Source organism: Chitinophaga alhagiae, assembly GCF_003568665.1.
In the GTDB taxonomy this organism is placed as follows: domain Bacteria; phylum Bacteroidota; class Bacteroidia; order Chitinophagales; family Chitinophagaceae; genus Chitinophaga; species Chitinophaga alhagiae.
This window is the reverse complement of the sequence record NZ_QXMH01000001.1, coordinates 634,387-692,057: the sequence shown is the minus strand read 5'-3', so window position 1 is coordinate 692,057 and position 57,671 is coordinate 634,387. Positions and strand designations below refer to the sequence as shown.

Annotated in this window: 36 protein-coding genes (2 of these 36 only partly in view); 14 read left to right on the top strand and 22 right to left on the bottom strand. The window is 53.1% G+C overall.

Going from position 1 to position 57,671, the window contains the following annotated elements; genetic code table 11:
- On the bottom strand, window positions 1-531 hold the start of the coding sequence (locus D3A97_RS02705; RefSeq protein ID WP_232825828.1) for a ligand-binding sensor domain-containing protein. It extends 2,667 nt beyond the left edge of the window; 531 of the gene's 3,198 nt are visible here — the first part of the coding sequence; it begins with the start codon at window positions 529-531; its stop codon lies beyond the left edge, outside the window.
- Between the two features lie 256 nt (window positions 532-787).
- On the opposite strand from D3A97_RS02705, the gene D3A97_RS02700 reads away from it, so the two are divergent.
- The 7 genes from D3A97_RS02700 to D3A97_RS02670 all read left to right on the top strand — a co-directional run bounded on the left by D3A97_RS02700 (window position 788) and on the right by D3A97_RS02670 (window position 12,887).
- On the top strand, window positions 788-2,269 hold the full coding sequence (locus tag D3A97_RS02700; protein WP_119076392.1) for a family 43 glycosylhydrolase: 1,482 nt from the start codon (window positions 788-790) through the stop codon (window positions 2,267-2,269).
- 206 nt (window positions 2,270-2,475) lie between these two features.
- Window positions 2,476-3,696, top strand: coding sequence for a glycoside hydrolase family 88/105 protein (locus tag D3A97_RS02695; RefSeq protein ID WP_119076390.1), 1,221 nt, complete (start codon window positions 2,476-2,478; stop codon window positions 3,694-3,696).
- Between the two features lie 50 nt (window positions 3,697-3,746).
- Complete coding sequence (locus D3A97_RS02690; protein WP_119076388.1) at window positions 3,747-6,941, top strand: SusC/RagA family TonB-linked outer membrane protein; 3,195 nt, start codon at window positions 3,747-3,749, stop codon at window positions 6,939-6,941.
- Between the two features lie 220 nt (window positions 6,942-7,161).
- On the top strand, window positions 7,162-8,970 hold the full coding sequence (locus D3A97_RS02685; protein WP_198673840.1) for a RagB/SusD family nutrient uptake outer membrane protein: 1,809 nt from the start codon (window positions 7,162-7,164) through the stop codon (window positions 8,968-8,970).
- Between the two features lie 32 nt (window positions 8,971-9,002).
- On the top strand, window positions 9,003-10,157 hold the full coding sequence (locus tag D3A97_RS02680) for an Ig-like domain-containing protein (protein WP_198673839.1): 1,155 nt from the start codon (window positions 9,003-9,005) through the stop codon (window positions 10,155-10,157).
- A gap of 52 nt (window positions 10,158-10,209) precedes the next feature.
- Entirely contained in the window at window positions 10,210-11,745 is a 1,536-nt protein-coding gene (locus D3A97_RS02675) for a family 43 glycosylhydrolase (RefSeq protein WP_119076382.1), read from the top strand.
- Window positions 11,745-12,887: a glycoside hydrolase family 88/105 protein gene (locus D3A97_RS02670; RefSeq protein WP_232825827.1), complete on the top strand. Its 1,143-nt coding sequence runs from the start codon at window positions 11,745-11,747 to the stop codon at window positions 12,885-12,887. Before D3A97_RS02675 ends, D3A97_RS02670 begins: the two co-directional genes overlap by 1 nt.
- Window positions 12,888-13,727: 840 nt before the next feature.
- Here the strand turns inward: D3A97_RS02670 and D3A97_RS02665 are convergent.
- The 11 genes from D3A97_RS02665 to D3A97_RS02615 all read right to left on the bottom strand — a co-directional run bounded on the left by D3A97_RS02665 (window position 13,728) and on the right by D3A97_RS02615 (window position 32,957).
- Window positions 13,728-14,546: a hypothetical protein gene (locus D3A97_RS02665; protein ID WP_157986320.1), complete on the bottom strand. Its 819-nt coding sequence runs from the start codon at window positions 14,544-14,546 to the stop codon at window positions 13,728-13,730.
- 376 nt (window positions 14,547-14,922) lie between these two features.
- Window positions 14,923-16,416: a sulfatase family protein gene (locus tag D3A97_RS02660; RefSeq protein ID WP_119076378.1), complete on the bottom strand. Its 1,494-nt coding sequence runs from the start codon at window positions 16,414-16,416 to the stop codon at window positions 14,923-14,925.
- 10 nt (window positions 16,417-16,426) lie between these two features.
- On the bottom strand, window positions 16,427-18,328 hold the full coding sequence (locus D3A97_RS02655; RefSeq protein ID WP_157986319.1) for a hypothetical protein: 1,902 nt from the start codon (window positions 18,326-18,328) through the stop codon (window positions 16,427-16,429).
- Between the two features lie 18 nt (window positions 18,329-18,346).
- Window positions 18,347-21,031: a COG1470 family protein gene (locus tag D3A97_RS02650; protein ID WP_119076374.1), complete on the bottom strand. Its 2,685-nt coding sequence runs from the start codon at window positions 21,029-21,031 to the stop codon at window positions 18,347-18,349.
- 15 nt (window positions 21,032-21,046) lie between these two features.
- Window positions 21,047-23,449 carry a glycoside hydrolase family 20 protein gene (locus D3A97_RS02645; RefSeq protein ID WP_119076372.1) on the bottom strand — a complete coding sequence of 801 codons (2,403 nt, stop codon included), beginning with the start codon at window positions 23,447-23,449 and terminating at the stop codon, window positions 21,047-21,049.
- Between the two features lie 46 nt (window positions 23,450-23,495).
- Complete coding sequence (locus D3A97_RS02640; protein ID WP_119076370.1) at window positions 23,496-24,788, bottom strand: hypothetical protein; 1,293 nt, start codon at window positions 24,786-24,788, stop codon at window positions 23,496-23,498.
- A gap of 86 nt (window positions 24,789-24,874) precedes the next feature.
- Window positions 24,875-26,491: a RagB/SusD family nutrient uptake outer membrane protein gene (locus tag D3A97_RS02635; protein ID WP_119076368.1), complete on the bottom strand. Its 1,617-nt coding sequence runs from the start codon at window positions 26,489-26,491 to the stop codon at window positions 24,875-24,877.
- A 23-nt stretch (window positions 26,492-26,514) separates the two neighbouring features.
- Complete coding sequence (locus D3A97_RS02630) at window positions 26,515-29,994, bottom strand: TonB-dependent receptor (protein WP_157986318.1); 3,480 nt, start codon at window positions 29,992-29,994, stop codon at window positions 26,515-26,517.
- A gap of 220 nt (window positions 29,995-30,214) precedes the next feature.
- Complete coding sequence (locus tag D3A97_RS02625; protein WP_119076364.1) at window positions 30,215-31,411, bottom strand: FecR family protein; 1,197 nt, start codon at window positions 31,409-31,411, stop codon at window positions 30,215-30,217.
- A gap of 70 nt (window positions 31,412-31,481) precedes the next feature.
- Window positions 31,482-32,093: an RNA polymerase sigma factor gene (locus D3A97_RS02620; protein ID WP_119076362.1), complete on the bottom strand. Its 612-nt coding sequence runs from the start codon at window positions 32,091-32,093 to the stop codon at window positions 31,482-31,484.
- A gap of 84 nt (window positions 32,094-32,177) precedes the next feature.
- A complete protein-coding gene (locus tag D3A97_RS02615; RefSeq protein ID WP_198673838.1) occupies window positions 32,178-32,957 on the bottom strand; it encodes an AraC family transcriptional regulator in 780 nt (259 codons plus the stop codon).
- 133 nt (window positions 32,958-33,090) lie between these two features.
- On the opposite strand from D3A97_RS02615, the gene D3A97_RS02610 reads away from it, so the two are divergent.
- Window positions 33,091-34,632 carry an MFS transporter gene (locus tag D3A97_RS02610; protein ID WP_198673837.1) on the top strand — a complete coding sequence of 514 codons (1,542 nt, stop codon included), beginning with the start codon at window positions 33,091-33,093 and terminating at the stop codon, window positions 34,630-34,632.
- A gap of 18 nt (window positions 34,633-34,650) precedes the next feature.
- Here D3A97_RS02610 and D3A97_RS02605 read toward each other — a convergent pair whose 3' ends face one another.
- Entirely contained in the window at window positions 34,651-34,914 is a 264-nt protein-coding gene (locus D3A97_RS02605; protein WP_198673954.1) for a carboxymuconolactone decarboxylase family protein, read from the bottom strand.
- Here D3A97_RS02605 and D3A97_RS02600 point away from each other — a divergent pair.
- The 4 genes from D3A97_RS02600 (at window position 34,886) to D3A97_RS02585 (ending at window position 38,769) form a co-directional block, all read left to right on the top strand.
- The gene (locus tag D3A97_RS02600) at window positions 34,886-35,065 is read left to right on the top strand and encodes a helix-turn-helix domain-containing protein (protein WP_232825826.1); all 180 of its coding nucleotides are present in this window, start codon (window positions 34,886-34,888) and stop codon (window positions 35,063-35,065) included. The genes D3A97_RS02605 and D3A97_RS02600 overlap by 29 nt on opposite strands.
- Before the next feature lie 11 nt (window positions 35,066-35,076).
- Window positions 35,077-35,469, top strand: coding sequence for a DUF2784 family protein (locus D3A97_RS02595; protein WP_119076359.1), 393 nt, complete (start codon window positions 35,077-35,079; stop codon window positions 35,467-35,469).
- Window positions 35,470-35,720: 251 nt separating this feature from the next.
- Window positions 35,721-37,055 (top strand): T9SS type A sorting domain-containing protein, encoded by a 1,335-nt coding sequence (locus D3A97_RS02590; RefSeq protein WP_119076357.1) that lies wholly within the window; start codon window positions 35,721-35,723, stop codon window positions 37,053-37,055.
- Between the two features lie 37 nt (window positions 37,056-37,092).
- Window positions 37,093-38,769, top strand: coding sequence for a right-handed parallel beta-helix repeat-containing protein (locus D3A97_RS02585; protein ID WP_198673836.1), 1,677 nt, complete (start codon window positions 37,093-37,095; stop codon window positions 38,767-38,769).
- Window positions 38,770-38,924: 155 nt separating this feature from the next.
- Here D3A97_RS02585 and D3A97_RS02580 read toward each other — a convergent pair whose 3' ends face one another.
- From D3A97_RS02580 to D3A97_RS02560, 5 genes are all read right to left on the bottom strand, one after another.
- Complete coding sequence (locus tag D3A97_RS02580; RefSeq protein WP_119076355.1) at window positions 38,925-40,442, bottom strand: SusD/RagB family nutrient-binding outer membrane lipoprotein; 1,518 nt, start codon at window positions 40,440-40,442, stop codon at window positions 38,925-38,927.
- A gap of 18 nt (window positions 40,443-40,460) precedes the next feature.
- Window positions 40,461-43,994, bottom strand: coding sequence for a SusC/RagA family TonB-linked outer membrane protein (locus tag D3A97_RS02575; protein ID WP_198673835.1), 3,534 nt, complete (start codon window positions 43,992-43,994; stop codon window positions 40,461-40,463).
- Window positions 43,995-44,038: 44 nt separating this feature from the next.
- Window positions 44,039-45,214, bottom strand: coding sequence for a FecR family protein (locus tag D3A97_RS02570; RefSeq protein WP_119076352.1), 1,176 nt, complete (start codon window positions 45,212-45,214; stop codon window positions 44,039-44,041).
- 103 nt (window positions 45,215-45,317) lie between these two features.
- Entirely contained in the window at window positions 45,318-45,881 is a 564-nt protein-coding gene (locus D3A97_RS02565) for an RNA polymerase sigma-70 factor (protein WP_119076350.1), read from the bottom strand.
- Between the two features lie 116 nt (window positions 45,882-45,997).
- Window positions 45,998-46,924 (bottom strand): AraC family transcriptional regulator, encoded by a 927-nt coding sequence (locus D3A97_RS02560; RefSeq protein WP_119076348.1) that lies wholly within the window; start codon window positions 46,922-46,924, stop codon window positions 45,998-46,000.
- A gap of 527 nt (window positions 46,925-47,451) precedes the next feature.
- Between D3A97_RS02560 and D3A97_RS02555 the strand changes: the two genes are divergently transcribed.
- Both D3A97_RS02555 and D3A97_RS02550 read left to right on the top strand, forming a co-directional pair.
- Window positions 47,452-49,890 (top strand): TonB-dependent receptor, encoded by a 2,439-nt coding sequence (locus tag D3A97_RS02555; RefSeq protein ID WP_119076346.1) that lies wholly within the window; start codon window positions 47,452-47,454, stop codon window positions 49,888-49,890.
- Entirely contained in the window at window positions 49,890-51,053 is a 1,164-nt protein-coding gene (locus D3A97_RS02550; protein ID WP_119076344.1) for a PepSY-associated TM helix domain-containing protein, read from the top strand. Before D3A97_RS02555 ends, D3A97_RS02550 begins: the two co-directional genes overlap by 1 nt.
- A gap of 51 nt (window positions 51,054-51,104) precedes the next feature.
- On the opposite strand, the gene D3A97_RS02545 is transcribed toward D3A97_RS02550, so the two are convergent.
- The 4 genes from D3A97_RS02545 to D3A97_RS02530 form a co-directional block, all read right to left on the bottom strand.
- Window positions 51,105-51,938: an endonuclease/exonuclease/phosphatase family protein gene (locus tag D3A97_RS02545; RefSeq protein ID WP_157986316.1), complete on the bottom strand. Its 834-nt coding sequence runs from the start codon at window positions 51,936-51,938 to the stop codon at window positions 51,105-51,107.
- A gap of 7 nt (window positions 51,939-51,945) precedes the next feature.
- Window positions 51,946-52,908, bottom strand: coding sequence for a BT_3987 domain-containing protein (locus tag D3A97_RS02540; protein ID WP_119076340.1), 963 nt, complete (start codon window positions 52,906-52,908; stop codon window positions 51,946-51,948).
- Window positions 52,909-52,936: 28 nt separating this feature from the next.
- A complete protein-coding gene (locus D3A97_RS02535) occupies window positions 52,937-54,667 on the bottom strand; it encodes a RagB/SusD family nutrient uptake outer membrane protein (protein ID WP_198673834.1) in 1,731 nt (576 codons plus the stop codon).
- Between the two features lie 101 nt (window positions 54,668-54,768).
- Window positions 54,769-57,671, bottom strand: the 3' portion of a protein-coding gene (locus D3A97_RS02530) for a SusC/RagA family TonB-linked outer membrane protein (protein WP_119076336.1). Its footprint extends 427 nt past the window's final position; 2,903 of the gene's 3,330 nt are visible here — the last part of the coding sequence; its start codon lies beyond the right edge, outside the window; it ends in the stop codon at window positions 54,769-54,771.

The following is a 57,671-nucleotide window of genomic DNA, read 5'->3' as shown; positions in this document are numbered from 1 at the left end:
AAGCTCTTTGTTGCTACCGCCCGCAATGCACGACCCGGTAATTTCCAGGTTTTCCACCATATCGGTATTGTTATTGTACCTGTATAAACGGTTGCCGGTTAAAAACAAAAGATTATTGTGATCATCCAATGCCAGGTGGCTGATATAAGTTGCGGGTACAGCTTCTATTTTTGTGGAAACTTCCTTGTATTGGTCATATTTAAATAAACCCTTTCCTGTTCCTACCCATAATGCTCTGTTAGTGCCTTCCAGGACGACCGTTATTACGTTATTGCCAATATTGTTGATCGGGTGGTTTTCGTTTTCATAGGATTTAAATGTATAGCCGTCAAAACTATTTAAACCGCCCCTTGTTCCTATCCAGATCAAACCGTTCCTGTCCTGTATTATTGAAGAGACCGCATTATGAGCCAATCCATTTTCTACCTGGTAATGTCTAAAGTAGTATTGGCCATATTGGCCATGGCATGTGGAAGCGGTAATGGACAATACTAGATTCAGCAAGGCAATATAGCAGAGGAATTTCATCATGATTACATTCAAATATAAAGAATGACAGTAGAATATGCCTGCCTCGGCATAGAATTATGCAAACTATTATATGAGGTACGGGCTATTTGGCACGATTCGTCAAAATATTGAACAGGGCATTTCGTACAGGTTTATTTATTTTGACAAGTTTACTTACCCTGGGTTATCTGGCAGAACTGATGAGTAATAGCGATGGGCTTTACTAATTGGGAAGAATTGCTATCTGAGGACCGTAGCTATTACTAAAATTGATATTATGCGTTTGTTTTTGTCGTTACTGTTGTGCGTTCTTTTTATTGTAACTAAAGCACAGCAGTTGGTGTTGCCGGGAGATCATCCTGATCCTTCAGTAGTAAAAATCGGTGATGAATACTGGGCCGTGGGCACCACTTCCAACTGGTTCCCGATTTTTCCATTGTATCATTCTAAAGATCTTGTAAACTGGAAAGCGGCAGGGCATGTGTTTACAGAGAAGCCCGTATGGGCCGATTATTATATGTGGGCGCCCGAGATCACGTATGATAACGGGAAAGTATATATGTATTATACGGCTCATAAAAAAAATGGAAGTTTATGTACAGCGGTGGCGGTGGCGGACAAACCTGAAGGCCCGTATAAAGACCTGGGCCCCCTTATATGCCAGGAATATGGGTCAATAGACGGTTTTCCCATGCGGGATGAGAACGGTAAATTATATATGATATGGAAGGAAGACGGGAATAGTGCTGGTAAGCCTACGCCTATATGGGCCGCGGAAATGCGGGAGGACAGAACAGCACTGACAGGGGAGAAGAAAGAACTTTTTCGTGCAGATGCGCCCTGGGAAAAAGGTTTGGTGGAAGGCGTTTCTATCATAAAGCATAACAATTATTTCTATGCACTGTATGCAGGAGCGGCTTGCTGCGGTAAGACATGCAATTATGGAACGGGTGTTGCCAGGGCAAAAGAACTGCTCGGGCCGTGGGAGAAGTTTCCGGGAAATCCGGTGTTATCGGACAATGCCGATTGGAAATGCCCCGGTCATGGAACACCTGTTGAAAAGGATGGCGGGTTTTATTTTCTCTATCATGCGTACAGCACAAGTAGCGGGGCTTATGGCGGACGGCAGGGTTTATTGAATAAATTCGAATTTACCCCCGATGGATGGATCCGTTTCTTAAACGGCAATAACTATGCTGACCTGGTAACAACCCCCAAAACTGTTGATGATTTTTCCACCGCCAGGCTTGCTGATAGCTGGCATTGGAGCATATTTCAGGACGTACGGTATGCTATCTCGAAAAATACTTTAAAGCTAGAGGCCCTTCCTGCCGTTTGCGGCGCGTATCTTGGCCGCTCTGTTTTGTCCGGGAATTATAATGCGGAAGTTACCGTACTGAAAAAATCTACATCGCAGGCCGGACTTGCCCTGATAGGGGATGATAAGAATATGGTATATGCAAAAATCTACAACGATCATATTTACCTGGTAGAATTAAAGAAGGGTAAAGCAGCGATAATTACCCAAAAGGCAATCCAAATGCCTTCGCAGCTGGTGCTGAAAGTAAAGGTTGAAAACAACACACAGGCCTCTTTTATGTACAGTACTGATGGCGTGCAGTTCAAAACATTGAATGTCAAGGCGGCTGATATTTCTTTTCTGCCCCCGTGGGACAGGGCGGTACGTGTAGGATTGGTTTCGAAAGGGTTGCCGGGAACGGAGGCGCTCTTCCGGAAGTTTGCCCTTGTCAGCGAGTAGTACCATATATACGCATCATGTGGGCGTGATTTGATACGATTCGACAAAATGTTGAACAGAATTTATGATCGGGATATATTTCCTTTGTACAGCGTTGCATTCACCATGTATTGTATGACTACGCCTGACCGGTGACTAGGATCTTATGCCCATACTTGTGCCCATACTATGATAAACCGGGTAATAATAACTATAAAGGAAGCGGTATGAAAATATCTGTTTTAATTGCTGGCGTTTTTTTCACTTCGGTTTTGCTGGCAAGTTGCGGCAAAGGAAGTGGCGGCCCCAAGGCAGACCCCGGGCCGGATGTAAAAAAAGACTCCGCGGCGTATGACCTGAAAAACTTTCCGGAAGGGGCACAGCCTGAAAAGATAGGCGTAAAACTAGCCGAACATTTTCTGCAGACAAAACCCTCCTATTGGGGGAACGTAAATTCCCAGTATACGGCCGATCATATTACCTATCCTGATGTATGTGCCTGGCTGGGAGCGTTCTGGTTTGCAAAGGCTATCAAAAGTGAGGAACTGCAAAATGCACTGGTCAACAAGTTTGAGCCTTTATTTACGACTGAAAAGCACTTGCAGCCAAACCTGCATACCACCGCGGGTAATAAAGTGGATTATTATGTTTTTGGAGCGGTCCCGCTTGAGATATATAACGGGAAAAAAGAAAGCCGGTATAAGGAGCTGGGAATGAAATATGCCGACGGGCAATGGACGTTGCCTTCCAATGCAACGCAATCGCAAAAAGACTGGCACGCAGAGGGCTATTCCTGGCAGACCCGCCTGTGGATCGATGACATGTTTATGATAACAGCATTACAGGCCCAGGCATACCTGGCTACTGGAGATGAAAGGTACATGGAGCGTACTGCAAAGGAAATGGTGCTGTACCTGGACCGGCTGCAACGTGGCAACGGCCTGTTCTTTCATGCTCCTGACGCACCATTTTTCTGGGGGCGTGGCAATGGCTGGATGGCTGTCGGGATGGCGGAAGTACTGCGTATCCTGCCCAAGGAGACCCGTTATAATGTTTACCGGGAAAGAATTATGAAGGGTTATCAGGCAATGATGGCGACGTTAGTGAAATACCAGATGAATGACGGGATGTGGGGACAGTTGATTGATAATATGTCGGCATGGAAAGAAACATCCGGGAGCGCCATGTTCACATACGCGCTGATCACAGGTGTCAGGAACGGTTGGCTCGATCAGGAAAAATATGGCGCTGCCGCCCGAAAAGCGTGGCTGGCGCTGCTGACATACCTCGATGCAAACTACGACATCAGGAATGTGTGCGAAGGCACCGGGGCGAAGAACGATTATCAATACTATCTGGATAGAAGGCGGTGGACAGGAGACCTGCATGGTCAGGCAGCCCTTTTGTGGTGCGCCTATGCTTTGTCTGGTCCGGATAAGCCAAACTGATACATAGCAACCAAAAGAAAAAAAATAAAGAGAATATCAAATCCACGATTATGAGAAGATTTCTAAAAGTAAAAGGCGCGCAGCGTGCTTCAGCACTGTGCCGGATACCACGTCTTGGAGCGCTTGCCGTGCTCTTCCAGCTGCTGGGGACAGGTATTGCCTATTCACAAAATAATCCTGCTGTGCCGAAGGAGGCACAACAAAACAAAAAGCGTATTACAGGCCGCGTAACGTCGCCGGATGGAGATCCGCTGCCAGGGGCTTCCGTGAGAATACGGAACACAAGCATCGGTACTGCCGCAAATAATGAAGGGCTCTATGTTATTGACGCGCTTGCTACGGATGTGCTTTCGTTCAGCTATACGGGTTTCCTGACAAAGGACACTACATTTAATGGCAGCAGCGTTTTGAACGTTATACTTCAACCAGATGTTCTGCTGAACGAGGAGGTGGTAGTAGTAGGTTACGGCAAGCAGAAGAGGGCGGCCATGGTTAGCTCCATAAGCACCGTCAGCTCGCAGGAATTGCGGTCTCCCTCCGGTAATCTCACCGGCAATCTTGCCGGTCAGCTTTCAGGCCTTATCAGCATACAGCGTACCGCGGAGCCGGGCCGGGACGATGCGGAGTTCTGGATCCGGGGTATCAGCACCTTCAAGGGAGGCTCCAAACCTCTGATCCTGGTAGATGGTATACCACGGGAGATAAATGATATTGAACCAGACGAAATTGAGACCTTTTCCGTGCTGAAGGACGCGGCGGCAACGGCGGTGTACGGTGCTGAAGGTGCAAACGGCGTTATTCTTGTAACCACCAAGCGGGGGATCGTATCCAAGCCCAGGATATCTTTCCGTGCCGAACACTCAACGGCCAGTCCGCAAAGGCTGCCCGAGTTCGTAGATTCGTGGGAATACCTTGAACTGGCCAATGAAGCGTTGTTTAACGATGGCTTTGACCCCTATATGACCGCGGAGCAGATTGAAAAATACCGCAGCCGGGAGGATAACGATTTGTATCCAAATACCAACTGGATGAACGAGCTGCTGTCGAAAAATGTGCAGAACCAGCGCTACACTTTAAATTTCAGGGGCGGCGCGGAAAATGCCAAGTACTTTGTATCAATGGCTTATTTCAACCAGGAAGGGGTGTTCAAGAAAAACCCGCTGGGCAAATATGACAGCGACTTTGACTTTCAGCGGTATAACCTCCGCAGCAATATAGACCTGAAGGTAAGCAAGACCACTCAACTGAATATTGACCTTGGCGGCCAGTATGTTAACAGGCTTACCGCCAACCGGTCTCCCGATGATGTTTTTGGCTTTATGCTCAATACACCGCCACACCTGTTCCCCGCTATTTACAGTGACGGGACCCTGGCTACCTACCAGATACAAAGTGATGGCAACAACCGCAGCCCGTACAATATGCTGTACAACCAGGGGTACCGGAAGGAGTTTAGCACGCAGATACAATCCAACATAGGCCTGACGCAGGATTTGAAGGTGATTACGCCCGGCCTGAGCGCCAATGCCAAGGTCAGCCTGGACTATGAGGGGAATGCGTCTACGCTGCGCAACTACTGGCCCAGCCTTTACCACGCCACCGGGCGCGATGCGGACGGCAATCTTGTTTATATTACTTCTGTTTCCGGCAGCCCCCAACTGACAGACCCTGAATTTACAGGTACCAGTTCCTATCGCAATATATATGTGGAAGGATCGCTCAACTACCTGCGTTCTTTCGGAAAACATAATGTAGGAGGCATGTTGCTCTACATGCAGAAGGAGAACCAGCGGAGCGATGGCGTGCTTCCCTACAGGAAACAGGGCATTGTGGGACGTGCCACCTATTCTTTCGGCAATCGTTATTTTATTGAAGGGAATTTCGGGTATACCGGTAGCGAAACATTTGCGAAAGGGAACCGGTTTGGATTTTTCCCCGCCGTGGGCGTCAGCTATTTTGTTTCCAACGAGCCTTTCTATCCCGAAGCACTGAAGGATGTGCTGAACAGCGCCAAGATCAGGTTGTCATACGGCCGTACCGGTAATGACAATACCGGCGGCTCCCGTTTCCTTTACCGGGCCACCTTCAAAACAGACGGTTATACATTCAACCAGGGCATTGGTTCTACAGGCGGTACCAATGGCATGGGAGCGGGCATCAACGACCTGCTGTTCGTCAACAATACCATTGCCTGGGAAATTGAGAACAAGCGTAATGTGGGCCTTGACCTGGGATTTTTCAACAACAAGATCGAGCTGACAGCGGACTACTTCAACAACCGCCGTTCGGGCATCCTGGTACAGCGCAATACCATCTCCGCCGTAGCGGGATTCCATGCCAACCCCTGGGAAAATTATGGTATTGTGGATAATCATGGTGTGGACGCCAGCCTGAAAAGCAGCCATAACATCGGCCAGGTCAGGATAACTACCAGGGGAACTTTCACTTTTGCCCGCAACAAAATTGTAGAATACGATGAGCTGCCGCAAAACCATCCCTGGATGGCAGTTACCGGTACGCGGGTGGGAGACCGTTCCGCCTATATTGCCGAGAGGCTTTATACAGATGACGATTTTGTCAAAACACAAAATGCCAACGGCACTTACTCCTACCAGCTAAAGCCGGGGTTGCCCGTGGTATCCATGCAGGGAGCACTGGGGCCGGGCGATATTAAATTTGCTGACCTGAACAACGACAACATCATTGACAACAATGACAGGAAAAGAGGAGTAGGCCATCCCGAAAACCCCGAGATCAATTATGGTTTTGGTATAAATGCGGAGTATAAAGGGGCCTATATCAGCGTCTTCTTCCAGGGTACCGGCAATTCCTCTACTTTGCTGGGTGATGGTAACAGTACTTTCTGGCCTTTCAACTGGGGAGTGGAGAAAGCGAATTACCGGACGGCCTTTCTGGACCGCTGGACGGCAGACAACCCCCGGCAAGACGTTGTTATGCCGAGAATACACAGTCATTATTCCTACAACGTGAACAAAGAGCCTAATACCTGGTGGTTACGGAACAGCAGCTTCCTTCGTTTGAAAAATATTGAAATAGGCTATACCCTGCCAAAAGAGCTGATCCAGAAACTCAGGCTGGGCGGGGCCAGGGTGTACCTGATGGGGTACAATATCTATGTTTGGGATGATGTAAAATATTGGGACCCGGAAATGGGTAACCGCAACAAGGGTATGAGCTACCCCATGTCCCGCTCTTTTACGTTCGGTCTTGAGCTGAACCTATAACATTCAGCAGGAAAATTACCATTTTGGCAGTGCAGGCTATCCGGCCTTAAAATATTAACGGATGAAACGGAGCATGATAAATTCTTCATCACAGGGGAATGTTAGTGCGAGGTTTATCTCGATCATGTTTAAATCTTATTGACCTCGATGCATCTTCGATGTCATCCGGCCCGTAAAAAATAAATATTAACGGATGAAAACAAAAATTATAAATACGCTTTTGATAACCTTTTTCCTGGGATATTTTACTTCCTGCAGCAAGTACCTGGATGTGTCCGATGAGCTGGCTGGCGGTATCAGCGATATCTCCCAGGTATTCGATAACGTGGACCGTACAAGGAAGTGGTACTCCCAGGTTTTTAATAACCGCCCCGATTATTCCATGGTATGGGTAGAAACAGACGGTATGGGCAACCCGTGGACGGCTTACGCCGATGAGATATATACAAGGCTGGCCAACAACTCGGGAAAATATAACGAGTGGAACTCCTCCAACTCCGCCGCGCAAAGGTGGGGAAAGCTCTACGAAAGCATCCGCCAGGCCAATATATTCCTGGAACAGGTAAAGCCCATTGTTGAAGAAGGCGGCCCCGGCGCTGCCGTGCTTACCGAGCCGGAAGTAGCGAGCTACAAGGCCAACGTGCGGTTTATGAGGGCGCTGTACCACTATTATCTGATGGAGCTTTACGGGCCCATACCGATTGTGGACCATTCTATGACTTTGGCGGATGAGCTGGACCTGCCCCGAAATTCGCTCGATGAAGTGATCAACTTTATTGATGCGGAACTGCTTGCATCTATGCAGGGCATGGAGCAAGAGCCATACCACAACAATGAATCTTATCGTGCCGTTCCCACTAAAGGAGCCGCATTGGCCGTTCGGGCAAAGTTGTGGGCCTACGCCGCCAGCCCGCTCTTCAACGGAGGGTTTGCCGAGGGGAGACAATTGACGAACAAGGACGGTAAACGCCTGTTCCCCGACCGGGACGAAAGCAAACTGCAGAAAGCTGTGCAGACGTGTAAAGATCTCATCGAATATGCCGGGCAGGGCGGCCGGTACCAGCTTTACAAAAACGCCGGTACTTTCGATCCCGCCAAATCTGTATACGAACTGTTCCAGCAATACAATACAGAAATTATCTGGGCCAACTCGGCCACATCCTGGAAGGCCTATAATGGCGGTGGTTTTGACCAGTACGCCACCCCAAGGAGCGAGCCTTCTGGCCTGGGAGGCTTTCACGTACTGCAGGAGCTTGTTGATGATTTTTATATGACGGACGGTTATCCCGCCAAAAGCACTTCTTTTCTTCCGGCCTCTCCTTCCTACAGCGAAAGCGGTTTTGGTACGCTGGATGGCGTGGAAGTTTCCAAAATGTATATCGGGCGTGAACCCCGTTTTTATAACACGGTTACTTTTTCCGGTAAAAAATGGCATGTCAGCAACAATGAAGTGCAGTTTTACAAAGGTGGCAATTCGGACAACTCGGTAGGCGATGGCGCCCCGTTTACGGGATATCTTTTATACAAGCGGATGAACCGTACGGTGTATGGCCGCTCTCCGGGCGTAACCTCCATGTACAGGCCTTCCATCATTTTCCGCCTGGCGGAGTTTTACCTGCTGTATGCCGAAATGCTCAATGAAGTGTCTCCTTCAGATCCGGATGTGCTGAAATACGTTAACCTGATACGGGACCGTGCCGGTCTGCCGAAGCTGGAAGACCTGAACCCTGCTATAACTGGCAACCAGGAGTTACAGCGAGCAGCCATACGCCACGAAAGGCGCATAGAGCTGGCTACCGAAGGCCAGCGTTATTTCGATGTACGCCGGTGGATGATAGCCGAAAATGCACCCGGCGAGGGTGGCCAGGGCGGTGACTTTACAGGTATGACCCCTGATGGGAACAAGGTGGCATATCATGTACGCAGAAAGGTACAGACCCGTAGCTTCAAACGTAAGAACTATCTGTTCCCTATACCGCTGGCCGAAATGCAAAGAAGTGAAAATCTTGTACAGAATCCTGGCTGGTAACATAAAAACCTATGTACTTTAAATTGAATTGTATGTTGAACAATAATAGAGTATTCGCATTTGCGGCTACGTTCCTGCTGTTCGGCCTGTTGTTAGCAGGCTGCGGCAAAAATATCCCGGAGGTAAGAGAAGTAGGCGTGGAAAGTATTACGTTAAGCGAAGAGCTTGGCAACGGCGTTACGCTGCTGAAAGGCACTACGCTCAATGTTGGCTGGAAAGTGACCGTACTGCCCGAAAATGCAACGGACAGGGCAGAGAACTTTTCTTCCGCTAACCCGGATGTAGCCTCAGTAAATGGTAATGGCCTGGTAACAGCCAATACCGAAGGTACTGCTGCCATTACCATATCAGTAGGGGGAAAGAATGTTGAATTTACGGTAACAGTGGTAAACAAAATTATTGTACCGGCTACAGGTATCCAATTCCTGTCATCCGAACTGGAGCTAAAAAAGGGAGAAACGATCAGCTTGCCTGGCCAGATCACGCTTACGCCGGCTGATGCAAATGACGGATTGAATTATACCTCTTCTGATCCGGGAGTAGTTTCAGTAAACGGAGAAGGCCTGCTGGAAGGCATTTCGTTAGGAACGGCCACTATCACTGCGGCATCTATACAAAATCCATCTGTTAATGCTACGCTAACGGTGAAGGTAATGCCCTTCAGCGGCGATTACCCAAGGGCTGGCTGGACGATGACAGCCTCCCATGAGCTGATGATAGCCACCAACAACCCGGAAGGAAATTCATTGTCGGCCGCCATTGACGGTGATCTCGCCACCAATTTCTGCCTCGTAAGGCCGGGTAAAACATCCGGTACTACTACTAAAGTAACGGTGCCTTCCGGAGCGGCTATTTATTTTACGGTAGACATGAAGACCGCCCAGGACGTGAATTACTTTAGAATACGTCACAGAGACATCACGCAAGCCTTTATTAGATGGTATGCATTTGATGAAATATCAGGCAGCAACGATGGTACAAATTTCGAGGTAATTGCAACAGATGTGGTTATTCCCGGCGCCGCAACAGCGTCCCTGCAGGAGACCGTGAATATAGCCCTGCCAAAATCCAGCTACCGTTACCTGAAGTTCTATGCGCAGAAAGCAAAATGTTTTAACCAGTCATCATACACATCACAGGGCAATACGGTACAGATACAGGAGTTATATCTTGGCGTAACGCCCTAGGCGCTGCAAGATGACAATGAAAGGTGGTTAATTGAATATATAAACGCATTATATGAAACGATTGATAGTTGCGGTATGCATGCTCGGTGCATTAATGGGCAACGCCTGCCATAAACCATCGGATGCTCCTGGTGTGCCGCCGCCGGAAAACCCGCCCCCTTCAACCGGGGGAGATGATTTATCCGCATTCACCATAGACAGTACGTTTACCAACCCGCTCATGCCCGGCGGTGCTGATCCCTGGGTGATCGAAAAAAACGGGACATACTACTATACTTTTACCCAGGGCAGCAAACTGGTTATCCTGAAAACGCAAAATATGTCATCGCTTGCGTCGGCCCGCAGGTATGAGGTCTGGACACCGCCCTCCGGTCAGTCTTATTCAAAAAACCTGTGGGCGCCCGAGCTTCATGAGATCGACGGGAAATGGTATTTTTATTTTGCGGCTGATGACGGCGCGAATGCCAACCATCGCATGTATGTGCTGGAAAATTCTTCGCCTACTCCTGTAGAAGGGAACTGGTTGATAAAGGGGAAAATATCGGACGCATCAAATCAATGGGCAATAGATGGCACCGTATTGCGGCATAACGGCCAGCTGTATATGCTTTGGTCAGGAGGTAATGCCGGGGCGCCGCCGCAGCATATTTATATTGCAAAGATGAGCAATCCCTGGACCATCTCCAGCGAAAAAGTGATCATAGCTTCGCCCGCCTATGATTGGGAAAAGAAGGGCAACCCTATCAATGAAGGGCCGCAGGTGCTGATCAATCCACAAGGCCGGGTATTTGTGGTGTATTCAGGCAGCGGTTACTGGGTAGACGGCTACTGCCTGGGGTTACTCACACTTAAAGAGAACGGGGACCCTATGAACCCTGCTGACTGGACAAAGAAGGACCAGCCGGTTTTTTCCATGAGAGCCGAAAGCAGCGCCTATGGCCCGGGACATAATGGCTTTTTTAAATCGCCCGACGGCAAAGAGGACTGGCTCATTTACCATGCACGTACGCGCCCGGGCGGGGGGGATGACAATGGCCGCAACCCGCGCATCCAGCGCTTTACCTGGAACGCTGATGGTTCTCCCAACTTTGGCGCCCCGGTGAATATTGCCATACCGCAAAACCGCCCCTCCGGCGAGAAATGGCGATACATATACCCCAAGGCCAAATGGGCTATTGCAGCATTCAGCTCGGAAGAAACTGTTAACGGCCGTTTGGCATCCCGCCTGATAGATAACAATACGGCTACTTTCTGGATTGCGCGGTATTCTTCCGATCCAACGGATTATCCCGGACATTGGGTTACCGTAGATATGGGAGAAGTATCCGGTGTTGATGGCATTATCATCAACCAGAAAGAAGGCGACCGCAAAATAAAGGAGCTGCAGCTGCTGGTCAGCAACGACAATAATTCCTGGGAAAGCCTTGGGGTATTTACCCTCAATAATATCGATCTGTTGAAACAATACATAGACCTGCCCCAACGCAGGCAGTTCCGATATTTCAGGCTGGCTCCCAAGTCCGGCTACGATACGCAGCGTCAACCCGGCCTGGCGGAAGTATCCGCATTCAGGTTTAAAGATCAATAATGGAGAACAGAATGATGTTTGATAAAAAAATAAGTATAATGTACAAGCAGACCCTTACGTTGTTGTTGTTATTGCCTTTTCAATTTTTATTTGCTCAAAAAAGCAGCCTGAACAAGTTTCCCAAAGGTTATACACCTGAAGAGGTGGGTAAACTGATAGCATACCGTTTTGTAGATGCGAAACATGCATTACATGCGGGCAAATGGATCAGTTATCCTGAAACATTCTATTGGAATGGGGCGCTTAAATTTGCATCGTTAACAGACGATGCAGTGCTGCTTGATCTTTTGGAAAAAAAATTTCAACCGCTTTTTACAACAGAGAAAGCTCTTTTGCCCGTTAAAAATCATGTTGATCTGAATATGTTTGGCAGCCTGCCGCTGGAACTTTATCAAATAACAAAAAACAGAAAGTATTTAGAGCTGGGTTTGCCTTATGCCGATACGCAGTGGGAAGTTCCTGCAACTGCCAATGCTAAAGAAAGATCATGGGCGGAAGACGGGCTTTCCTGGCAAACACGCCTCTGGATCGATGACATGTATATGATCACTATAGTACAGTCCCAGGCATATAAAGTGACCAAAGATGTAAATTATATTGATCGTGCCGCCAAAGAAATGGTGCTTTATTTGGATAAGCTGCAACGGCCGAACGGCCTGTTCTATCATGCCCCGGACGTTCCGTTTTACTGGGGGCGTGGTAATGGATGGATGGCTGCAGGCATGGCGGAGTTGCTGCGTTCTTTACCCCGGGATAATAAATACCGTCCGCGTATTATGCAGGGCTACCAGGCAATGATGGAGAGTTTGAAAGCACATCAGGCGCCTGGCGGTTTGTGGAATCAGTTAATTGATGAAAAAGACAGCTGGGCTGAAACATCAGGATCAGCGATGTTTACTTATGCATTAATTACAGGCGTAAAACAAAAATGGCTGAATGCTAAAGCATATGCTCCCGTGGCCCGGAAAGCCTGGATGGCTTTAGTGCCTTATGTTGATAAAAAAGGAGCGGTTGCCGAAGTTTGCGTGGGGACCAATAAAAAGAACGATAAACAGTATTATTACGACCGTCCGCGCAGAACAGGTGACTATCACGGGCAGGCCCCGTACCTTTGGTGCGTTGCGGCGCTGCTTGAAAAATAGGCAGCACTGAGACTGTTGAAGGAGTGTTGCAGCTTCTTTCCTCATAATCATGCCTTCCGCTTTTGATCATGCGGAATAAATTGCTGCCATGGCGGAATCTGCATGAAAAATGCAACTTACAGACACCTCACCGGTACTTTTAAATGTTATGATGACGAATACCTGGATAGGGGGCAGACTGGATGTAGACCAGACGCCGGCATCACCGGGTCAACATAAAGGGAATACCGTAGGGTAAGCGAAGGGAAAGCGAACGGTAGGTGGACTTGATGCGGAAATACCCTGCAAATGGTGTAGGGATGATCTGGCGATGCCGTTTTGAGCTAACACCGGCTAAAAAAGGGTGCGGAAATATGTTCAGGATATCACGCGCGAGGCAAAAAGCAGCGGGGAACAGTGTTTTCAGGGTGTTTTAAGGAAGAAAAAGTGAGGTTTGGGCATGAAGGGGCGTTCAGCGAGGCTGGGGAGGCGGTAAAGGGTATAAAAAGATCTGCGAAGCGGAGGTTATTCCTGCTGCGGATGGTGGATCGCCGATTTCGGCCCTCCAGGCGTAGTGTATGCTATTCCCGTTGCGGGTGATGGATCACCGATCCCGGCCCTCCAGGCGTTGTATACGCTATTCCCGTTGCGGATGATGAATGACCAATCCCGGCCCTCCAGGCGTTGTGTACGCTATTCCCGTTGCGGATGATGGATCACCGATTTCGGCCTTCCAGGCGTAGTATACGCTATTCCCGTTGCGGATGGTGAATCACCGATTTCGGCCCTCCAGGCGTTGTATACGCTATTCCCGTTGCGGATGGTGAATCACCGATTTCGGCCCTCCAGGCATTGTGTACGCTATTCCCGTTGCGGGTGATGAATGACCAGACCCGGCACAACCGGCGGCTGCACCCGCGGCTGCCGCTGCGTACCATACGGAACAGGCTCTTCCCGCACTACCACCGCCGCCTCCGGCTGCAGCACGGCAATGATCTGCGCCGCCATAAACTTCCGGTTGGCCAGCAGGTACGGGTGGCCATGTTCCACCTGCCAGCAGGTCACCTCCAGTATCACGCAGGTGACCGTGTTGCCGTCAGCCGGCACCGTCAGCGAAAACGCCGCCGATGGCTCGTCCGCCTTCAGCATCACCATATCTGACGCGGCGGCCTTTGCCGTGGCAAAACCGCGCTCCAGGCATACGGCCACCGCCCTGAAGCCCACATGCGTGGCCCTGGGGTTGCACAAATGCTGCCGGATGGCGGGAACGGTTACGCCAATGCTGCCGTCCGCATGGCGCATAGCGGCGGCCTCTACGGGCAAAACATGGGAAAGGTCTGCATGCGGGGTGAAGCAGAAACGCTCCAGGTCACGGAAGTACCGCGGTATAAAACGTTTCTGCCGGTGCAGGTCATCTTGCCGCAATACGTGCAGCAGGCTTTTGTTCAGCCTGTTGATCAGCGTCATTTCCTGCTTTACGTGCAAGAGCCCGTGCAGGGCGTGGCGCACGGTAGCCCCCAGCTTGCTGGCCTTGCCGAAGTGGCGGCTGCTCACCTTGCTGCGGGCACTTTGCCGTACTGCTTCCGGCATGCTGCGCAGGTAGTATTGCTTCCCTACCCGGTACCCGATCACGTTGCCCAGCTTTCCGGTGAATTTTAACAAACTTGTTTGCGTTGCCATAACATGTTTTTTATTGAATGTAAGGCATTTAGCGAGGCAGGGCCGCGAGGGGTATTCAATAGATTCTAAAATGCCAACGATTGGCGTTAGCAATTTTCCAAGAGCAACTAGATTGGGGTTAGATATTGACGAAGAGGAGAGCCTGCAAGGATGGAAGTTATCAAAAAATGGCGTTTTGAAAGACAGAAATCGGGACTGCTCCTTTCGCAAACCAATAATTTTATAAAAGATCAGTACTGTCCCGCTAAAGGCACAGCAAAGAATAATAGGTAGCCCTTCCTTACTATCTCCGTAAAGCGCCCCATCACCCAAAAACAAAAAAGCTGCATAAATCCACAGACTTATACAGCTTTCACCGGGCAACCCCGCAGGAAAGTCACCGCAGCTTCGTATTCCTTACTTCCGGCAGGTAAACAGGCGGCAGATATCGCCCATGTTCATCCAGCGGCCGTTTATCCGCAATGTCTGGAATAAAGAACTTTACGGCTGCGGAGTCTTTTTTGAACCGCGCTGTCATTTCCGCTTGCAGCCGCGCCGCCCGAGGATTGTTGTAAAGGTTCTTCTTTTCTCCGGGGTCGTTTTTCAGATCGTATAGCTCCGACCAGTCCGGCTGCCCGGGGTAATAGATCAGTTTGGCGTGTTGCGTGCGTTCCGCTATAATGGTAGGTATGGCATACGGTGTTTCGTAAAAGTATTCGTAAAAGAACGACGTGCGCCATTTCACGGGTTTGCCCATTGCTATTGGCAGCCAACTGTTGCCCTGGAAACTTTTGGGGGTTGGCGCGCCGGCCAGTTCGGTAAAGGTGGGCGCAAGGTCCACGTTGAGCACTATTTTGTCGATCACCTTGCCGGCGGGCAGTTTGGCGGGGTAACGCACCAGCAACGGTACTCTCAGCGATTCTTCGTACGCGGCCCGTTTGTCAGACAGGTTGCGCTCGCCGAGAAAATACCCGTTATCCGATGAATAGACCACCACCGTGTTTTCCGTGAGGTGAAGGGAGTCCAGCAGGTTCAGCACGCGGCCTACGTTTTCATCTATGGCGGCCAGCACGGTGAAATATTTCCTGATAATGGTGTCGTTGGTTTCCGCCCACGATGCGGGAGCTGGCGGAGGGGGAGGTATTGCCCTGCCGTCCCCTATCTTGCCGCGGTACACAACGTTCGCCTTTTCATTTACCGGTTTTTTCAGTGGTACATGGTCAAACCGGTGTGCAAGCCTTTCAGGCGGCGTCCAGTTGTAGTGAGACGATTTAAAGGCGAGCGACAACTGGAAAGCAGTGTCTTTACAGCGGCGGATGAAGGCCAGCGCGCTGTCTGTCGATACATCATCTACCCAGCCCTTTGTTTCCACTACCCGTTCGCCGTTCAGTTCAAAGGGGCAATCGATATAACGGCCCTGGCCCACAAAACTGAATGAGTGTGTAAACCCTGGCCGCTTGCCCTGCTGGCGGGCCATATGCCACTTGCCGAAAAACGCGGTCACATATCCTGCCGCCGTCAGCGCGGTGGCATAAGTGTCTGTTGTATCCGCCAGCTCCGTATGGTTGTTGGTAACGCCGTTCAGATGATTATAACGGCCCGTGAGCATGGTAGCGCGACTGGGTGAACAGAGGGAGTTCACCACAAAGGCATTGCTGAAACGAACGCCTTCTTTGGCGATCCTGTCCATGTTCGGCGTTTTAAACCAGGGAAACCGGGCTTTGATGCCCTGCGCCTGCTGCACTACGCTCATGGCATCGTACCGCTGATCGTCCGTATAAATGTAGATGATATTGGGCCGGGCATGCGTCTTCCCTTTCTCGTTTTGGGCAACGGCGGCCGGTAGCAGCCATGCCGTGTATAACAGGGTGAGGAAATAATATGGTTTCATATCTGCTTGTTTAGTCAAAAAATTCGCTGGGTGCGGTGTCTATGGTATGGGTGCTGTCTTTCACGGCTTCGTGCGATTTTTTGTTTTGCCTGCCTTCCCACCCGCTTTTGCCATTGTTCATGTACACTTCTTCGAGCGTACGGGACACACGTTGGTCTACTTCTTCCACCAGTTGCAGGCGCAGCGGGTGTGTGAGGCGTTTTTGCCATGCCTGCACGGCGGCGTAAGGCGTGCCGCCTTCGTTGGTGCGGTACACGAGGTAGGCCCATTTTTCTGAGAACATGCTGCCTTTCATGGCGGGTACTACCTGTTGCATGTTGGAAGAAAGATAAGTGTGGGAAAGCCCGCGTGCCCAGTAGATCCACGGGCCGGCGGTGATGTAAAAGAACGGGTTCAGCAACCGGGGGTCGGATTCAAGGCCGGCGTTGGCATATTCGAGCTGTATGCCCGCAAAGCCGATGCGGGTGTGCTCGTTATAAAAAGCGATCCACGGCACATCGGCTTCCATCTTGAGGTCGGTAAGGTCGGGCATGTGCTGCACATCGCAGGTAATGACGGTATCCCTGATCACATCGTACCAGGCGGCATGTGTGATCAATTCACGCTTGAACACCATTTCCGCGTTGCGCAGGGCAAGGCAGTTCACGGTTTTGTTGATGCGCATGGACGTGCTGGCAATGAAATAAGGCACGCCGGGGAAAAACTCGTACCGTACGGATGCATCTACTTCCGGCACCTGGGGCATAGGGCCCCACATTTCGCTTTGGGTAATGACCGGGCCGGTTACCGAGCGCATATTGGCCGGGGGAGACCAGTCCGAAGTATGCGTCCATGGCCGGGGGGGAATATACACGTCGGGGTTCCAGTGTATGGCGCCGTTGGTTTCCAGGTGGTGGAACAGCGGCGCCTGCGGCAGGCTGTTCAGCTTCACTTCATCGAGGTGGCCGGATTTGGGGTGGAGCGTGAGCGAGAACGTGTTGTTCCGTACCTGCAGCCCGGGCATTTTGCCGGTCGTTTGCAGATCGCTGTCATAACCCGGCGCGGGCGCCTTGGCGTTGTTGTAGTAGATGAGGTATACGCGGCTTTGCCGGGCGGGCACGGTGGCGGGGAAAGCAACCTGTGCGGTAACGGTGGGCAGCCATAGCGGAACGGCGCGTGTGGGTTTGCCGTTCTTGTCCGGCGCGCGGTCGTCTTGCTGCAGGTGTTGTTGTACATCAAATACCTGCGAGCTTACTTCGGTGGCCGCATGTGTTACGGGGTCTATGGCCACTACCCGTATTTCTTTCACGAGCCCGTGCTGCTCATCAGGGTAAAACGCCAGCAGGGCTTTCACGGGCTCGTTGGTCCTGCTGATGCCGGCTGTTTCGCTCACCACCAGGGCTTTGTAGTTTTTCCATTGTGTGCTGAACACGGCGGGGCCGGCGGGCGCCCGCAGTGTTTTGACGGCGGAGAGCACCACATCGTCTTTCGACGCATGGGCGGTTTTCTTTAACCGCACCGTAAGGCTCACGGTATAGGTTTTGCCGGGTTCCCACCGTGCCCAGCCAATTACCTGGGGTTGCTCATACACAGACCCGTCTTGCGCCATGCTGTAGCCGGAGGGAGACCGGGCCGCTATGGGCGGGCGCGCCGGCGTTTCCAGGCCATCTGTTTTCCGCAGATCGGTGGCCCGCAGCGGCTTGCCGTCAATGGCGGCCTCCACTTCGATGATGGACGGGTACGGCAATTGCAATGCAGCTTTGAAGTGATAGTAGGGGATATTGGGGCTGGGGTAATCCAGCCTGATATCCGCAATGGTGAGCTGCCCGGTTTTTGCCGGCTGCTGCGCGCTGGCCGGCAAGGCCAGGATGATGGTGGTGCAAAGGAGGCGGCAGACGCACGCTATATATGTCGTTATTGTCGGGTAATGCATGATCGATAATTTTAGCGGTCAGTGGCGGCTGACGGTTACAAGGTTCCTGCCGCGCAATGCCGCCACGCCGCGCTGCCACGGCCCGGCGGAAGCCCACAGGTAATATGAAAAATACATGGTGCTTTTCTGGTAGATGCGTACCCACGGCTGCATTTCCGAATAGAAATAATGGGAGCCGGGGTTGGAGGGGTGGTTCATCCACAGATGCAGGAAAATTGGCTGATCTACCGGGAAGGCCCCTACGAAAGTAATATCTTCTTTACGGTCATATGCCGCGTTCCACCCTTCACGGGGAAAGAATACCCTGCCATAATACTTTGCCGGGTCCATCGTCAACTCGCGCAGCCCTTCGCGGTCGGGGAAAATATGCACGTCTTCCGGCCCATGCGCTTTGCCCAGCGCCAGCATGGGCTGGGGGCCCAGCATCTTAAGCTCGGGATTTTTAAACGTAAGGGCAAAGCGCGCTTCCACTAAAGGAGAGTTGCCATACAGGGTATATATTTTCTCAAGTTTGTTGCCGTAGTAGTCGGCCGTCATTTTTACCTGTACATAGTCCCCCTCTTTTTTCAGGACCGTGACATCGTAGTTTTTCCCAGTTTCAATGCTGGGCTGGCCAAGGAAATCTTCAAAGCCCCCGTAGGGGTAAAACTCCTGCTTCCTGAATGGGCGCCGGTCATCCACCGGTTTGTCCGGCCAGAGCTTGAACAGCACATTGTCTTCCTTCTCTTTGACGATGTATTCGATGATGCGCGCGCCGGTGGCCAGCAGCGTGACTTTTACGCTGTCGTTCTCCAGCATGTATTCATTAATGCCGTCGTTGTTGAGGTCGGCCTCCGTCAGTGTTGCTGTGCCAGCGGCGGCGCCTACGCCCAGTTGACTGGTGGTTTCCGTGCCCAGTGCGGTCACCTTTACGGTATAATTGCCTGCCGGTACTTTCAGGTCGAATTGCAGGTTGCTGAACTGCGAGGTGGCCGTGGTACAGTTTTGCTGCGCTTCGAATACGGGGCGGGCGGGTTGTGTGCTGTCTATTACTGTAACAGTAACCGGAAAGGCCGTGTCTTTACTGAAGTTATGGATGGCAACGGGGTAGGTGACTACCGGTGTATGCCCGTACAGCAGGCGGTGCACGGAAATGGCGGGCGGCAGGTCAAGCATGGCGAGCGTGCTTTTTTGTGTGTTCCCCCATTTGTAATGCACCGCAATAGGGTTCGCGGCACCCATGGCGGCGGCTTCCGGCTGCAGGCGGAAGGAGAGGCGTTTGGTGCCGCCGGCGGGTATCTGTACGGGCGTTATGGTATCGCCCATTGTTTTCAGCCCGCCCGGCAGCCGCAGGTCAAGCGTACCTGAAATTTCCTGCGGAGAGATGCTCCTGAGGGTTATGTTCAGGTTATACCCCTCTACAGCGGCTTCGATGTTCACCTGGTCACCAAAGTACTTTTCGAGGAACACGCGGTCGAGCAACAGCATATCCAGCGCATGCCGGTAACCGGCCGGGCCCATCATTTTGCCTTCCGCCAGCACGGCTACGCCCCGCCGGTCGAGTATGGCTTTCCACAGCGCGGCGTCAGACAAGGGTGCGCCCTTGGGATGAAACAGTACCATGCTGGGTACTGCGCCGGATTCCAGCAGGCCGGTAGTGTATACGAACGGGATGCTGTCATGGTCTATCCATTCCTTGTCGCCCTCGGTGGCAAAATACCCGTCATACGGCAGTTGAGCGGCATCAGCCAGGGTGTCGTACACTTTCCGGAAGGCATAGCCTTTTTTGCTGTGCGCGTAAGTTACCCACCACTCAGGCCCGTTCATGGCCTGCACCTGCAGGCTGTCATAGTTCTCGCAGCCGAATATGGCGGGGAACGGGCCGGCTACGCCAACGTCCGTCACTACCGGCAGCGTCACTTTTCCCATCCACTCCCGCAGTTCGTTTTTAGACAGGAACTCCATATAGCCGTCGAACACGAACCAGCTGTTACCTTCGTTCATACCTTTACCGATCACCTCCAGCGGGTGGCCGGGCGAGCAGGTAACGCTGTTGTAAAGCGTTTGCGCGCCGAACCAGCCGCGGTGCAGGTCGTAGTCTTTCAGCAATGCCATGGTAGCGGCGGTCAGTTGTTGCACTTTGCGGGCAAGACCGATGTTGGGCGCTGAGATCACGAACAGCCGGCGGCTGCCGTTCTTCAGCATATAGGCATTTACCCGTGCGCTGCCGCTGGTATGGCTGGCAATGAACTGCAGTGCCTCGCTGTTATCATTGAATTTCTTTTCTAGCGCCTGCCCCGTTTCAGCAGCGGACGTGGTAATGACCAGTGCGTTGTTTTGCTGCAGCGAATCTTCCAGCTGTTGCAGGCCGGGCTGGTCGAGCACGGCATAAGGGGCGGCCTGCAGCTCGTCCAGAAAACCCTCCTGCATAAAAAGGCCGGGTACGCCGAGGTCATCCGCTATATCCAGCTTGCTGCGCAGAACGGCTTTTTCCGGTGCCGCCGAAAGGGTCTTGAACAGGTTGCCGTACCTGCTCCATTGCTGGTGCGTGCTATGCCAGTGGTCAGTATAACCGTCAAAATCAAAATCGTTGCGTACAATGTGCTCGCGCGGATGAAAGGTTTCCGTGTAGGTAAAACCTTCGAGGCCCCTGCGGGTGCCGCAGCTGCTGATGATCAGGGCAATGAGCGCCGGCAGCAGTATCAGTTTACGGTGTGTGTGCATGAAATGGTATTTTCGTTATCTCACTTCTATTTCATCGATGTAGGTATTGACGGGCATACCGGCCTTTCTTCCGGAGAAGGCCAGATCATGCCGGGTTATTTTCAGTTGAATGTATCGCGCTTCCGTATCGGTTTTGAAAGAATACACATATCGCCAGTCTGCTTCTCCTTTTTTCTCCTGCCCGTTCTGCCAGGTTTGTGTGCCGATGGGTGAAAAGCCGCTGTCTGCAAAGCGGGATACGGAACATTCAACCGATGCGGGCGGTATGGTAGGCCCATCCCGCCAGAGCGTTCCCATGTCTACCGAAGAGATCTTTTTCACCGCGCCAAGATCTATTGTGAGGGTAAATTCCTTGTCTGGCCAAATGAGCCAGAACAGGTTGCGGGTGGCGTCATCGCCCCGGGCGCCGTCAGTCAGCATGCCGAGGTCGGCGCTGTAGTACCGGTGCTGCCTTTCGGGCGGCATTTTATCCGCGCTCACTTTTGCCCGGAAGGCGAGGTTGCCCCTGGCGGCTTTGTTGGATGTGCTGAAGAGGGTATGTTTTTTATAGTCTTCGAGGCGGTAGCTGTTCTCGTTGATGTCGGTGATGCCCTCGCGTTGAAGGGTGTTGTAGAAATCATTGAGCAGCCCGTCCAGCCGCTTGTTCCTGACCGTGCCGGCATAGTTCCACCAGCCGGCGGGGCCATACATGTTGTGCTTCGCTATTTCCATTTCTGCGAAATACAACGGCATGCGGGCGAGGTGTACGTGGCGCGCAAAGTCGCCAGTGCCTTTTACGGCCGCCTCGGCTGCGTTGAACGCGGTGTTGTAGGCTTTGAGGTTTTCCGGGCTCAAATAGGTATCCTGGTAATAGGAAGGGGGCGTGTTGATGATCAGCGGTTTGGCCTGTTTGGTTTTTTCATATGCGGCGCTGATAAGGTCAATATACTGGCGGATGTGCGGTGCGGCCGGCCCGTAGTAGCCTTTCAAAAATTCGTTGATAGTGGCTGATACGTTGATGTTGGGGTCCCAGGCAATGCGCGAATAGAGATAGAGACGCAGCTCGGCGAACTCCATGCCGTAGTCTATGTTGCCCTGGATGAAAAATTCGTTGGCGCCTTTGCTCACCTGGTCCTGCACTTGTGGCTGGGCGAGGAAGAGGCTGGGATAAGGGCACTGGTAGTGGAAATAGTTGACCACATAATCCCATACGTAAATATGCTTCGCTATTTTGCCCCACGCGGCAAGGTCTCCCCCGCAGTACATGATCTGCACATTGTCAAGCGGCTTCGTGACCGCGGGTGGCACCAGCGAGTAATAATAAGCGAGGGTGGAAATGATCTTGTCTGGGAACTCCGCGGCCACCTGGTTCACAAACCGGATAATGGGGCCGGCCACGCTTTTTTCTTCTTCGATGGCTTTTTTGCAAAGGGCGCACTGGCAGTACAACGGCCCGTCTGCCTGGCTGACGGACCAATACAGCCGGTCGGGCTGCAGCGGTATGTCTTTTTTCAGCTGTTTGATCACTTCCTTCACCACATCGGGATTGGACATGCAAAGCTGGTCGCGGATGCGCTGGCCGCCAATTTCGGCAAAGTATTTCGGGTGGCTGGCATAAAAAACATCGGGCGGCACCAGCCTGTGCGTGAACGTGTGGCAGTAATAGTCATCGGCGAAAGGAGGAAAGCGGTTGGTAGTGCGGTGCCAGTCCAGCAGGTCTTCGTCCTTGCTAAATTCGTTCATCGTAAACACAATACGGAGGTTGTTCACGGACGAGTCTGCCTCGTGAACGTCCGGCAGGTGCAGGGTTTTGCTGGCGGGTATCACTTTGTACCGCGGGCTGTACAAACGGCAGCCGAAGTACTTGTCCAGTATCTGCACCGCGCCGTAAATACACCCGCGGCTTTTGCCGCCTTCGATGTGTAGCGAGCCGTCCGGCCGGGTGTTGATCCTGTAACCGTCATACAGGAGGCCGTCTGTTTCCCTGATGAAAACGCCTTTCTGGCCGGGCGCAAGCTGCGTCACTACCGGCAGCCGGCAGCCGGACATTTTTTCGATGTACCGCTGCAGCAGGGTGGCGGCCCGCTGCTCCTGCGCAGCGGGTGCGGCGGGGAGCACTACCGCGTAATTGCTTTTGCCGTTGTTGACGAGTGTTATTGCGGCGGGTGTAGCAGTAGCATAACCGGTTTTGTGGCTATCGACGGATGTTATTGTGGCGGGTGTTGCAGTAACATAACCGGTTTTGTGGCTATCGACAGATGTTATTGCGGCGGGAAGCACTCCCGCGTAATTGCTTTTGCCGTTGTCAGTAATTGTCACAGCAACGTGGCCGTTTACCGGTGGTTCCGTACCAGCCAAACGGTTGGCAAATGCCGGTATAATGGCTGCAAGTACCGCTGCCAATATACCGATGCGTACATATTGATGGGTTTTGGTCATCTTGAATGAGTTTTAATGTTGCATTGGGCGGGCCGCCCATGAATATTTACTGGCCGGCATAGTTGCGGCCTTTTCTATTAGCGGTTTCCCATTTTCTGCCGGTGGCAAACACTTTCACCTGGAAGGGGCGCAGCCGGGTAACGAACTGCCCGTTTTTTACCTGCACTTCGTCCGTACCGTACAGCTCTACCAGCTGCTGACCGTTCAACAGGTGAAGGCCCTGTACCACGGCGGCAAGCTGCGAGGTGTCCGCGCTATTGACGATCACCACCATCCAGTCCCGCCCATACTGCCGTGCTGTGGCCGCCACGCGGTCGTCTCCGCTTAATTCCGGCTGCCAGGCGGTGACGGTAACGGGTTTGGGCTCGGTTGACAGCAGGGGCTGCAAGGCTTTAAACTCCCTGGCCAGGCCGTAGAGCGACTGGCGGAACGGATCAGACGTGAGGTACCGCATGTCCCAATACAGGATACCCGCTGCGCCGTTGGCAATAGCGTCATACGCCATAAAGCGCGATTCTTCGAAGGAGGGATAGGCTACCGGCCTGCCCACCGCGTTCTCCGGTTCAACGGCCAGCAGCTCGTTCCACGAGAAGCCCTGCAGCACCATCCACACCGGTTTTTGCTGGCTGATGGCGGTCCATTTGCGGGTGGCCTTGCCGATGATCTGTATGGCTTTGCGAGGGGCAGTGCTGCCGGCGGGGAGGTTGGCCTTGATCGGGTAAATGTCGCAGCCGGCAATGTCTATCGCGTTCATATAGTCGCCCACATACGCCATGTCACTGGCTTCGGCCTCGTTCATCCAGATCTGGCGGTTACCCTTGTCCGCGCTTCTCACATAGGCGGCCGCTTCCTGCAGTTTGGGCAGCAATGCGGCGGCCTGTTGCCTGCCGTAGGCGAGCGCTTCCGGCGTGAGTTTTTTCCATGCGCCCGCTACGCTATGAATGCCTTCTTTCCGGTACAGTTTGCTATGGGCGGTAAAGTTCCATACCAGTTCATCCGGCCCGCTCCACAAGGCCAGCGCCGGGTGGCCGGCATTTTCAGCAACTGTTTTTTTCAGTTCGGGGGTTACGCCTTTGTGCAGGTGTACCCACATCCAGCCCTGCACATGGAGCTTTTGCAGCCGGTCCAGCTCCTGCCTGTTCCTGCAGGAAAACAGGTTGAACCCGGCGTCTGTCATTTCTTTCAGCGTGTCTTCCGCGGCAGGCAGATAGTAGCTGCCGAACACAAAGGTGCGTTGCCCGTTCTTGTATATAAAGCCATCTCCCTGCGCAAGGGTGTGGTTGTACCGGCAACACAGCAGGAGGGTAACTAAAACCGTCAGTTTCGTGTATACATGCATGTGATATTGTTTTTTGAAATGGCGCGCCCTGCCAGTACGCCTTTACAGGCGCCGGCAATGGCGGTGATATATGTTGTAAATGGATGTTAAAGCTGCACGTACCCTACATTTTGCGTCAACGCACCGGGGGCGGTGAGCATGGCGTTTTGCGGAATGGGCAGCGCATAATCGCGGTCGTTCCAGGTAACGTTCGTGTTCTCGTCTGCGGCCAGCGCGGGCGGCATTATCTGCGGTGCGCGTTGGGTCCTTACCAGGTCGTACCAGCGTTTGTTCTCAAGGGCAAACTCCACTCTTGATTCATTTTCGATGGCGAGAAGGAACGCTTCGTCAGATGCAAAGTCTGCCAGTACATAATCTTTAAGCGTAACGTCAGGGTTGCCGGTGTTCCAATCCGGGAATTGCGTTTCTATTACGCCGATGGTGACATCTTCCGCTTTGCTGGTAGTGCGGGCGCGCTCCCTTATTTTGTTGAGGTACAGCAGGGCGGCGTTTTTGTCGCCACCGGAGCGTACCAATGCTTCGGCATACAGCAGGTATACTTCCGCGAGGCGCATTTCTTTCCAGTTGGTGTTCCAGTTGAGATAATTGTCTACGCTGGATTTTTCTTCACCCAGTTTCTGCCAGTATTTATGCCCGTACGCTTCACTGCGGTAAACGCCGCCGGCATCTTTATACCCCGGCCGGAAAGCCACTGATTTGCGTGGGTCTCCGGCTGCGTAAGCGGTGAGGAGGGAGGGAGCGGGCTTGTTGTCGCCGCTGCCCGCGTCGCCCGCCGGCACCAGCGCCGCGGCGGCGGCATTGGACAACATTTGCGACTGGAAGGCGTTACCCGTTCTGTTGGAAAGATCTGACTGGTATTGTATTTCAATGATCGATTCTTTCGAGTTTTTGTTCGCCGCATTAAAAAGCTGTATGTAGCTGGGAACGAGGTTGAGCGCGGAGTTTTCGGCTACGGCCTTCAGCTCGGCCGCCGCTTTAACGTAATATTCCGTGCCCTTGTTGAGCGGGTAACCGGCCATGAACATGTACACCTTGCCCAGGAGCGCGCGGGCGGACACGCCGGTGAAACGGCCGCCATTGTCTCCGGGGGCCGTGGCCGGCAGTTTTTGCACGGCATCGGCCAGGTCTCCGGTGATCAGTTTGTAGGTATCTTCTAAAGTGGCCCTGGGCATTTCCCTGGCCGCTTGCGCGCCCACCTGCCGGGTAACCAGCGGTACGCCCAGCAATTTACCGTCCAGCGCATACCCGCCGTAGGTGCGGGCCAGGTAAAAATAGGCGAGCGCCCTGATCACTTCCGCTTCGCCAATGTGCTGTTTCTTCACGTTCTCGTCCGTATAAACAGCGCCATCCGCTTTTTCCAGTATGGCGTTGGCGGCTATAATGGCCATGTACAGGCTGTTCCAGAAATTCTCTACTTCGGCGTAGTTCTCCCGTACCGGTATCAGCAGGTTTACGCTGTTCTTATCAATGGAGGGGTTGTAAAAACCGGTATTGTCTGACCGTATTTCGCCCCAGAAGTAAAAATGCCCGTTGTATACGTCGCGGAGTTTGCCGTAGGCGCCAATAACGGCGGCATCCATATCGGCTTGCGTTTTATAGAACAACTGCGGGGTGAAGTTGCCGGGGTCGTTCAGGTTCAACATATCTTTTCCGCAGGCGCATAACCCGGCGGTAGTGATGAGGAAGTATAGTATTCGTTTCATGATATACTATGTTTTTATGATGGTCAAAAAGTCAGGTTCATGCCAATGCTGTACGTGCGGGAGGTCGGGTAGGCGAGGTAGTCGGCCCCGCTGACGGACGAGCCGCCGGTACCGTCTGGCGAATCGTAGAAATACGACGTATTTGCTTCCGGATCGTACCCGAGGTATTTGGTAAAGGTGTACAGGTTGTACGCTGACGCGTATACCCGCAGCCTTGTGATGTTCATCCGTTTGGGCAGCATGGGGGAGAAGTCGTAGCTGAGGCTCACATTGCGGATGCGCAGGTAAGAATTGTCTTGCACCCAATACGATGAGCCGTTGCCTTCAAATCCCCTGCCAACGCTTGTTACCGCGGGTACTTTGCCGTTGCCGGGCTGGTCGGGCGAGCGCCACCGGTCGTTCAGGAATTTAGGCATGCCGCGGGCGCCATCGGTGCCCTTTACCAGTTCTTTGAACAGGAGGTTGTATGTTTTGCCGCCGTAGCTGCCGTTCAGCTGAATGTCTAGCGCAAAGTTCCCGTAGGTGAAATGGTTGGTGATACCGGCGGTAAAATCCGGGTAGTTGTCGCCAATGGTGGTGCGGTCGTTTACGTCGATGATACCGTCGGGTTTACCGGCGGGGCCGCTGATGTCCCGATAATACAACTGCCCGGGCCGGTCTTTGCCGGGGCTCACCTGCGGGTGGTTGGCCAGGTCTGCCTCATCGCGGAACACGCCGTCTACCTGGTAGCCCCAGAAGGTAGCCAGCGGGTAACCTACGGCTGTTCTGAACCAGGGCCCGCCTGCAATGAACGAGCGCGGGAAAATAGGCGCATCGCCGGGGCCGAGGGCCAGCACTTCGTTTTGATTGTGGGATATGTTAAGGTCGGTACTCCAGGAAAAACGGGGCTTCGCAATGTTTTGTGTAGATACGGTAAGCTCTACGCCCCGGTTGCGCATTTTGCCATTGTTGACCAGGAACGTTGTTTGCCCGGTGAGAATGGGCACCGGCACGCTCAGCAACAGGTCGTAAGACGTTCTGTTGTAATAATCGCCGTGGAGCGTAATGCGGTTGCGGAACAGGCCGAGGTCGAACCCGATGTTATACTCCCGCGTTTTTTCCCAGGTGAGCGCATTGTTTTGCGCCTTGCTGCCGGGCGGTACGCCCAGCGTGCCTTTGGGGGGATTGCCGAGCGGGTACCAGGAGGTGCCCATGTTGCCCTGCCATTCAAAATTGCCGATGTTGTTGTTGCCGGAAACGCCCCATCCGCCGCGGACCTTCAGGTCGCTGACGGCGCCGGCGTTTTCCATAAAGGCTTCCTGTGAAATATTCCAGGCGGCAGATACGGAGGGGAAAAAGCCCCATTTGTGCCCTTCGCTGAAGCGGGAAGAGCCGTCCCACCGCACAGTGGCCGTGAGCATGTAACGCTGGTCGTAGTTATACATTACCCGGCCGAGGGCGGACAGCAGCGAGTATTCCGATGCGCCTGTGGAGGCGGCGAGCGGTGTGCCCGTTACCAGTTGTACATAGTTGGTGGCTGCGTTGTTGGCCGATGCGTTGATGTTGCCGAACGTTGCATTTTCTACCGTAAAACCGCCCAGCAGGGCAATGTTGTTTTTGCCGGCAAGGGTGAGGTTGTAGTTCACCAGGTTTTCGACCAGGTAGGTGCTGCTGCGGTTCTGCGCGTTGGTAGCGGAGGTGCCGGTAGTGGAAATGCCATAGTCGTTCACGCCTTTTGGCTCAAAGAAACTGTTTTCGTTGTTGGCATACTGGCCGTTCAGCGTGAATTTGTATTTGAGCCGCGGTACTATTTCCCATTCCACAAAACTGAAGGCGGACCAGCCGGAACTTTTTTGATAGTGATAGCGATTGTTGGCCAGCTCTACGGGATTAAAACCGGGTTGCCCGGCGCCCAGGATGTCAGGGTTCCTTTGCATGTCTGCATAAGAACCGTCGGGATTGGTAACCGGGAACACCGGCGCAATGGACAGGGAGGCAAGGTTTACGCCCCAGCCGCCGCCAAAGCGTTCGTTGCGCCCCTGTGCCTGCAGGCGGCCGTTGCCGGAATAGCCCATTAGCTGTAAGCCGATGGTAAGGTTCTTGCGCAGCTTCGTTTCGATGCGCGCCCTGGTATTGAAACGCTGGAAAGTAGAGTTGATAACAATACCGTCTTGTTTTTCGTAGTTACCGGAAATGAAATAACGGGTATTGTCCGTACCGCCCGAAACAGACAGTTCGTTCTGGGTCACGAGCGCGTTGCGGTATATCTCGTCCTGCCAGTCGGTATCCGGCATCCTGGCAACATCGGCGGGGTCAAGAATATTGTACCGGAAGGTACCCCAGGAGTTGTTGCCGCCGTCCGGGATGATGTACTTGATGCTGCCGCCGTTGCGCGCTTTGCGGGTGGCGTTATCGTCTGTCGGTTTGTTCAGCGCCGGGTTCAGGTCTACCCAGGAGTTGTTTTTGGCTTCAATGAGGGCCTGCAGGTATTCATCGCGCCCCATCATGGGTATTTTGCGTGCTATCTGCTGCATGCCTATGGATGTGTTGAGCGATACTACGGGAGCGCCGGTCTTCGCTCTTTTTGTAGTAATGAGCACCACGCCGCTGGAGCCGCGCGAGCCATAAATGGCGGTGGCGGACACGTCTTTCAGCACGGTGATGTTCTCGATGTCGTTCACACTCACCGCGGCCAGCGCATTGGGCATGGGCACGCCGTCTACCACGTACAACGGGTCGGAACTGCCGCTGATGGAATTGGTGCCCCTTACCCTTATTTTGGTGCTGGCGCCGCCGGGCTGGCCGCCGCCCTGCTGAATGTCTACCCCCGCCATTTGCCCGGCCATGGCTTCAAGCGCACCCATCACCGGCCGGTTCTCCAGTTGTTTGGCGGTCACCGTGGCAACGGCCGTGGTCACATCTGTTTTTTTAATGGTGCCGTAACCAACCACCACCACCTCATCCAGCCCCTTGGTCTTGGGATGCAGGGTAACGTTCACCGGTCCGTCTGCTGCTACGGTCAGTTCCGTTTCCGCATAGCCGATGAAAGAGAACAGCAGTGTTACGGGATACTTGTCTACCGTCAGCGAAAATGCGCCGTTGGCGTCGGTAGCAGTGCCGGTGGCCGTTCCCTTCACTTTGACGGTAACGCCGGGGAGCGGAACGCCTTCGGGCGTTGTCACTTTCCCTTTCACCGGTCCGGCCACGGCGGCTGCGGCAACGGGAGCAGAACGGGCGCGCCGGATGAAGATGGTGCTGGCCTCAATCGAGTACTCGAAAGGCTGACCGGCCAATGCCCGCCTGATGAAACGTTCAACCGGCTCGTTGCGGGCGGAGATGGTAACAGGCCTGGCAAGGCGAAGCAGTTGTTCATTGTAAGCAACCAGGTAGCCGGTTTGCTTTTTTACAACGTTCAGGACCTTCACCAGCGAAACGTTTTCTCCCGAATAGGTAACGGTTTGCGACGCGGTGCGTGCACTTACGTGCAGGCCGGCTACCAGCAGGAGCAAGGTAGTGAGTCTCATGACACGCATAATTTTGGTTGAGTGCCTGTTTTTCAGGCGCAATGAGGCGTTACAAAGAGCATTTTTCATTACTTTTGTAAAGTTTTGGGTTTGGAATAAAACTGTTTCTGGCAATTAAGAACAGGTGGACCCGAAACGTCCGCCGGGCGTGGTCTCAACACTCCCGGTTTTCTTTTTTCAGGAAACCTGTCAATAATATCGATGTTGTTTTTTGAAGATGTCAGGGAAGCACCACCAGTCTGTTGCCCGGCTCAAGCCGGCAATTCACTTCCAGGTCGGCCAACCCTTTTATTACCTGCTGTAAGCTCAGGTTCATGCCCATTTCCCCCCTTAGTTTGATATCCGGAATATCTTTTTCGTATACAACGGTCAGATCGTACCACCTGGCCAGTTCGCGCAATACCTGCTTTAATGTTTTCCCGTCAAAAGAGAACACTTTGTTTTTCCACGACATCACCTGTCCTACATCAACCGTTCCGTTCATCTGCGCGCCCAACGATTGCTGACCGGGACGGAGAATGAGCGAGGCATTGCCTTCCGTTACTTTTACCTTGCCTTCGAGCAGCGTAGTGGTAACGGCGTGCTCATCGTTATAAGCATTGATATTGAAATGTGTGCCCAGCACTTCCACTTTGTTTTGCGGGCCGATGTTGATGATAAACGGCCGGTCTTTGTCGGGCGCCACTTCAAAGTAGGCTTCACCGGTGATGGACACGTTGCGTTGGTGGCCGGCAAACCGCGCGGGGAAGGTGATAGACGACGCGGCGTTCAGCCAAACCTGCGTACCGTCAGCCAGTATCAGCTGGTATTGCCCGCCCCTGGGCGTTTTGACCACGTTCTCCAATTCTGCTTCTCCCGTGCTGCTTTCGTTCGCTCCGGCAGGCACGTACCGGATGTTGCCGTCTGCTCCTTTGATGATCTTCATGCCGCCCTGTACCACCGATGCGCCATTGCCAAGACTGTCAAGCGAAACCACCGATTTGTCACCCAGTATCAGCACCGCTTTATTGCCGCCCGGCGGCAAGTCCCTCACCGGTGTTGCCGGTGTTTCGGCAACACCGGTGAGCGGTTTGGGCTGCAGCAGGTAGTAAACGCCCATTGCCAACACCAACATGGCTGCCGCTGCGGCCGCGAGCCACCGCACTTTTGCCGGGGAGCGTTTAATGGCCGGTGCATCCGTGTTGCCCACAGGTATGTTGCCAGCCCGGATAATATTGCCGTACAACCGGTCGCGCTGCTGTTTGCCGAGCCAGCCGGTCCACTCCGCCTCCAGGAAATCCATGTCTATGCGGTTTGCGTACCGTGCACGGAACGCTTCTTCCTCCAGAAAGGAGAAGAACAGCGGAATTTCTTCAGCGGTTAGTCGTTCGCTGATGAAGCGCTCTATAAGCTCATCGTAAGAGTTGGATGCCGGCATATAATGATAAGTCGTGCGAAGTTGTCAGAAGTATTAGCGGATCAGCATATTTTTTTTAAAAAAAAGCGGTTCAGCCGTTTTTCTTCTGGTCTATCAGGAAAAGGATGGCCGCCAGCAGCGATATATTGCCGCGGTGGGCCAGCATAAAACGGCGGAGTGATTCCATGGCTTTGAATAAATGCACCCTTACCGTATTGGGGGATATACCCATCCGCTGCCCTATCTGCGCATAGCTCAACCCTTCTTCGTGCTGCAGCAGCAGGGCTTTTTGCTGTTGGGCGCTGAGTTGCCCGATGGCCTGGTGCATGAGGTGTTGCCGTTCTTTACGCAGCAGCCCGGCCTCCGGTTGCTCCCCGGCCAGTTCCATGCGCTGTTTCAGGAAGTTGAGGTAACTGGCCTGTGTTCCCTGTTTCCGCAGGGTGGAAATGATGGTGTTGCGCGTGAGCGTATGCAGCCAGCCTGCAAAGGCATGCACATTCGTCAGTTGCCCGCGGCTTTCCCAAAGTGTAAGAAAAACGGATTGTACGAGATCTTCAGCGAGGTCTACCCGTTTGAGGTGCAATATGGCCATGGAGTATACGCTATCGGCATAGTGGTGGTACAGTTGCCTGAAGGCATATTCTTCTCCCGCGGCTAATTTCCGGAGAATTATCTGCTCGTTGTCTAATGGTTGAAATTTCACAGATGATGGAACTACAAGACTAATATAGAAATTATTTATGAGAAAACGGGAAAAGGGAATTTTGGGAGTTGTATATCTGGTTTACTAAGCATACTGCTTCCGGTACTTCGTCAACGCCACTCCCTTTTGCTTTTTAAAATACTTATTCAAATGGCTTTCATCTGCAAACCCAAACTCCATTGCAATTTCATTCACACGCATATCGCTGAACTTCAGCCGGTGCTCAATCAGCCGCAATTTATACTGCGTGATAAAATGCTGCAGCGTCTCGCCTGAACGGCGCTGGAAGTACTGCCCGATATATCCGGCCGAAACACCGAAAGCATTCCCAAGTTCCGCTGCCTTTAATTTGGCAGGATTGAAAATGTGCTCCTCGATATAATGAATAATATCCAGCAATTTTTTATCTGTATTTTCTGATACTGCCGGCCCTGCTTTTTCAATATTGCGGGCAGCAATAACGATCATGGCGTTAACGAAGTGCTTCACAACATCCTCCTGGTAGAGGTCAGGATGCTCCAGCGTATGCAGCAGTGAGGTGGCAATGGATTTAACCAGCACGTTGTCGGCAGGTGTTCTCATGATGCATCCCGTAAGGTGGCGGGCATAGTACAAAACACATTCCATCTGGTTCATCTTTCCCCATTCGAACGACCTGATGTAGCTGCTGCTGAAACGTACCATCAGGAATTCAGTAGGTTGTTCGAGCTCAAAATGATGTACATCGTCCGGAGTAAGCAGTATCACGCTTCCCGGTCTGAATGCAGTGCGATGTGATCCAACTCCCAGGTGCCCCTGGCCGTTCACTACAATACAGATCTGGAAGAAACTGTTCTTAAAATCCACAGTGGATACTGCTTCCATATGCTGGTGGACTACCTCAAGTGGTGTATGCATCGTTAACCTTACCATATTGCGAAAGTACTCCTTTTTATAAAAAATGTACTGACATTTTAAATAATGCCGGTATACTTTAGCGGTCTTATTCAAAAAATCTATGATGAATCAAACGAAAGGACAATTGACCAACCCGCGGGCGCTGATAGCTATTTGCCTGGCGGCGCTGATGTTCGGACTGGAGATCACCAGTGTTCCGGTTATTCTTCCCGCCCTGGAAAAAGCGCTGGGCAGCAATTTCAGCCAGTTGCAGTGGATCATGAACGCCTATACTATCGCGTGTACAATGGTGCTGATGGCTACGGGCACACTGGCAGACCGTTTCGGGCGTAAACGGGTGTTTATCATTAACGTCATTGGTTTTGGCATCACTTCGATCGTTTGTGGCATCGCCAGCACCACGGAATTGCTGATAGCAAGCCGTTTCTTCCAGGGAATGACCGGCGGGGCCATGTTCATTTGTACCATCGCCCTGCTTTCCCACCAGTTTCCACAAGGGCCGCAGAGAAGTAAGGCATTTGCAGCCTGGGGAATTATTGCCGGCATAGGTTTAGGCTTTGGGCCAATTATCGGCGGTATCATCAGCGAAACAATTAACTGGAGATGGGTGTTCCTGATCCATGGAGCGTTGGCCATATGGACGCTTTTGCTTGTTATACCGTCTATAACGGAATCCAGGGACCCCAATGCCGGCAAGCTGGACCTGGCAGGGATAGTGATGCTGTCGGCAGCTGTGTTTGCGCTCACCTATTATATCACACAGGGCCCGGAAAATGGCTTCACCAGTACACCTTCCCTGCTCGTTCTGCTGGCTGCCGTGGTACTGGTTGTCCTGTTTATATTGGCGGAAGTCCGTCAGTCATATCCTATGATCGACTTTAAGGTGTTCAGGGTACAAAGGTTTACCGGGGCGGTCATAGGCTGCATCGGGATGAACTTTTCTTTCTGGCCGTTAATGGTTTTTCTTCCCCTGTATTTCCAGGTAGCGCTGCGTTATGATACGCTGACCACCGGCCTGTGGCTGCTGGCCTATACGCTGCCTACCCTGCTGTTTCCGCCCGTAGGGGAGCAACTCACGTTGCGGTATGGCGCCGGGCGTGTGATCCCGTTTGGCCTGCTATTGATCGGTGCTGGCTTTCTTACGATGTATGCAGGCGGCGGGGCAGGAGAAACAGGCTGGCTTACCCTTTTAACAGGTTCCGTGATGGCTGGCAGCGGCCTGGGTATGGTCAATACTCCTATTACGAATACCGCCACGGCTGCAGTTCCGGGTAACCGTGCCGGTATGGCGTCGGGGATTGACGTAAGCAGCCGGCTGATCACGTTGGCGATCAACATTGCACTGATGGGTTTCCTACTGGTGCAGGGCACCTTTTCTTACTTAAGGAATGAACTTCCCACCGCCGGTTCAGACAAGCTGTTTGAATTATCCAAACAGCTCGTAGCCGGCAGCCTGACGGTTGAACAGATAGCAACCAATGAAACGCTCATGGGAGCACATCAACAGGACATCTTTGGCAAAGCGTTGGAACAGGGTTTCGACTGGGTCTTTTTGTATGGAGGTGCAGGAGTATCGGTGTTGGCGCTGATCAGTTTTCTGATCTTTAATCCGCCGAAACCTAAGTTTGCTAAGAGATCATGAAAAGTAGTGTTCAGCGTATTACGGGTAAGACAACAGCAGTTTCTGCCTATATGCTTGCTGTATTAACAGTTCATTGATCTGGTTGACAGTCAACCCCGCGTTAAATTGCTTTTTCAGACTGTCTATGTTGCCGGTTGCCGTCAATGCGGCAATGACCACAATAACCTGCTGCTGTGCGCTTAATTCCTGGCGTATGGCCATATTTTGCTGTGCGTTCATTTTAGTATAACTTAACATTAGCATAAAGAAGAGTATGGCAGGAAGCAGTATATTTTTCTTCATATCGGTTCGATGTTCTATAAGGCAGCCGTTTGGTAAATCTATCAATGAAATTGCCGATGAGCTTGGGTTTAAATACCAGCAGCATTTTGCCCGCCTGTTTAAGCAAAAAACCGGGATCACGCCTAATGAGTATAGAAAGTTGAATGGATAAACCCGGAACGTATGTGGTACCAATTCCTGAACATCTTCTTCTTCGTATTCCACACCGTTTTCACCCTGTTCAACATTACAGGCTGGATGTTTCCCGCAACCCGGAAATGGAACCTCATCACCCTCCTGTTAACAGCCTTCTCCTGGTTTATACTGGGTATCTGGTATGGGTGGGGGTACTGCTTTTGCACAGACTGGCACTGGGATGTACGGGAACGGTTAGGTTATCACGATGCGCAAAATTCATATATACATTTCCTGCTCGTAAAACTTACCGGCCTTGATGTGAACGCGCAAACAGTTGAGACGCTTACGCTCGTTGTGTTCCTGGTAAGTTTGGTGCTCAGTGTGTGGCTGAATGTCAGGGATTATAGAAAGCGAAGAAAGGATGAGGTACATAGATAAAAAGCCTGGATTTATACTCAGCCACAACTACCTCCCCCGCGCCACCAGCAAATCCTTTGCCTCCACATCCAACGTCTCGGCTATCCGGAAAAGCACCTGTTCACAAGTCCTAAAGAGGATTCACATAATATACCGCCGCACCCATGGGAACATTCCCTTGCGCTGGGAACATTCCCACCGAAAATATTATCGCTGTTTTGTTGTGCCCCCATGGCTTTTTACGTTACTTGGTTGCTTACAAGTAATTCCACATGAAAAAAGTTGTCCACGTTCTCACCTATGTATTATTCGTGTCCAATTGTTTTGCCCAGTCATTCATACCTGGAAATTTTGTGGTGGTAAGGATAGGTTCGGGGGCAGACTCCCTGGCGGCCGGTGTAGCCCAGCCTGTTTTCCTGGATGAGTATAACTCCTGCGGCAACCTGGTACGAAGCATCCCGATGCCCGTGTCCGTGTCGGGCAGCAACAAAAGGCTTACACTGCCCATTTCAACAAGCGATTATACCGAAGGGTATGTCAGCTTGTCTCAAGACGGGAGCAAGCTGGCACTAGCCGGTTATGATGCCGACCCTGGTACGGCTGCGGTGTCTTCGTCATCTGCCAATACCGCCAAAAGGGTGGTAGCGGTGGTAAATAGCGATGGCACCGTGAACACCACTACCGCATTAAGCGCGTTCAGCGGCCAGGCGGTGCGGGCCGCGGTGACCGATGGTTCAGGCATCTGGGTGAGCGGCGGCTCCGGCGGTATCATGTATACCACGCTGGGCGGCACTAACCATGTGCAGCTGACCAATGCCACCGCGCGCTGCCTGGTGGTATCAAACGGGCAGCTGTACGCTACTTCCACCTCCGGCTCGTTGCGACTGGCTGCTGTGGGCACGGGCCTGCCGGTTACAGCAGGGCAAACCATGGTGAACCTTCCCGGCCTTCCCGCCACCGGCAGCCCCTACCAGTTCCTGATCGTCAACGCCGGCAGCGGGTCTGACGTGTTGTACGTGGCGGACGATAACCTGCTGCGGAAATACTCCCTGTCAGGGGGCGCCTGGCTGAGTAATGGCACTATAGGCGTGGCGTCAGATAAATACCGCGCGGTTACGGGGCAACGCAATACCGATGGAACGGTGCAGCTGTACGCCATCCGCAGAAACGATAATGCCACCGGCAAAGGCGGGGAAATAGTTACGCTGACAGACAGCACCGGCTATAACAGCAGCTTCTCCGCTATTGTGCCTACCCTCATCGTCAAAGCTAACGACAACAACGTTTTCAGGTCTGTTGTGATGGCGCCTGATGCAGCGGCGGCCAATGTGCTGGCCCGGGAACATGAACCGGCAGATTCCCTCGGCCTGGAGCTGACCCCGAATGCTGCAAGGGAAAAGGTGGTGGTCACCTTCCAGGCAAAGTACCTTTCCAGTCCGCTTATTGTCATCACCAATACCACCGGGCAGATGGTACGGCAGGTAGCGCCGGCTTCCATACAGGCGGGAAAGGTTACAGTAGATGTACAGGGCCTGCCCAAAGGCCTATACTATGTAACGTTGAGCGACGGAAAGAAAAAAGAAACGAAGAAGCTGCTGGTGTTGTAACCTGCGCAGTATCGAACCATAAAAACAAGCAGAAAAAATGAAACGTACTTACAGGCTCTTGCATCTTTGTGTGTGGCTGGCGGCCGCCATGGTTTCCAAAGCCCAGGAACTGCCGGATCTGAAAACCCTCCTCGATGCGCAGCAAGGCAACCCGGTTATTGAGATACCGGCAGGCAAATACCGGCTCAACAATATGACCAATGGCGCGTACCAGTTTACCAACCTGAACAACGTAGAGATCAGGGGGAATGGCGCCTCCATCATTTGCAACTCCCAGGAGCTGGCGTTCCGGTTCTTTAATTGCACCAACATAAAGATATCCGGTTTCTCTATTGACTATGACCCGCTCTGTTTCACGCAGGGTGTTATTGTAGCCAAGGACAATGTGAGTAATCTTTGGTTTGAGGTAGAAATTGACCCGGGGTACCCTGTTGATAATGTAAAGAACCACCGGGTGCAATTCTACGATGCGGCTACACGGCAGTTAAAGAGGAATAGTATTACCACTGGCGAAGGCCACTATACCTCTTTCCAGAGGATCCCGAACACCAGGCGCTTTAAATTGACTAAAAACGCGGCATGGGTGGCAAATGAGAAAGTAGGGGACCTGGTGGTGCTGGATGTAGTGTCTACTAAAGCCAACGCCGCCGCGCATGCCTTCCAACTGGAAAAATGCACGAACGCCACAGTGGAGGATGTGACCATCTATGGCTCCAACAGCTTTTCTTTCTTTGAGCGGGACTGCAGCGGCACGCATTACAACCGCTGCAAGGTAGACCGAGGCCCGGTAACACCGGGTATGCCGGCCCGCCTGCGTTCCAGCAACGCAGATGGCATACACAGCAGCCTGGCCAGCATTGGCCCGCTGGTAGAGAACTGTGATATTAAACATAATGGGGACGATTGTATCATTGTTTGCGGCCGTTCCTTCCCCGTATGCAGGATTGACAGCGCTACCAAATCCATCTACCTGTTAGCGCGCGAAGCAAACCTGGTGTTCTATGTGGGAGATACCCTGCAGCATGTGCTGTATGCCGGTACAAAAAGCGGCAAGGTAAAGGTGCAGGCGGTTGAACCGTACACGCCCACCACGGCAGAGCGGGAGGCCATCGTTGCATTGTACCCTGATTTGCTGTTCAAACCCAACTACACGCGCGGCGTGCGCATCACGCTGGATGCGCTGCCGGCCATGGGCATCGGTGATATCATCTACAATGAAAGCCATACTGGTAAAGGTTTTGTTATCCGCAATAATAAAGTGGGATATAACCGCTCCCGTGGCATTCTCATCAAAAGCAGCAACGGCGTTGTGTACAACAACGAAATTACCGGCACGGCCATGAACGGTATATTGGTGGCGCCGGAAATTCACTGGATGGGCGGCGGTTTCGCGGATCATGTGGAGATCAGCTACAATCGTTTCTTTGAATGCATGTTTGAGAAAACCAACCAGGGCATGCCGCCGGGCGTATTGTCTGTATTTTATGCCAATGGGGCCGCACAGGTGCCGGCTGCGGGTGCATTTGGACAGATCAATGTGCATCATAATACTATCCATAAATCACCCTACCCTGGGTTTGTGTTTACTTCTGTGACAGGTTTGCAGCATTCGGCCAATGCGGCGGAGCCATATCCGTGTACCAGCAGGGAGCATGGGAAGAAGTTCGGGGTGACGTTTAATGCAACGGTCTGGGAGAAGAATAATACGCCGTAGGCAATGTATAGGAACGACGAGATTTTTATAGGACCCTCGCCCTTTGCCTGGCGCGGGTCTTTCTTTATGAATGGTCGCTAATAAAAAAAGGGGCCGCCTCCCCGGCAGCCCCCGTCCTCTCGATTCAAACAGGTTGTTCACTACTCTTCAACCGTCTATGGTTTCTTGTCCCACCACACTCTTGAAACATAAGCGTCTCCCTGCGTAAGCCTGCTTACCGCCGCGCGGTAGTTTTCCCCGTTCAGCAGTACCTCCAGCGAAGAGTACACGGCCCTGCGCGGAATGGTACCGTTGGTGGAGCCCTGGTTGCCGCCGGGTGTCAGCACGGGGTAGCCGGTACGGCGCCATTCGGTGAAGGCTTCGTAGTCGCGGCCAAACAGCAGTATCCATTTCTGTGTCATGATCTTTTCGAGCTGCTGTTCAGCAGAGAGGCCGGCAAAGCTCAGCTCTGCGGTTTCATAAGCGGGCGGTATGGTGGTAATGTTGTACGGTTGCAATGCCATGGCGGCTTTTACGCCGTCTTTGAAGAACGTTTCAGCATCAGCGGCGGTGGCTCCCCAGCCCAGCAGGGCGGCTTCGGCCTTGAAGAAACATACGTCAGCATATGTAAATACATAGCAGGGGATGGGTGTGCTGAGCGTTCTGTTAAAGTAGGTGGTGGTAGATGCGGTGGAATAATCGTCTTTGATGATGGCCAGCAGTTCCGCATCGGTCAGCGCCACGCCCATGCCGCGGTAATCTGGTGTACCGGCTTTCACGGAGTTGACAGTGGGTGCTGCTATCATGGGCAGGCGGGGATCGTTTTTGGTTTTCAGCGTGCGTACCAAAGCATCGGCCAGGTAGCGCAGGTCAGGGCTGCCACCTATAAACTGCTGCAGCACCGGGTGTGCGTTGGTAGTTTGCGCATTATTGTAGGTGGGTATGGCCGCATTCTCTGTATTGCCGGCGAGCAGCGGTTGCGCCATGGCCTCGCGTACGGTTTTTTCCGCCAGTTGCGGAGCGGCGTAACGGATGCGCATGCCGAGGCGCAGTTTCAGGGAGTTGGCAAAACGTTTCCATTTGGCGGCGTCGCCTTTGAAATAGAAATCTGCGTTGCCGTAAGAAGCATCGGCCGGGTCCAGCTGGGCCATAGCATTGTCCAGGTCTGCGATGAGGCGCGTGTAAATAGATTCTTGTGTATCATACACCGGTTTGGTGTTGACGTTAGATGCGTTTTCGCTGGTCTCGGAAGAAGGTACATCGCCGAATAAGTCCGTGAGCCTTTGCCACACGGTTACCTCCATGATTTTGGCGATGGCCAGCTTGCTTTTGCCCGCGGGATTGCTTTCCATGCCCTTGAGCGACTGGGTGCGTATCTGCATCAGGTTGCGCAGCAACGCGTAGTGGGAGGCCCACACACCATCCGTAGGTTGCTGAATGTAGCGGCTTACAGGGGCTACCTGTCCGCCGGCCCAATGTTGTATCCAGGACCCGAACTCGATGTTGGCCCTTTCGTTGCCCTCCACCATGGCCGCATCTTTCTGTACTTTAGACAACAGCAGGCCGGCGTCTACGTCCGTTACGGAAGTGGGCGGCGTGTTCAGTTCTTCAAAATCTTTGGTACAACCGGCCATCAGTACCATCGTGCTTATCAGGCCGCCTGTGATATATGTCAGAAATTTCCTGTTTTTCATGTTCTTGTTTTTTACAGCTTAAAACTCCAGGTTCAGGTTAATGCCAAAATTCCGCATCATAGGCAGGGAGGTAGACTCCAGGCCCAAAGAGGAATTGTTCACGTTAAAGGAGGATGCTTCAGGGGAGAAGCCGTCTGTTTTACGCTGGAAGTAAAAGAGGTTCCTGCCGTACAGCCCTATGCCGGCCCTTTTGATGAACTTGCCGTTCAGCATTTTTGAGGGGAGCTGGTAGCTCAGGCTTATTTCGCGCATGGCCATGTAGCTGGCATCGTTGAGCATTTCTTCAGATACCACGCTTTCCTTGTCGCTGGCCACTACGTTCCAGTAATCTTGTGCAAACACTGGTTTGGTATTGGCCTGGCCGGTGCCTTCCCATGTGCCGTCTGCTTTCTGCTGGGCCACCACACCGGAGGCTATGTAGCTGCCGTCACGGCCGGGCAGTGTTTTTTTGGAGGTGCCGTAGATCAGCTCTTCGCGGTTGCTTTGGGAGTATACCATGCCGCCCTGGCGGATGTCTATCAAGCCGGTGAGCTGGAAACCCTTGTAACGGAAGCTGTTGAAGAAGCCGCCCGTCCAGTCCGGCATGGCGTTGCCCAGTTCTTCCTGCACACGGCCGCTGGTGCGCAGCGGCAGGCCTGTAGCGGGGTCAATCAGCCTTCTGCCCTGTTCGTCTTTCAACCAGGCAAAACCATTGCTCACTATTACACCAAAGGGTTTACCGGGCTCCGCCTTTACGATCACGCCGCGGTCTGAGCCTAGTACAAAAGCGTCTACACCGTCTGCCAGGGATACTACCATGTTGCGGTTACGGGCAAAATTGAAAGAGCTTTCCCAGGTGAAGCCGTTTGCGAGTTTGAGGGGTGTGCCGTTCAAAGACAGTTCAATGCCCCGGTTCCGGATCTCCCCGGCATTTACGCGGCGGTATTCAAACAGGCTTGAAAGCGGCAAGGGTACGTCCAGTATCTGGTTTTTGGTAGATGCGTTGTACCAGGTGAAGCTGGCGCCCAGCCTGTTGTTCAGTACTCTTACATCCGCCCCGAACTCTGTAGAGGTGGTCAGCTCGTTCTGCAGGTTGGGATCGGGGATGATGGAGGAGAAAGAAGCCATGGGCTGCCCGCCATGGGTAAACTGATCGAGGCTGTAAGTACCGGTGAGCTGGTATGGGTTGCCGCTGCTGCCCGCCTGCGCCCAGGAAGCGCGTACTTTCAGGAAGCTGAGGGTGTTGCTCTGTATTTTCAAGGCGTCTGTCAGTATCAGGCTGGTGCTTACTGAAGGGTAGAAAAACGAGTTGTTTTCCGGGGAAAGGGTGGAAGACCAGTCGTTCCGCGCAGAGAAATCGACAAACCAGAACTCCCTGAAGCTGAGCTGGCCGGAGGCGTATGCGGAGTTGATCTCGGATTCCTGCAGGTCAAACAGGTAGCTGTTGGTGAGCGTGTTGTTGATCACATACAGTTTGGGTACAATAAACTCCTGGCCGGTGTTGCCGGTGAGGCGCATGAAACGCTTCTGGTGGCTGGCGCCCAGGTTCAGGCCGAGGTTGAAGTCTTTGTTCAGTTCCAGGTTGCTGCTCAATAACAGGTCATAATTGTCTTCACGTACGCGCGTTACCTGTTCTTCAATATCGCCGTTCCTGTTCCGGCTTTGGTAGGTGCCTATTTGCCGGTAGCGCTGGCGTTGGTCGGTGTAGAAATCGGTACCGCCGCGTGCGGTCAGTTTGAGCCAGCTGGTGAAGTCGTAAGAAAGCCGGAGCATCCCTATCACACGGTCGCGGTTGTCTTCGTTATGCGTGTTGTTAATGGTCCAGTAAGGGTTGGCGGTGGAGCTGTTGGTGGCGTACGTTTTTTCCAGGCCCGGGAATACGCCGCTGTAACCGAACTGTTTGGCCACGTCTTCAGCCGTCCAGGTATAATCGGCCAGGGTGTGCATGGGCATGCTGCGCGGCTGGCTGATGAAGAGGTAAGCCGGGTTGTCAGAAGCGTCGGAGAGGGTGGGGCGGTTTTTCCCTTTCTGCGCAATGTAATTGATCTTGGCGTCCAGTTGCAGTTTGGGCGTAATGGTGGCCTGTGTGCGCAGGTTGAACGTATTACGGTCAAGCGTGTTGGTAGGAACATATCCGTTTACATGCGTATTGGAATAGGAAAAACGATAGTTTACTTTCTCCGTGCCGCCGTCTACACTGATATTATTAATGAACTGTTTTTCAGTATTAAAAAATTCCTTGTAGGTATTAGGTTGAGGCGTCAGTTTCAGCACGTTGCCCCATTGGTCTTCATATTCCTGTCCTTCCATTTTGGCGCCCCAGCTGCTACGCATGATCCTGTCCCGGCCGGCGCTCATTTTGGGCATCCCCTGCAGGCCCAGCGTTTTTGCTTCGGCCATGGTGTAAATCCTTCCATCGGTAGCGCGGAAGTGGGTGAAATCGCTATTGAGGCCCTGGCCGTACTCGTTCTGGAAATCAGGTGTTACCAGGGCGTTGCCGATGGAGTAGTCTGAACTGAAACGTACGCCCAGGCCTTTGCCGGAAGAGCCTGTTTTGGTGGTGATGAGCACCACGCCGTTACTGCCCCGCTGGCCATAGAGCGCCGCGGCGTTGGGGCCTTTCAGCAGGGAGATGCTTTCAATGTCTTCCGGGTTGATGTTGGAAATGCCATCGCCGTAGTCAATACCACCGGTGGCGCTGGCAGGTTTCAGGTTCTGGTTGTCCAGCGGGATACCGTCTACCACGTACAGGGGCTGGCTATTGCCCTGCAGGGAGTTGTTACCGCGTATCACTATTTTGGAAGACCCGCCGGCGCCGGAGGCCGCGCGGCTCACCTGTACGCCGGCCACCTTGCCGGAGAGGGCGTTGGCCACGTTGGCTTCCTTACCCTGGGAAAGGTCGGCGCCTTTCAGCTCGGCCACGGTGTACCCCAGGGCCTTTTTATCCCGTTTAATGCCCAGCGCGGTCACTACCACTTCGGAGAGCGCCTTGGTGCTTTCAGCGAGTTTCACCTGCAGGTTGGTGGCGCCGGTCAGCTCCACCCGCTGCTGGGTAAAACCCATAAAGGAAAACACAAGCGCGCGGGCGCCGGCGGGCAGGCGCAGGGAAAAGCTGCCGTCCGCATTGCTGATGGCGCCCTGGGAAGACCCTTCTACCGCAATGGTAACGCCGGGAAGCGGGTTGTTCTTTTCGTCTGTCACCTTACCGGTGATCACCGTGTCGGCCACCGGCTTTACGGGTAGCGGTTCCGGCGCTTTTTCCTGGATGGTGATGGTCTGGTCAATGATCTTGTATGTCAGTTGCCGGCCGGCCAGGCATATTTTCAATACCTTGTCAATGGCGGCGTCCTTCACATCAATATTCACCTTCCCTGCTTTTTTCACCACATCGTTGCTGTACAGGAAGTAATAGCCTGTTTGCTGTCTGATGGCGCTGAATACCTGTTCAAGCGTTGCATTGCGCATAGATAAGGAGATCTGCTGCTGCGCCGTGGCGGAAACCCGCAGGCAGACGAATAACAACAGGCAGGAGCCGAGCATCATGGCCCGCTTTGCGAATGTCAGTTTGTTCATCATCGGTTTTTAGATTAAAAGCGATTGAATAGTATGGTTGATCGTTAAAATTGAATAGTTACCGTTCTGCCTTCTACCGTACTTTTGGCGCCGCTCACATAGCCCAGCATGTCCAGCACCTGGGCCAGCGATGCCTGCCGGCGGATGTTCCCGGAAAACAGCCGGGCAGGCATAGGGCCTTTGACGCTGACCTCTACATCGTACCACCGCGCCAGTTGGGCAATAATGTCGGCCATGGCATCGTCTTTAAAATAGAAGAGCCCGTTTTTCCAGGCCAGCGCCTTGCCGATGTCTGCGGGCGTCACTGTTACATCATTATTATCTACGGCTACTACGGCCTGCTGGCCGGGCTTCAGGTTCCAGCTGCGGTCTCCGGGGAGCTGTATTTTTACAGCCCCTTCAGCCAGAGTGGTCCTGGTAATGCCATTGTAGCCCATTACATTGAAGCGGGTGCCAAGCACCGCTACCTTCATCCCGTTTATGGATACATAAAATGGCTTGTGGTCTTTGGTCACTTCAAAGTATCCTTCACCGGTCAGTTCCACGGTGCGGTCTTTGGCCGTAAACCGGGTGGGGAAGCGGATAGAGGAAGAAGCGTTGAGCCAAACCTGCGTACCGTCTGCCAGGGTGAGCCTGAACTGGCCGCCCCTGGGCGTGCTGAGGGTGTTGTAGGTAACGGCTTCGCCGGCCGCCGCCTCATCGTATACCAGTTGCCCGCTTTGTCCGCTGATGCGGGAGCCGCCTTCACTGAGCACAGTATCGCCCGCCAGGTGGCCCAGGCTTACGGTTTGTCCGCTAGACAGCCGGAGCATGGCCTTGTTGCCGCCCGGTTGCGGTGCAGTGGCGGGCGCGGTGGCTGCCAGTTGGGCCGGTGGGGCGGCCTGGCGCCCAGGCCAAAGCAGGAAGATGCCGGTAGCCAGCAATATACTGGCGGCGGCGGACCAGTACAGCATCCGGCGGCGTGGGCGGGTGTTGCGGCCAGTGTCGTACCCGGCGCGCACGGCCACGGCTTCCCAGTCTGCATCCAGGTCAAGACGGTCAAAAAAGGCCATCTCCTTTTCAAGCATGGAGGGGTTGCTGAAAGCGTCGAACAGGGTGCGGTTCCTTTCATCGGCCGCCAGCCAGTTGTTCAGCCGGGCCTGCTCGTCCGGCTGCAAACCTTCCCGGAAGTGCTTGAATATCAGTTCTGCAATGTGGTGTGGTAGTTGCTGCTGCTCCATATCAGGTATTAAGAAACGCAGCGGGGCGAAAAGGGTGACAAGCGGAGAAAAAATAGTCGGGAGAGTGCCGGCCGGTCACAATATGCCATAGGGGGCCGGGGCATTACCCCAGCAACATGTACGCTACCAGTACGTACATTTCCGGCGGCAGCCGCAGCCTGAGCAGTTGCAGACCGCGCCGTTTCTGGGTTTTAACGGTATTTACGCTGATGTTGAGCATTTTGGCGATCTCCTGGTTCTTTAGACCATCAATATATCCCATGCGCACAATGCGGGCGCATTCTTCCGGCAGGCTGTCCAAAGCCCGGTGAATGGCGGCGAGCACTTCCGTACGGATGATGGTGTTAATAGCGGCCGCTTCCGTACCGGGAGCGCCGGCGGCCTGTTCCTGTATAAATTTTTCCACCACTTTATTATGACGGATGGTATTCAGGCAGGCGTTGCGAACAGCGGTATACAGGAAATTGCGGACGGCGGCGGGGTGAGTGGAGACTTCCTCCTGCCGGGCCAGGTAGCTTACAAAAGATTCCTGCGCAATGTCCCGCGCCAGCTCAGCATCGGCCGTAAACTGGAAGGCGTAGTGGCACAGGCGGGCATAGTATTCCCTAAACAGCACCTCTGCTGTTGACACGTTCAATTTCACCGTTGCTTTACGTGGCGCCCCCATGCGTATTCATTTTTAAGCTCCTTGTTTGACCAGGTACAGTGTGCATTAAAGATACACAAAATACAGGAGGGCCAGCCTTCCTGTGTGGTGTAACGGAGTAATAACTAACAGGGATGTTATCTTGTGCAGATCATCTGGTAGGCCTTGGGTGTAATGCCTTCCGTCTTTTTGAAGATCCTGATAAAATAATTGGCATCGGTAAAACCGCATTCCGCGCTTACCTTGTTAACACTGTTGCCGGGTATGGCCAGCATCTTCTTGGCCATGGTCACCCGCTCGCGGTTAATATACTCCAGCGGCGTAATGCCGAACTGGTCCCGGAACCATTTGAAGAACATGTTCCGGCTCAGGTAAGCCTTGCGGCTCAGGGCGTCTACCGCAATTTTTTCCGTCAGGTGCTCGTGAATGTATTGCAATACAAAATGGTGCCGGCTCCGGTTGCTGCCGGAAACGGCGGTTTCCTGCGCTACCTGTTGCAGTTGCTGGCTTTGCAGCAGGCGAATGAGCAGCTCTTTCAGGTTCAGGTCCGCAAAAATGTTTTTGTCGCCATTGCCGCTGCTGCAAATCCGGATCAGCTTGTTGATAAGCGCGCTCACTTCCGTGTCGTTCTCGAAATGATATTGGTTGAATTGCAGTTTCCACTGGTGCCCTTCGTCCGCGGCGTTATAATAATTGTTAAGATAGTCCACGGTCTGGTGGATATATCCCGCATCAACCGCCAGCGCAATGCACTGGGTGGGTGTTTGCAGTTCCGCCTCGGGGAAGTCAATGATCATGGTCTCATTGGCCGGTACTATCACCGTTTCACCAGGCAGGTAGTCAAAAGAGGGTTTGTCAAACAGGTGCATCACCTTTTTGCCCCGTACCATGCTGGTGATCACCAGGTCATTAAAAGTAAGGGGGATGTGATAGGCCTGCTGGTAGCTTTCATAAACGTTCAGCTCACAGTTGTCCAGGTTGAACACACGGCGGTTTTCCACCAGCGTTTGCAGCAACTTTGGTTGGGTGAGGGCTATTTTTTCCAGCTCGTTCCTCCGTTTCATGGTACTGACAATTTAAGGCTATTTTATGACTCCGGTCATCGGCAGGTACAATTGTGCTATAAAAAGATACAAAAATACCCTGTATTTGGTTTTTAGCGATGGAACTTTGCCCACGGTTTTATAGTAAAATTTTACGTTATGAGTCTGCGCTTTCCCGGTAGCACCGGTTCTAAAACTATACTCATATCCTATCATACACAACAGACCGGCTCTTTTTGACACAGGATGGATTTGTTTGAATTATCAATACAGGCATGGGCAGCCCGCTGTCGGGGTTGCCTGTGCTCTTTTTCAACTACGGCCCCGCCTTTACGTTGAACGGATACCAGCAAGGCTGACCGGAAAGTGGTTTGGGAACTGAAGTACGCCGTGCAGGCGCTCTATCCCAATCCCTTTTGGGTCAGCCTTTTCTGTGCCTTCCCGGGCCCAAAAATTCCGTTTTGCGTAAATCAAACTCCGCTTTTGACACCCCCCGCCCGGGTTGGTTCCGGAACTTTGCAGCCTGAATCGACCAAAATAGTCTCCTCATGCGAATCTTTACGATAGTTTTATGGCTGTTTTGCGCCGGCGGCTCCTACGCCCAATCTGTTAATGGCACCGTACGGGACCAGGAAAATAACCTGGTGCCCGGGGTGAGCGTTGTGCTCGGGAAAGGAAAAAATGCCGTGACGGATGCAGACGGGCGCTTTTCCTTTAGCGAGGTGGCTCCCGGCAAATACACCCTGCGTTTTACTTTCCTGGGATATGAGCCTTCTACGCGCAGTATAGACGTGAAAGCCGGTGAAACCAGGGTGGTGGATGTAGTGCTCACATCTTCCGCGGAGCAGCTGCAATCTGTAGAGATCACCGGCCGCAAAGAGTCCGGCTACAAGAACACAAATTCTTTTGTTGGTACTAAAACGGCCACGGCCTTGAAGGATGTGCCCCAGTCTATCAGCTACGTTACCAAAGAGCTGATGTATGACCAGCAGGCCATGCGCGTGGGAGACGTAGTGAAGTACATGAGCGGGGTGAACCAGTACACAGCTTATGACGACTTTACTATCCGCGGGTTCCGCACGCAAAATAACTCCTCTGTTCAACTGCTCAACGGCCTCCGTACCATCACCGGGTTCTGGAAGCAGCCGCTCACCAACTACCTGGAACGGGTAGAAGTGATCAAAGGCCCGGCCGCCGCGTTGTTCGGCAACAGCTCTCCCGGCGGTATCATTAACCGCGTTACCAAAAAACCACTGCGGGAAAAACGGCAGAGCATCAGCTTTACCACCGGCAGCTTCAACACCTTCCGCACCCAGGCCGATTTTACCGGCCCGCTGAATGAGTCCAGAACGCTGCTGTACCGCCTCAACCTGGGGTACGAAAATGCGCAGAGCTTCCGTGACCTGCAGTTTGACAAGAACTTTATTGTGGCGCCGTCCATTTCTTTCATCCCTACAGATAAAACCCAGGTGAATTTTGACGTGGTGTACAACCGGAGCATGAGCCGCCTTGACAGGGGGCAGGCCGTGTTCGGCAACAACGACATCTATTCTACACCCATTTCAAAAAGCCTCAACGCCGTGAACGACCGGCTGAATGAGGATAACCTGATGATCACGGCCTCCCTCATCCATAAATTTTCAGACAAGGTGAACTTCAACCTTGCCTACCTGCGCACCGCCTGGGACGAAGACCTGCTGGAGCACCGCAGCTCCAACACCTACGCCAAAGACAGCGCAGGCCTCCCCATCCCCACACTGGTGGAAATGCAGGTGTTTGACCGCCGCCGCCGGATGTTCTCCGACAATATTTCCTCCTATTTCACCTTTGATGTTAACACCGGCCCTGTCAACCATAAGCTGTTGGCGGGGTATGATTTTGCACAGTCCAAAACGCCCTGGGGCGCATCGCAGCTCACCGCCAGCGGCTACCGTAATAACACCAATACGGGGGCGGGCAGCTACAATGCCGCGCAACCGGGCCGTTTTCTTTATGAAACGGTCAACGGCATCAGGCGCCCCGTACCCAACGTACCACATTTTGACCTGACCGCCGCCAGCCCCTACCAGTTGTACGACATGAGCAAATACTTTTTTGTAAAAGCCGCTTATGACCCTACGCTGTACAACGCCCATGGCATCTATGTGCAGGACCAGATCAAGATAGGCCGTTTTCAGGCTTTGCTGGGCCTGCGGTATGATGCTTACCGCGACTGGAAAGATTATCAGAAACCCACGCAGGAAGTGGTGAAGCAGGATGCGATCATTCCGAGGCTGGGCCTGGTGTACAGTGTTACTAAAGACATCAACCTCTACGCCACGTACTCAAAAGGGTATAACCCGCAAACTTCCGTAAGTCTTACAAACCCGAACGCCGGCGGGCCATTTGACCCGGTGAAAAGCAACCTGATAGAAGCGGGCGCCAAAGGTGACTTTTTCCAGAACAGGCTTTCCGCCACGCTGGCCGTTTACCGCATTTACCAGGAAAACATGCTGATCAACGCCCAGGCGCAGGGGCAGCCGGACTTGCTGCGGGCCATAGATGTGGAGTCTAAAGGTATAGAGTTGGACGTAAAAGGCCAGCTGACGCCAGACTGGTTCATCACCCTGGCATATGCCTATAACGATATGCCCATCAAAGCCAGCACCAAACCCAAGGAAGTTGGCCGCCAGAGCCCCGGCGCACCGCAGCACCAAGGCTCTTTCTGGACAAAGTACACCATTTCCGGCGGCGTGCTGCGCGGCATCGGTGTTGGCGCGGGCGGCAACTTTGTGACACAGCGGTTTATGGATTCCAATGTGGACCAGACACTGCCGGCCTACGAAATTCTGAACGCCGCCGTATATTACAGGGTAGACAAGTTCCAGATACAGTTCAACCTGAACAATGTGCTGAATAAAACGCATTGGGTGGGCGGGTATGATTACCTGCGCCTGTTCCCCGGCGCGCCGCGTAACTGGCTAACGTCTGTAGCATATACCTTCTGATGACGGCAAAAAAGATCATACGGCAATTACATCTATGGCTGGGGCTTGTCTCCGGCCTTGTTGTGCTGGTGGTCACCCTCTCCGGCGCCGTACTGGTATTCGAGAAAGAGCTGGAGCCACTGACCAGCCCCTCCCTGTATTATGTACAACCGGGCGCGCAACGCCTGCCTATAGACAGTTTAAAGAAACAGGCGGAACGTTTCAACCCCGCCATGAAGCTGGTACGCGTAGAAATGGAACCGCATGCCGCCAACCGTACCATGCTGTTTTTTGGCAAGGAAGGCACGGTTACCTGGATGCTGGCGGTGAACCCCTATACCGGCGCCGTTGTCAGGGCGGCAGACTTTGAAAAGCGTTTTTTCCGCATATTGCTTAACCTTCACCGGTACCTGCTGGCTAACGAGCTGGGCAAGGCCGTTACGGGGGTGTGCTGCCTCATTTTCCTGGTGCTGGTCATATCCGGCATTGTGCTGTGGTGGCCCCGCCGCTGGAAGTATTTCCGCCAGCGAATAGCCATCAAATGGAACGGAAGTTTCAAAAGGGTAGTATGGGACCTGCATGCGGTGGGCGGCTTTTACGTACACCTGGTCATTTTTGTGATTGCCTTTACCGGTCTTACCTGGAGTTATAAATGGTTCAACAATGGTATTTTCCTGCTCTTTGACGGCAAGCCCATGGTGGCCTACAAGGCGCCTGCCAACAAGGTGATGCAGCCTGGGGGCGCCGGCTTTTACGAACGGGTGTACCAGCAGGCTAACCAGGAACTGGCTTATAAAGGGTCCATGGTGATCCAGTTCCCGCCGTCTGACAGTATAGCCGTTACCGTTACCAAGGAAAGTTACGAGGCGCGGATCACCAATGTGGTAGACTTCATCTACTATGAACAGGGTACCGGCAACCTACTGCAGAAGCGGCTGTATAAAGACCAGAGCACGGGCATGAAGGTGCGGCGCGCCGTATACCCGGTACATACCGGCGAGATCTTTGGCTGGCCCACCAAATTGCTGGCGCTGCTGGCCTGTCTGGTGGCGGCTTCCCTGCCGGTCACAGGCCTGCTTATCTGGCTGAAAGGGGCCAGGGGAAGCGAACCGAAGCAAAAGGTAAAATGTAAAAAGATCGTGTTGCATACACTGGCGGAAGTGAATGCCGCCCGCATAAAATAAAGGGCTGGCCGTTCTTTCCGGCCAGCCCCTCCAGGTAGCAGGGATCAATACCTAGTTGATCTTTATATTGGCCACCACCGGCCTGTGATCTGATGAATAGACTTTCTTTTCCGCGTGATACCCCGTAATAGCATTATAAAACGTTACCGTAAACTTGCCGGTAGGCGCCGTCATAATGTAATCAATGGTGCGGTTGGGCTTGTCTGAAGGAAAAGTGAGCGGACATTGCTGCAGGCAGCCCAGGTTCATGAACCCTTTCAGGATGCCGATGGTCTGTGATTCAGGGAGCGCGTTGAAATCCCCGCCCATAACTACCGGCAGGTCAAGCGCGGTGACTATCTTCTTGAGTTCCTGCGCCTGCAGTATCCGGCTGTCTTCCTGTTGTAAGTGATCAAGGTGTGTGGAGGCGAAATAGAAATCCTTCCCTTCCTTGTTTACCTTGATCATGGCCACAGACCTGAACTCCCCGCTCACGTTCGGAGCAACGGGCAATGCATAGCGTTTGCTGCTCTTGATGGGCAGCTTTGACAGCACTGCGTCCCCATATTCCCCGCCACCCTGGTCTATGGCCTTGGCAAAGAACCATTCCATACCGGTAAGCGCGGCCAGGTCTTTGGCCTGGTGCATGTCTTTGCCGGTGCGCTGCGTATGCACATCTACCTCCTGCAGCGCTACCAGGTCGGGCTTTTCATCATTGATGATCTTTGCCAGCACTGCCAGGTCCGCGGGCGTGCCGGAAGAAGCGCGCGCGCCATAGATATTGAAGGTCATTACCTTTACCTGCGGCGCCGGTGGGGGCGGCTCAGGATTATCTGGCGCGGGGCCTGATTTTTTACCGCAGGCCATGGCCAGCAGCAGGGCGGTGCTCCAAAGCAATTTTTTCATATGCAGGTCAGAACGCATTTATTTCAGCAATATTGGTCAAATATACATCCCCCTGGCTGGTATTGATGGTGATCCTGAAATACCGGGCCTGCTGGGAGTAGGCGAGGTAAAAGGTACTGAGCTTGACGTTCTCCAGGGTGAAGCTCTCTTCGTAATTCCAGATAGTACCGTTCAGGCTTGTTTCCACAATGATGTTCTTGGGATTGCCGGTGGTTTTCACATTGCCGGTGTTTTTGTCTGTACGGCCGGTGAAGGTGAAACCATGGACCTTGTTTTCAGCTTGCATGTCTACCACAATGTGGTGCGGAGGGCCGGGTTTGGCGGCTTTCCATTCCGTGGTCCAGAAAGTATCATCGTTGCCGTCAAGGGCGTGAATGGTACGGCCGTTGGCAGCGCCTTCCCCGGTCTTTTCTTCGGAGGAGAAGCCGGTCACGTTCCAAGCGGCCCTGTCAAGCGCCGGAAAGGGATTGGTGTTGTAGAGCGCTTTTACCAGGAAGAAGGTGGTGCGCAGTTTTTCATTCACCTTGGCGCTGGTCTGTACGGTAACAGGCAGCAGGTAACCTCCCACACCGTCCAGCTTGTCAAGATGCAGGGTGATGTTGAAGGGAGCCGTGTTCACTTTGCCGGCGGGAATAACGGCGCTGGTCTGTTCCAGCTCATAGCTGCCGTCTGGCATCAGCGGGTAGCTGGTAAAGTGTTCGTTGTTGAAATGGCCTGCGAGCGCGGGGTCTGTGGAGAACTGTACCTGTATGTCACCTTCGGGAGAGTGAGGCCCGCCATAGCAGGCGCCATAGGTGATCTGTACGGTGGTCTCATCACGGTCAAAAGTGAAGTCTGCCGGCAGCCGGGCGGCTTGCGGCATGTACACCACGGCAGTGCTGTCTGATATATGGCTTATCAGGTCCCGGTTGCGGCCGCAGCTGCTGAGCAGCACTACGGCGCAGAAAGGAGCGAGAATATATTGTTTCATGATCTGTAAGATTTACGGTTTGTGATAATTACCATCCGGGATTTTGTACCAGGTTAGGGTCCCGGTCTATTTCAGACTGGGGGATCGGCTGCAGGTAGTAGTTTTTCCGGAACACCCTCCTTTCAAACACGGTACGCTGGTAAAACACCAGGTCTGTCAGCTTTGTGCCTGCGTCTACATTCATGCCGTAGAAGGGGCCGCCATCCGTCTGCTCCGCAATTTTCCATCGGCGGGTATCAAAGTAGCGGAGGTTTTCCAGGCACAGTTCCACTCTTCTTTCATGCCGGATCTTTACGCGCATGTCATCCTGCCCCAAACCCGGCGCCACATCCGGCAGGCCCGCGCGGTCACGGATCTCGTTAAGGTATTGGGCAATATCCGCATTGCCGGGATCGTATTCGTTGAGCGCTTCAATATAGTTGAGCAGGAACTCGGCGTAGCGCATCATCACGAAAGGCCGCGCCACGTACTGGCTGATGCGCGGGTTGCTGTTGGGGTGCAAATTCTTGCGGGCAATATACCCGGTGCGGGGATGGTCCCAGGAGCCTTTTTTGCCCGTGTTGCCGGTGAAGAATGTTTCGATCACCTTGGTGCCTTCGCTGGTATTGATCCAGGGGCTGCCGTTGTAACTTACGTTCACGTAAAAACGGGGCTCACGGCCTACGTACATATTGTAGGTGCCCTTGAGCGTATATTGGGTGGCGGTGGTGGAAAAACCGGTTTCCACATAGCCGGAGCCTGTTTCCCTGATCCCTTTGCCATTTTCCATTTCAAACTCGTCTACCAGTTGTTGCGTAACGGCAACGGCCGCGTAGCCATTGCAGAGCCGCGGGGAAACGGAACGCTCCCAGCCGCTGAGGCCGTTGGTAGTACGGGCAAAGATCACTTCAGTGTTCCATGGGTCGAGGAACACATCGCGGGTGGAGAGATAGGGGTCAAAATTGCCGCCCGCATCATTCTTGCGGTACAGCGCCAGGCCGAAACCCGACATCAGTTCTTTGGCCGCATCTGCCGCGCGTTTCCATTTATTGGCATCGTACTGCTGGCTGATGAGCTGTTTGCCGTCTTTGTTTTTGAACCCGGCATAGTCAGTGTTGCCATTAAATTGAGGGCTGGCCGCCAGCAGCGTTACCTGGCTTTTCACACCTTTGCAGAAGGCCTGCGTAACACGGCCATAGTCCGTTTCACTTTGCGCGGTAAAATGTTTGGGCAGGTTTTGCGCGGCCAGGTCCAGCTCAGATACAATGTAATCTACACATTCGTCGTAGCTGCTGCGGGGCAACTGCATCTCTTCCGCGGAAGGGGCCAGGTCCCCGGCAATAGGCGTATCTCCCAGCAAAATTACCGGGCCATACTGGCGCAACAGGCAATAGTAGTAATAAGCACGCAGGGCGCGGGCTTCCGCCTTGTATTGTTCAATGAGATCGTGGCCGTTGGGAAGCGCCAGTATTTCCACATTTTCTCCAATGCGTTGCATAAAATAGGTAGCGGAGCGAATGCCCTGGTAATATTTGGGCCAGTAATTGAAGTAGTTGGAAGCGGCGCTCCAGTTGCCCAGGTTGGCCGGGTAGCTGTCATAACCGGAACCGGGCCGGTCATAGGTGATGTCCGCATCGTCAGACATACCCTCCCAGGGAGACGTGTTGCGGTATGCATCATTGGGCAATGTATTGTAGATATTGGCCAGGTATTCTTCAGCGTATTTGCGGCGGGCAAATACCTGGTCTATGGTGATGCGGTCATCCGGTACCTGGTTCAAAAAGTCCTTATTGCAAGCTGGTAAAACAGACACAGCGGCAATAAGCAGCAAGCTAAAACGTAATATTTTCATCAGTAGCTGATTAAAAGATCATAATGGATTTAGAAATTCACGGCTATACCGGCAGTGAAGGAACGCGTGCTGGAATAGGCGGCGCCGCGCCCGTTGCCTACTTCCACATCCCACAACTTGAAGGGGGACAGCGTGAACAGGTTTACGCCTTGTACAAACAGGCTGGCAGACTTCAGGCGCATTCGCCGCATCCATGCAGCGGGCAGGTTGTAACTAAGCTGCAGCGTTTTCAGGCGTACATAATTGGCGTTCTTTACCCACCAGGTGCTGGCGGCATAGTTGTCGTTCAGCGAGCCCGCCATTAACCGCGGATAAAATGCGTTGGGGTTCGGGTTATCTTCCGTCCACCGGTCTGTAATGTTGCTGAAGAGGTTGCCGCGGGCAAGGCCCTGCTGGAACGGCATGGTGCCTTCACCGCTCAGCAGCACATCTACATTGGCGGCGCCCTGGAAAAGGGCCGAGATGGCAAAGGCTTTATAGCCAATGGTGAAGCCGGCGCCGTACATGATCTCGGGCACGTCCCCATAACCGATGGGTACCTGGTCATAAGAGTCTATTACGCCGTCGCCATTGATGTCTTTGTATTTGATATCGCCGGCGCGTACATCGCCCGTCTGGCGGGGTGAGTTCTCCACGTCTTTATCGCTTTCAAAAAGGCCCAGTGCCACATAACCAAAGCGTTGGTTCACCTTTTGGCCTTTGCGGTTCAGCCAGGGATATTTCCAGGCCGGGTCATCGTTCTCTACCGCCTTGTTGCGGTTGAAGCTGAAGTTACCCATCAGCTGAAGCGAAACGTCCCCGATCATATCGTTATAAGTCAACGAAACGTCTATGCCTTTGTTCTCTATAATGCCCACGTTGCCGAACGGTGCGTTGATCATGCCAATATAGGCCGGCAGGGAACGGCGGCGGAGGAAGATGCCGCTGCGGTATTCCTTGAACAGGTCTACCTGTACGGAGAGCGCTTCTTTCAGTACCCGGATGTCAAAGCCCAGGTTGGTTTTGCGGGAGGTTTCCCACTGCACGTCTACGGAATATTCACCTATTTCCTTACCGGTAAAAGAGTTGGTAGGTGTTTTGCCGAAGGAATAGGTACCGGTATTGGCTACGGTAGCCAGGTACGCAAACCTTCTGCCGTCTATCTGGCTGTTGCCTACTATGCCGTGAGAGAAGCGGGCCTTGAAAAACGGGATGATGCTTTTGATAGGCCGGTAGAAATTTTCCTCGGAGATTACCCAGCCAATGCCGCCTGAAGGGAAAAAGCCGTACCTCCTGTCAGGATAAAAGTTTTCAGAGCCGTTGTACCCGAAGTTGGCTTCCAGGAAATACCGGTTGTTGTACGCATAGGTAGCGCGCCCCGCCAGGCCCTGAAAGCGGTAGGGCATAGACTCCTCAAGGTTGCCCGCAAAGGTGTTGATCTTGTCGTTCTTGTTGTAGAGCAGCATGCCGCTTACATCGTGTTTGCCGAAGCTGCGGTTGTAGTTGAGGGCCAGTTCGGAATAGATGATGCGCTCACCCTGGTTAGACTTGGTATAGGCCAGAAACTCCGTACCAATGGCGGTTTGCTCAAACATCAGTTCTCCGTTCGTGTCCCGGCCAATGGCCAGCCATGTATCCGGCGTTTTGGTGTAACGGTTGCTGGTGTAGTTGTACGCATCGAAAGCGAACATGCCGGTAACGGAGAGGCCTTTGGTGATGAAGGGCAGTTGCTGCGTAAGGCGCAGGTTGGAGTTGATCTGGCTCCTCCACTGGTTGGCATAACCCACTTGTGTAAGGCTGGCCCAGGGATTGGAGAGGCTGCCGCTGCGTACGTCCGCTATTTTGCCATCGGGATAGCGGAGCGGGATCTGCACCGGGGTCATAAAGTAGGCATCCGCAAAAATATCGTTCACACCGGTGGTGGGCAGGTTGATATTATTAAGATAACCGCTGATACCCAGCTTTACAGTAGTGGTAGACGACGGTTGCAGCGTGAGGTTGGAGGTAATGTTATATCTTTTTTTGAAGATGGACGAATTGTATTTGGACAGTTCGTCAATATTATACAGGCCCATTTCATCATAAAAACCAAGGCCCACATAATATACAGCCCTTTCTGAACCGCCGCTGATATTGGCATTGGCATTGCGGAGCCGGCCGTGTTTGTTGAACAGCTCCTTGAACCAGTCTACATTCGGGTAGAGGTAGGGATCGCTGCCGTCCCTTGTTTTTTGTATGGCCTCCTCAGCATACTGGGGCGTATTGCCACGGGTAGTAAGGGCTTCATTAGACATTTCCATGTAGGTAGCGCCATCTGCAAAGGAGGGCAGCTTGGCAAAGTTCGTAAAGCCTTCCGTGTAGCGGATGTTATAGGATGTTTTACCGGCCTTGCCGGATTTGGTGGTAACAAGGATCACGCCGTTGGCGCCACGAACGCCGTATACAGCAGTGGCAGACGCATCTTTCAGTACAGAAAAGCTCTCGATGTCTTCCGGGTCAAGTTCCGCAATATTGCGCGGCACCCCGTCTACCAGCATCAGCGGCGCGCTGAGGCTGCTGGTGAAGGTGGAAATACCGCGGATGTAGATGTTGGCATCGTTATACCCCAGCTCGCTGCTGCGCTGCACGCTTACCATGCCTGCAATGCGGCCGCCAAGGGAGTTGGTGAGGTTGGAAACCGGCTGCTTCAGGTCTTTGGGCGAAACGGTGGTTTGCGCGCCTACCAGGCTTACCTTCCTTTGTTGGCCAAAGCCCACTACCACCACTTCTTCCAGGGCTGATGAGGCCTCATGCATCACCACGTCCAGCTTGGTATGGCCGCTCACCGGAACCTCCTGTTTGCGGTAGCTGATCATGCTGAACACCAGCACCGCATCGTCTTCTACAGAAAGAATATAACGCCCGTTAATGTCTGTACCCGTACCGTTACGGGTATCTTTTATCATAATGGTAA

Coding starts and splice junctions, on each gene's coding strand:
- D3A97_RS02675 (WP_119076382.1), top strand. CDS start 10,210: ATGAAACGATTGATAGTTGCGGTATGCATGCTCGGTGCATTAATGGGC.
- D3A97_RS02625 (WP_119076364.1), bottom strand. CDS start 31,411: ATGCCGGCATCCAACTCTTACGATGAGCTTATAGAGCGCTTCATCAGC.
- D3A97_RS02690 (WP_119076388.1), top strand. CDS start 3,747: ATGAGAAGATTTCTAAAAGTAAAAGGCGCGCAGCGTGCTTCAGCACTG.
- D3A97_RS02610 (WP_198673837.1), top strand. CDS start 33,091: ATGATGAATCAAACGAAAGGACAATTGACCAACCCGCGGGCGCTGATA.
- D3A97_RS02680 (WP_198673839.1), top strand. CDS start 9,003: ATGTTGAACAATAATAGAGTATTCGCATTTGCGGCTACGTTCCTGCTG.
- D3A97_RS02570 (WP_119076352.1), bottom strand. CDS start 45,214: ATGGAGCAGCAGCAACTACCACACCACATTGCAGAACTGATATTCAAG.
- D3A97_RS02560 (WP_119076348.1), bottom strand. CDS start 46,924: ATGAAACGGAGGAACGAGCTGGAAAAAATAGCCCTCACCCAACCAAAG.
- D3A97_RS02590 (WP_119076357.1), top strand. CDS start 35,721: ATGAAAAAAGTTGTCCACGTTCTCACCTATGTATTATTCGTGTCCAAT.
- D3A97_RS02645 (WP_119076372.1), bottom strand. CDS start 23,449: ATGACCAAAACCCATCAATATGTACGCATCGGTATATTGGCAGCGGTA.
- D3A97_RS02555 (WP_119076346.1), top strand. CDS start 47,452: ATGCGAATCTTTACGATAGTTTTATGGCTGTTTTGCGCCGGCGGCTCC.
- D3A97_RS02595 (WP_119076359.1), top strand. CDS start 35,077: ATGTGGTACCAATTCCTGAACATCTTCTTCTTCGTATTCCACACCGTT.
- D3A97_RS02665 (WP_157986320.1), bottom strand. CDS start 14,546: ATGGCAACGCAAACAAGTTTGTTAAAATTCACCGGAAAGCTGGGCAAC.
- D3A97_RS02640 (WP_119076370.1), bottom strand. CDS start 24,788: ATGCATGTATACACGAAACTGACGGTTTTAGTTACCCTCCTGCTGTGT.
- D3A97_RS02605 (WP_198673954.1), bottom strand. CDS start 34,914: ATGAAGAAAAATATACTGCTTCCTGCCATACTCTTCTTTATGCTAATG.
- D3A97_RS02630 (WP_157986318.1), bottom strand. CDS start 29,994: ATGAGACTCACTACCTTGCTCCTGCTGGTAGCCGGCCTGCACGTAAGT.
- D3A97_RS02670 (WP_232825827.1), top strand. CDS start 11,745: ATGGAGAACAGAATGATGTTTGATAAAAAAATAAGTATAATGTACAAG.
- D3A97_RS02585 (WP_198673836.1), top strand. CDS start 37,093: ATGAAACGTACTTACAGGCTCTTGCATCTTTGTGTGTGGCTGGCGGCC.
- D3A97_RS02550 (WP_119076344.1), top strand. CDS start 49,890: ATGACGGCAAAAAAGATCATACGGCAATTACATCTATGGCTGGGGCTT.
- D3A97_RS02650 (WP_119076374.1), bottom strand. CDS start 21,031: ATGCACACACACCGTAAACTGATACTGCTGCCGGCGCTCATTGCCCTG.
- D3A97_RS02695 (WP_119076390.1), top strand. CDS start 2,476: ATGAAAATATCTGTTTTAATTGCTGGCGTTTTTTTCACTTCGGTTTTG.
- D3A97_RS02615 (WP_198673838.1), bottom strand. CDS start 32,957: ATGGAAGCAGTATCCACTGTGGATTTTAAGAACAGTTTCTTCCAGATC.
- D3A97_RS02540 (WP_119076340.1), bottom strand. CDS start 52,908: ATGAAACAATATATTCTCGCTCCTTTCTGCGCCGTAGTGCTGCTCAGC.
- D3A97_RS02580 (WP_119076355.1), bottom strand. CDS start 40,442: ATGAAAAACAGGAAATTTCTGACATATATCACAGGCGGCCTGATAAGC.
- D3A97_RS02575 (WP_198673835.1), bottom strand. CDS start 43,994: ATGAACAAACTGACATTCGCAAAGCGGGCCATGATGCTCGGCTCCTGC.
- D3A97_RS02635 (WP_119076368.1), bottom strand. CDS start 26,491: ATGAAACGAATACTATACTTCCTCATCACTACCGCCGGGTTATGCGCC.
- D3A97_RS02565 (WP_119076350.1), bottom strand. CDS start 45,881: ATGGGGGCGCCACGTAAAGCAACGGTGAAATTGAACGTGTCAACAGCA.
- D3A97_RS02545 (WP_157986316.1), bottom strand. CDS start 51,938: ATGAAAAAATTGCTTTGGAGCACCGCCCTGCTGCTGGCCATGGCCTGC.
- D3A97_RS02655 (WP_157986319.1), bottom strand. CDS start 18,328: ATGCATTACCCGACAATAACGACATATATAGCGTGCGTCTGCCGCCTC.
- D3A97_RS02600 (WP_232825826.1), top strand. CDS start 34,886: ATGGCAGGAAGCAGTATATTTTTCTTCATATCGGTTCGATGTTCTATA.
- D3A97_RS02660 (WP_119076378.1), bottom strand. CDS start 16,416: ATGAAACCATATTATTTCCTCACCCTGTTATACACGGCATGGCTGCTA.
- D3A97_RS02700 (WP_119076392.1), top strand. CDS start 788: ATGCGTTTGTTTTTGTCGTTACTGTTGTGCGTTCTTTTTATTGTAACT.